Annotated in this window: 58 protein-coding genes (2 of these 58 running past the window's edge); 39 read left to right on the plus strand and 19 right to left on the minus strand. The window is 58.4% G+C overall.

All coding sequences use genetic code 11. The features are described from left to right. The 3 genes from ACIQT8_RS05870 to ACIQT8_RS05880 form a co-directional block, all read right to left on the minus strand. Nucleotides 1-901: the 5' portion of a sensor domain-containing diguanylate cyclase gene (locus ACIQT8_RS05870; protein WP_400964191.1), read on the minus strand. Its footprint begins 128 nt before the window's first position; only the first 901 of its 1,029 coding nucleotides appear in the window; the start codon lies at nt 899-901; its stop codon lies off the left edge, out of view. A 315-nt stretch (nt 902-1,216) separates the two neighbouring features. Next, on the minus strand, nt 1,217-1,666 hold the full coding sequence (locus tag ACIQT8_RS05875) for a DNA polymerase III subunit chi (protein ID WP_262525180.1): 450 nt from the start codon (nt 1,664-1,666) through the stop codon (nt 1,217-1,219). Nucleotides 1,667-1,719: 53 nt separating this feature from the next. After that, a complete protein-coding gene (locus ACIQT8_RS05880; RefSeq protein WP_400964193.1) occupies nt 1,720-3,213 on the minus strand; it encodes a leucyl aminopeptidase in 1,494 nt (497 codons plus the stop codon). A 292-nt stretch (nt 3,214-3,505) separates the two neighbouring features. Between ACIQT8_RS05880 and ACIQT8_RS05885 the strand changes: the two genes are divergently transcribed. From ACIQT8_RS05885 to ACIQT8_RS05915, 7 genes are all read left to right on the plus strand, one after another. Next, the gene (locus ACIQT8_RS05885) at nt 3,506-4,675 is read left to right on the plus strand and encodes an LptF/LptG family permease (RefSeq protein WP_400964195.1); all 1,170 of its coding nucleotides are present in this window, start codon (nt 3,506-3,508) and stop codon (nt 4,673-4,675) included. After that, nucleotides 4,672-5,760 carry an LPS export ABC transporter permease LptG gene (gene lptG / locus ACIQT8_RS05890; RefSeq protein ID WP_138795697.1) on the plus strand — a complete coding sequence of 363 codons (1,089 nt, stop codon included), beginning with the start codon at nt 4,672-4,674 and terminating at the stop codon, nt 5,758-5,760. Before ACIQT8_RS05885 ends, lptG begins: the two co-directional genes overlap by 4 nt. Beyond that, nucleotides 5,760-8,141: an LPS-assembly protein LptD gene (locus tag ACIQT8_RS05895; protein WP_400964197.1), complete on the plus strand. Its 2,382-nt coding sequence runs from the start codon at nt 5,760-5,762 to the stop codon at nt 8,139-8,141. The genes lptG and ACIQT8_RS05895 overlap by 1 nt, the downstream gene beginning before the upstream one ends. A gap of 308 nt (nt 8,142-8,449) precedes the next feature. Further along, nucleotides 8,450-9,397, plus strand: coding sequence for a peptidylprolyl isomerase (locus ACIQT8_RS05900; RefSeq protein ID WP_262525175.1), 948 nt, complete (start codon nt 8,450-8,452; stop codon nt 9,395-9,397). Nucleotides 9,398-9,415: 18 nt separating this feature from the next. Beyond that, nucleotides 9,416-10,438, plus strand: a complete 1,023-nt coding sequence (gene pdxA / locus ACIQT8_RS05905) for a 4-hydroxythreonine-4-phosphate dehydrogenase PdxA (RefSeq protein WP_400964199.1) — start codon at nt 9,416-9,418, stop codon at nt 10,436-10,438. Then, the gene (gene rsmA / locus ACIQT8_RS05910; RefSeq protein WP_138795701.1) at nt 10,438-11,268 is read left to right on the plus strand and encodes a 16S rRNA (adenine(1518)-N(6)/adenine(1519)-N(6))-dimethyltransferase RsmA; all 831 of its coding nucleotides are present in this window, start codon (nt 10,438-10,440) and stop codon (nt 11,266-11,268) included. The genes pdxA and rsmA overlap by 1 nt, the downstream gene beginning before the upstream one ends. A 44-nt stretch (nt 11,269-11,312) precedes the next feature. Beyond that, nucleotides 11,313-11,927, plus strand: a complete 615-nt coding sequence (locus ACIQT8_RS05915; RefSeq protein ID WP_400964201.1) for an alpha/beta hydrolase — start codon at nt 11,313-11,315, stop codon at nt 11,925-11,927. Nucleotides 11,928-11,955: 28 nt separating this feature from the next. Here the strand turns inward: ACIQT8_RS05915 and gmk are convergent, their stop codons facing one another. From gmk to fabD, 7 genes are all read right to left on the minus strand, one after another. Continuing rightward, complete coding sequence (gene gmk / locus ACIQT8_RS05920; protein WP_138795703.1) at nt 11,956-12,618, minus strand: guanylate kinase; 663 nt, start codon at nt 12,616-12,618, stop codon at nt 11,956-11,958. Between the two features lie 3 nt (nt 12,619-12,621). Continuing rightward, the gene (locus tag ACIQT8_RS05925; protein ID WP_400964204.1) at nt 12,622-13,509 is read right to left on the minus strand and encodes a YicC/YloC family endoribonuclease; all 888 of its coding nucleotides are present in this window, start codon (nt 13,507-13,509) and stop codon (nt 12,622-12,624) included. Between the two features lie 64 nt (nt 13,510-13,573). After that, the gene (gene mltG / locus ACIQT8_RS05930; protein ID WP_138795705.1) at nt 13,574-14,794 is read right to left on the minus strand and encodes an endolytic transglycosylase MltG; all 1,221 of its coding nucleotides are present in this window, start codon (nt 14,792-14,794) and stop codon (nt 13,574-13,576) included. A gap of 281 nt (nt 14,795-15,075) precedes the next feature. Then, nucleotides 15,076-16,338: a beta-ketoacyl-ACP synthase II gene (gene fabF / locus ACIQT8_RS05935; protein ID WP_400964206.1), complete on the minus strand. Its 1,263-nt coding sequence runs from the start codon at nt 16,336-16,338 to the stop codon at nt 15,076-15,078. 245 nt (nt 16,339-16,583) lie between these two features. Further along, on the minus strand, nt 16,584-16,820 hold the full coding sequence (locus ACIQT8_RS05940; RefSeq protein WP_003502080.1) for an acyl carrier protein: 237 nt from the start codon (nt 16,818-16,820) through the stop codon (nt 16,584-16,586). Between the two features lie 374 nt (nt 16,821-17,194). Further along, complete coding sequence (fabG, locus tag ACIQT8_RS05945; protein ID WP_138795707.1) at nt 17,195-17,932, minus strand: 3-oxoacyl-[acyl-carrier-protein] reductase; 738 nt, start codon at nt 17,930-17,932, stop codon at nt 17,195-17,197. A gap of 36 nt (nt 17,933-17,968) precedes the next feature. Beyond that, nucleotides 17,969-18,913: an ACP S-malonyltransferase gene (gene fabD, locus ACIQT8_RS05950; protein ID WP_400964208.1), complete on the minus strand. Its 945-nt coding sequence runs from the start codon at nt 18,911-18,913 to the stop codon at nt 17,969-17,971. A gap of 211 nt (nt 18,914-19,124) precedes the next feature. Between fabD and ACIQT8_RS05955 the strand changes: the two genes are divergently transcribed. The 6 genes from ACIQT8_RS05955 (at nt 19,125) to rplI (ending at nt 23,728) form a co-directional block, all read left to right on the plus strand. Further along, nucleotides 19,125-20,168 (plus strand): aldo/keto reductase, encoded by a 1,044-nt coding sequence (locus tag ACIQT8_RS05955; protein ID WP_400964210.1) that lies wholly within the window; start codon nt 19,125-19,127, stop codon nt 20,166-20,168. Between the two features lie 118 nt (nt 20,169-20,286). Beyond that, complete coding sequence (locus tag ACIQT8_RS05960) at nt 20,287-21,039, plus strand: alpha/beta fold hydrolase (protein ID WP_400964212.1); 753 nt, start codon at nt 20,287-20,289, stop codon at nt 21,037-21,039. Nucleotides 21,040-21,320: 281 nt separating this feature from the next. Beyond that, nucleotides 21,321-21,749, plus strand: coding sequence for a 30S ribosomal protein S6 (gene rpsF / locus ACIQT8_RS05965; RefSeq protein WP_138795711.1), 429 nt, complete (start codon nt 21,321-21,323; stop codon nt 21,747-21,749). Nucleotides 21,750-21,765: 16 nt separating this feature from the next. Then, entirely contained in the window at nt 21,766-22,014 is a 249-nt protein-coding gene (rpsR, locus tag ACIQT8_RS05970; RefSeq protein ID WP_099057306.1) for a 30S ribosomal protein S18, read from the plus strand. Nucleotides 22,015-22,157: 143 nt separating this feature from the next. After that, nucleotides 22,158-23,132, plus strand: coding sequence for a DUF2232 domain-containing protein (locus tag ACIQT8_RS05975; protein WP_400964215.1), 975 nt, complete (start codon nt 22,158-22,160; stop codon nt 23,130-23,132). 20 nt (nt 23,133-23,152) lie between these two features. Then, on the plus strand, nt 23,153-23,728 hold the full coding sequence (gene rplI, locus ACIQT8_RS05980) for a 50S ribosomal protein L9 (RefSeq protein ID WP_138795713.1): 576 nt from the start codon (nt 23,153-23,155) through the stop codon (nt 23,726-23,728). 87 nt (nt 23,729-23,815) lie between these two features. On the opposite strand, the gene ACIQT8_RS05985 is transcribed toward rplI, so the two are convergent. The 3 genes from ACIQT8_RS05985 to ACIQT8_RS05995 are packed head-to-tail and all read right to left on the minus strand — an operon-like array spanning nt 23,816 to nt 27,052. Next, on the minus strand, nt 23,816-24,883 hold the full coding sequence (locus tag ACIQT8_RS05985; RefSeq protein WP_138795714.1) for an HlyD family secretion protein: 1,068 nt from the start codon (nt 24,881-24,883) through the stop codon (nt 23,816-23,818). A gap of 19 nt (nt 24,884-24,902) precedes the next feature. After that, complete coding sequence (locus ACIQT8_RS05990; RefSeq protein ID WP_262525164.1) at nt 24,903-26,600, minus strand: MFS transporter; 1,698 nt, start codon at nt 26,598-26,600, stop codon at nt 24,903-24,905. Beyond that, nucleotides 26,597-27,052, minus strand: coding sequence for a MarR family winged helix-turn-helix transcriptional regulator (locus tag ACIQT8_RS05995; protein ID WP_138795715.1), 456 nt, complete (start codon nt 27,050-27,052; stop codon nt 26,597-26,599). The genes ACIQT8_RS05990 and ACIQT8_RS05995 overlap by 4 nt, the downstream gene beginning before the upstream one ends. Nucleotides 27,053-27,366: 314 nt before the next feature. On the opposite strand from ACIQT8_RS05995, the gene ACIQT8_RS06000 reads away from it, so the two are divergent. Then, a complete protein-coding gene (locus ACIQT8_RS06000) occupies nt 27,367-28,863 on the plus strand; it encodes a replicative DNA helicase (RefSeq protein WP_138795716.1) in 1,497 nt (498 codons plus the stop codon). Nucleotides 28,864-28,931: 68 nt separating this feature from the next. Here ACIQT8_RS06000 and ACIQT8_RS06005 read toward each other — a convergent pair whose 3' ends face one another. The 3 genes from ACIQT8_RS06005 to ACIQT8_RS06015 all read right to left on the minus strand — a co-directional run bounded on the left by ACIQT8_RS06005 (nt 28,932) and on the right by ACIQT8_RS06015 (nt 30,883). Continuing rightward, a complete protein-coding gene (locus tag ACIQT8_RS06005; RefSeq protein WP_400964218.1) occupies nt 28,932-29,234 on the minus strand; it encodes an AzlD family protein in 303 nt (100 codons plus the stop codon). After that, nucleotides 29,231-29,935, minus strand: a complete 705-nt coding sequence (locus ACIQT8_RS06010; RefSeq protein WP_400964220.1) for an AzlC family ABC transporter permease — start codon at nt 29,933-29,935, stop codon at nt 29,231-29,233. Before ACIQT8_RS06010 ends, ACIQT8_RS06005 begins: the two co-directional genes overlap by 4 nt. Nucleotides 29,936-30,025: 90 nt before the next feature. After that, nucleotides 30,026-30,883 (minus strand): AraC family ligand binding domain-containing protein, encoded by an 858-nt coding sequence (locus tag ACIQT8_RS06015; RefSeq protein WP_400964222.1) that lies wholly within the window; start codon nt 30,881-30,883, stop codon nt 30,026-30,028. A gap of 168 nt (nt 30,884-31,051) precedes the next feature. On the opposite strand from ACIQT8_RS06015, the gene alr reads away from it, so the two are divergent. From alr to rarD, 11 genes are all read left to right on the plus strand, one after another. After that, nucleotides 31,052-32,227, plus strand: a complete 1,176-nt coding sequence (gene alr, locus ACIQT8_RS06020; protein WP_400964224.1) for an alanine racemase — start codon at nt 31,052-31,054, stop codon at nt 32,225-32,227. A gap of 116 nt (nt 32,228-32,343) precedes the next feature. Further along, nucleotides 32,344-33,750 (plus strand): DNA repair protein RadA, encoded by a 1,407-nt coding sequence (radA, locus tag ACIQT8_RS06025; RefSeq protein WP_138795720.1) that lies wholly within the window; start codon nt 32,344-32,346, stop codon nt 33,748-33,750. An 89-nt stretch (nt 33,751-33,839) separates the two neighbouring features. After that, complete coding sequence (locus ACIQT8_RS06030) at nt 33,840-34,427, plus strand: CvpA family protein (protein ID WP_138795721.1); 588 nt, start codon at nt 33,840-33,842, stop codon at nt 34,425-34,427. Between the two features lie 138 nt (nt 34,428-34,565). Next, a complete protein-coding gene (purF, locus tag ACIQT8_RS06035; RefSeq protein WP_138795722.1) occupies nt 34,566-36,059 on the plus strand; it encodes an amidophosphoribosyltransferase in 1,494 nt (497 codons plus the stop codon). A gap of 145 nt (nt 36,060-36,204) precedes the next feature. After that, nucleotides 36,205-36,945 carry an SDR family NAD(P)-dependent oxidoreductase gene (locus ACIQT8_RS06040; RefSeq protein ID WP_400964227.1) on the plus strand — a complete coding sequence of 247 codons (741 nt, stop codon included), beginning with the start codon at nt 36,205-36,207 and terminating at the stop codon, nt 36,943-36,945. 207 nt (nt 36,946-37,152) lie between these two features. Further along, nucleotides 37,153-38,538, plus strand: coding sequence for a cysteine--tRNA ligase (cysS, locus tag ACIQT8_RS06045; RefSeq protein ID WP_400964229.1), 1,386 nt, complete (start codon nt 37,153-37,155; stop codon nt 38,536-38,538). A 75-nt stretch (nt 38,539-38,613) separates the two neighbouring features. Further along, nucleotides 38,614-39,090 (plus strand): GFA family protein, encoded by a 477-nt coding sequence (locus ACIQT8_RS06050; RefSeq protein WP_138795725.1) that lies wholly within the window; start codon nt 38,614-38,616, stop codon nt 39,088-39,090. Continuing rightward, nucleotides 39,087-39,551: a GFA family protein gene (locus ACIQT8_RS06055; RefSeq protein WP_400964230.1), complete on the plus strand. Its 465-nt coding sequence runs from the start codon at nt 39,087-39,089 to the stop codon at nt 39,549-39,551. The genes ACIQT8_RS06050 and ACIQT8_RS06055 overlap by 4 nt, the downstream gene beginning before the upstream one ends. After that, the gene (locus ACIQT8_RS06060; RefSeq protein WP_400964231.1) at nt 39,548-40,033 is read left to right on the plus strand and encodes a GFA family protein; all 486 of its coding nucleotides are present in this window, start codon (nt 39,548-39,550) and stop codon (nt 40,031-40,033) included. Before ACIQT8_RS06055 ends, ACIQT8_RS06060 begins: the two co-directional genes overlap by 4 nt. After that, complete coding sequence (gene pip / locus ACIQT8_RS06065) at nt 40,030-40,989, plus strand: prolyl aminopeptidase (protein ID WP_400964233.1); 960 nt, start codon at nt 40,030-40,032, stop codon at nt 40,987-40,989. The genes ACIQT8_RS06060 and pip overlap by 4 nt, the downstream gene beginning before the upstream one ends. Before the next feature lie 189 nt (nt 40,990-41,178). Further along, a complete protein-coding gene (rarD, locus tag ACIQT8_RS06070; protein WP_400964235.1) occupies nt 41,179-42,090 on the plus strand; it encodes an EamA family transporter RarD in 912 nt (303 codons plus the stop codon). A gap of 10 nt (nt 42,091-42,100) precedes the next feature. Here rarD and ACIQT8_RS06075 read toward each other — a convergent pair whose 3' ends face one another. Then, nucleotides 42,101-42,721, minus strand: coding sequence for a TIGR00730 family Rossman fold protein (locus ACIQT8_RS06075; RefSeq protein WP_178340568.1), 621 nt, complete (start codon nt 42,719-42,721; stop codon nt 42,101-42,103). A 155-nt stretch (nt 42,722-42,876) separates the two neighbouring features. Between ACIQT8_RS06075 and ACIQT8_RS06080 the strand changes: the two genes are divergently transcribed. The 6 genes from ACIQT8_RS06080 (at nt 42,877) to ACIQT8_RS06105 (ending at nt 50,571) form a co-directional block, all read left to right on the plus strand. Further along, nucleotides 42,877-44,850 carry a LysM peptidoglycan-binding domain-containing protein gene (locus ACIQT8_RS06080; protein WP_400964238.1) on the plus strand — a complete coding sequence of 658 codons (1,974 nt, stop codon included), beginning with the start codon at nt 42,877-42,879 and terminating at the stop codon, nt 44,848-44,850. Nucleotides 44,851-44,957: 107 nt separating this feature from the next. Then, a complete protein-coding gene (locus ACIQT8_RS06085) occupies nt 44,958-46,844 on the plus strand; it encodes an ABCB family ABC transporter ATP-binding protein/permease (protein ID WP_400964240.1) in 1,887 nt (628 codons plus the stop codon). A 153-nt stretch (nt 46,845-46,997) separates the two neighbouring features. Further along, complete coding sequence (locus ACIQT8_RS06090; RefSeq protein ID WP_262525139.1) at nt 46,998-47,696, plus strand: phosphatidylserine decarboxylase; 699 nt, start codon at nt 46,998-47,000, stop codon at nt 47,694-47,696. A gap of 22 nt (nt 47,697-47,718) precedes the next feature. Continuing rightward, on the plus strand, nt 47,719-48,582 hold the full coding sequence (gene pssA, locus ACIQT8_RS06095; RefSeq protein ID WP_400964242.1) for a CDP-diacylglycerol--serine O-phosphatidyltransferase: 864 nt from the start codon (nt 47,719-47,721) through the stop codon (nt 48,580-48,582). Between the two features lie 162 nt (nt 48,583-48,744). Further along, nucleotides 48,745-48,876 (plus strand): hypothetical protein, encoded by a 132-nt coding sequence (locus tag ACIQT8_RS06100; protein ID WP_262525137.1) that lies wholly within the window; start codon nt 48,745-48,747, stop codon nt 48,874-48,876. A gap of 402 nt (nt 48,877-49,278) precedes the next feature. Next, on the plus strand, nt 49,279-50,571 hold the full coding sequence (locus tag ACIQT8_RS06105) for a diguanylate cyclase (protein WP_400964244.1): 1,293 nt from the start codon (nt 49,279-49,281) through the stop codon (nt 50,569-50,571). A gap of 17 nt (nt 50,572-50,588) precedes the next feature. On the opposite strand, the gene ACIQT8_RS06110 is transcribed toward ACIQT8_RS06105, so the two are convergent. Beyond that, on the minus strand, nt 50,589-51,350 hold the full coding sequence (locus tag ACIQT8_RS06110) for an SOS response-associated peptidase (protein ID WP_400964246.1): 762 nt from the start codon (nt 51,348-51,350) through the stop codon (nt 50,589-50,591). A gap of 12 nt (nt 51,351-51,362) precedes the next feature. Further along, nucleotides 51,363-51,686, minus strand: coding sequence for a YnfA family protein (locus ACIQT8_RS06115; protein WP_138795737.1), 324 nt, complete (start codon nt 51,684-51,686; stop codon nt 51,363-51,365). A 131-nt stretch (nt 51,687-51,817) separates the two neighbouring features. On the opposite strand from ACIQT8_RS06115, the gene ACIQT8_RS06120 reads away from it, so the two are divergent. The 8 genes from ACIQT8_RS06120 to ACIQT8_RS06155 all read left to right on the plus strand — a co-directional run. Continuing rightward, nucleotides 51,818-52,234, plus strand: a complete 417-nt coding sequence (locus ACIQT8_RS06120) for an NUDIX hydrolase (protein WP_400964248.1) — start codon at nt 51,818-51,820, stop codon at nt 52,232-52,234. 89 nt (nt 52,235-52,323) lie between these two features. Next, complete coding sequence (locus ACIQT8_RS06125) at nt 52,324-52,761, plus strand: TIGR02301 family protein (RefSeq protein ID WP_400964250.1); 438 nt, start codon at nt 52,324-52,326, stop codon at nt 52,759-52,761. A 105-nt stretch (nt 52,762-52,866) separates the two neighbouring features. Further along, a complete protein-coding gene (locus tag ACIQT8_RS06130) occupies nt 52,867-53,124 on the plus strand; it encodes a hypothetical protein (RefSeq protein ID WP_138795739.1) in 258 nt (85 codons plus the stop codon). A 16-nt stretch (nt 53,125-53,140) separates the two neighbouring features. Next, a complete protein-coding gene (locus ACIQT8_RS06135) occupies nt 53,141-53,911 on the plus strand; it encodes a hypothetical protein (protein WP_400964252.1) in 771 nt (256 codons plus the stop codon). 176 nt (nt 53,912-54,087) lie between these two features. Beyond that, on the plus strand, nt 54,088-54,936 hold the full coding sequence (locus tag ACIQT8_RS06140; RefSeq protein ID WP_400964253.1) for a YgfZ/GcvT domain-containing protein: 849 nt from the start codon (nt 54,088-54,090) through the stop codon (nt 54,934-54,936). 2 nt (nt 54,937-54,938) lie between these two features. Next, nucleotides 54,939-55,562 (plus strand): YfbR-like 5'-deoxynucleotidase, encoded by a 624-nt coding sequence (locus ACIQT8_RS06145; RefSeq protein ID WP_400964255.1) that lies wholly within the window; start codon nt 54,939-54,941, stop codon nt 55,560-55,562. Further along, nucleotides 55,559-56,077, plus strand: coding sequence for a tyrosine phosphatase family protein (locus ACIQT8_RS06150; RefSeq protein WP_400964257.1), 519 nt, complete (start codon nt 55,559-55,561; stop codon nt 56,075-56,077). The genes ACIQT8_RS06145 and ACIQT8_RS06150 overlap by 4 nt, the downstream gene beginning before the upstream one ends. Before the next feature lie 78 nt (nt 56,078-56,155). Next, nucleotides 56,156-56,732: the 5' portion of a mechanosensitive ion channel family protein gene (locus tag ACIQT8_RS06155; RefSeq protein ID WP_262525126.1), read on the plus strand. It continues 245 nt past the right edge of the window; the window shows 577 of its 822 coding nt (coding positions 1-577); the start codon lies at nt 56,156-56,158; its stop codon lies beyond the right edge, outside the window.

Raw genomic sequence — 56,732 nt, forward strand, 5'->3', positions numbered from 1 at the left:
GCCGCGAAACAACCTGACGGCCATCGATATCGAAGGGCTCGCGGAAAGCGCACAACAGGCGATCCGCCAGCACGCTCATCGTCTCCGGACCATCGGGACGCGGAACGAAAATGGCGAACTCATCGCCACCCATGCGCACGACGATATCGTCATTGCGGGTTACGGTGCGGATACGATTGGCGGCGGCCGCCAGAACGCAGTCGCCAGCCGAATGGCCAAAGGTATCGTTGATGATCTTGAAGCCATCCATATCCATATAGAGCGCACCGAACGTCTCGTTTTCGCGCAGGGCCAGAGCAAGCTGCAGATCGACCAGCACGTCGAGTGCCTTGCGATTATAAAATCCTGTCAACGGATCGGTCATGGCGGCGTTGCGGAGTTCGCGTTCGGCAAGGCTCATTGTGAAATTCGCCTTCTGAAGCCGCAACACGGCTGTCGCGAGAACGGCAAAACGCTGCAGATTGTCGATCTCAGCCGTGGAGAACAGCCGTGGCACCGTGTCGACGACGCAGAACGCACCGACAATCAGCCCAGGCTCGAGCTCGATCGGTGCGCCCGCATAGGCGCGCAACTTCGGGCCTTCCTGGACATAAGGCATCGCGCAGAAGTCCGGATGGACGGTCAAATCGGGAATGACCACGACATCCTGCTTGGCCAGAACGCGATTGCAGATTGAGACATCGCGCGGGCATTCAGCTAATTGCATGCCGGCCTGCTCCACGATGTAGAGCCAGTCATCGTCCATCAGGTGAACGGAGGCGCGTGAAACGGAAAAGACGCCGCGCGCGAGCTCGGAGAGAGCCTCCAGCTCCGGCGACGGACCATTCTTGAATGACATCAATGAACGAACAGCCATCAGACGCTCCATTTCCCGATCCGGTAATGAAATCATCTGGTCCATATTTCTATCCTTCTATCTTCTCACACCCAGCGCTCAGGCGGGATGTTGCACAGCGAAATCACGCTGCTGCCCGACACCGGCTTCCAAGGGAATCGTGTCACTTCCATGTCTCGAGGACGCCCTATTCTTCAAAACTGAGAAAAAAGCGCCCTAACCAACTGATTTAAAACATCTTTCGAATGAACCCGATTCCAGTTTCCGGACCGATGTCATGGCCATAATGCAGAAGCTGGCGCTGCGTGCTACATATGATTTTTTGCCCGTGGTTTCCCTTAGAGAAAAACCTATCGCTGGTGCAGCGACGGGTGCCTTTGGTCAGGCCTTTTTCTGCCAGCGCCCTTCCGGCGATTGCTGCCAGTAGGTCAGGGCGTGCCCCTCTCCCTTCAGCCGTTTCCAATGATTGCGCGCCGTTTCAAGCTGGAACGCGTCATAGCCATCGAACATGAACACGATGCGTTCGTAAGGCTCGACCGGCGGCGGTTCGGCGCCGTCGATCAGGAAGCGGACGCTGGCGCTGTTGCCGTTTGCATCCGAGGCGGTCAGAAGAACGGGCTGGTTCTCCGGCGAGGCCGCAGCATCCGTCGCGTGCGCCAGAAAGCTGTCATCCCGATACGTCCACAAATGGGAATCGAGAAAATCGCGCCGTTCAGCATCCGTTGTCTGGACCGCGACCTTCCAGCCGCGTTCCAGCGATTTTTCAAGCAAGGGCGGCAGGGCATCCTCCAGCTTCGATTCCGTCAGGTGATAGAACAGAATTTCGGTCATCGGTCAGTCTGTCGCCTCAGTTTATGCGCAGCTCCCGAAGGAGCTGCCTGTTATCAGTCTTCGTAGTGCGCGCGAACGAGTTCGTTCAGAAGGCGTACGCCGTAACCGGAACCCCAGGACTGGTTGATCTCGGTCAGTGGCGAACCCATCGCCGTTCCTGCGATATCCAGGTGCGCCCATGGCGTGTCACCCACAAAGCGCTTGAGGAACTGGGCAGCGGTCACCGAACCGGCAAGCCGGCCAGCACTGTTCTTCATGTCCGCGAACTTGGAATCGATGATCTTGTCATAGTCCTTGCCGAGCGGCATGCGCCAGAGCTTTTCAGCCGTGTCTTCACCCGCCTGTGTCAGACGGCCGGCGAGTTCGTCGTCATTCGAGAACAATCCGGCCTGCAGATTGCCAAGCGCCACGGTGATCGCACCGGTGAGCGTTGCCAGATTGATCATGAACTTCGGATCGAAACGATCCTTCGTGTACCAGAGCGCGTCGGCCAGAACGAGACGGCCTTCCGCATCGGTGTTGATGATCTCGATGGTCTGGCCGGACATAGAGGTGACGATATCGCCCGGACGCTGGGCATTGCCATCCGGCATGTTTTCCACAAGACCAATCACGCCAACGACATTCGCCTTGGCTTTACGGGCGGCAAGTGCATGCATCAGGCCAGTCACGGCAGCCGCACCACCCATGTCGCCCTTCATGTCTTCCATGTTAAGGCCGGGCTTCAGCGAAATGCCGCCGGTATCGAACACAACGCCCTTGCCGACGAAGGCGATCGGCGTGTCCTTCTTGGAACCACCATTCCACTGCATGACGGCAAGCCGTGGCGGGCGGGCAGAGCCCTGCGCCACTCCAAGAAGCGCATTCATGCCAAGCTTCTTCAGTTCCTTTTCGCCCAGGATTTCAACCTCGACACCAAGCTTCTGCAGTTCTTCAGCCTTTTCTGCGAATTCCACTGGACCAAGCACGTTCGGCGGCAGGTTGACGAGATCGCGGGCCAGAACAACGCCGCCTGCAATCGCCTGCGTCACCTCAAATGCCTTTTCCGCTTCCTCGCGGGCAGCCGTGACAATCACGACGTCCACCTTCTTTGGTGTCTTTTCGTCTTCGGACTTCTTCTTCGTCTTGTAGGCATCGAAGGTGTAAGCACGCAGCAGGAGACCGAGGGCGAAATCGGCTGCCGCCTGCCCGGTGACCTCGACGCCCGGGGCATCAAGGAAAACGACAACCTTTTCCGCCTTCTTGAAGCCTGCGGCTGCCGTACCGCCGACACGCAGCCAATCGTGGGCCGTAAGCTTCGAAGGCTTGCCGAGGCCAATGGCCAGCAGGCGGTCGGCACTGGAACCGTGCGGCGCGATGACATCAAGCGTCGTCATGGACTTGCCGGAGAAACCGGAGATCCTGGCCGCCTTTGCAACGATCGCTTCGGGGTCAGCGTCGGCTGTACCGGCGGGCTGCCAATCGCCACCCGATGCCTGCAACAAAATGGCGAGAGCGCCATCGAGCGAAACGGAACTGGCGAAAGAAATATCGAATTTGGCGGACATGTTTTCCTGCTCTTGCTGAACAAACTGATCGGGTGCACGCGATCATGGCCTTTTCAAAACCCCGTGCAACCCCGCAATCTTTAAAGCGAAAGGCATTTTTATGAAACATGGAAAGAAATTCCAAATTCGGTGATGTGGCAGCGGTGTTCCACAAAAAGACACAGAGCCGGGAAAAAACGTCGCACAAAACAGATTTGTGAGTGGTCCGGAGTCGCCAAGCGCAAATGTTGCGATTAGATAGGCGGAAATCCGCTCGCCGATCACACGAGCAAATGACGACAACAAGGGCCGCATGAAGCTTCTCGAGAACTATATCCTGCGACGGACAACGCAGATGTTTCTGGTAGCCCTGCTTCCGGTGCTGGCCATCATCTGGACCATCCAGGTTCTCCAGAGAATCAATCTGGTGACGGATACCGGTCAGTCGATGGGGTCATTCATGGCGCTTGCGACCATGATTCTTCCGACGCTCATTCCTGTCGTTCTGCCGTTTGCGCTGGTTATCGGCATCACGCAGACATTCACGGCGATGAACAACGATTCCGAGCTTGCCATCATCGATGCGGCCGGTGCGCCGCGCATGATCATGTTTCGCCCTGTTCTCGTTCTCGCAGCCGTGCTGAGTGCGCTGTCCTTCACCATCACCAACTTCATCGAACCGCCTGCCCGCAATTCGGCGCGGCAGATGGTTGCCGCCGCCTATGCGGACCTCCTGTCGTCGGTGATCGAGGAAAAGACGTTCCGCACCATTCAGGATGGTCTCTACGTTCAGATCGGACAGCGGCAGGGCCGCATTCTCAAAGGTCTGTTTGTTGCCGACCGCCGCGACCCCAACTTCGACCTCATCTATTACGCCAAGGAAGGCATGATCGACGAGAGCGGCACGTCGCTGACGATGCGCGACGGTGAGGTGCAACAGAAGACGCCTGACGGCAAGGTTTCGATCGTCAAGTTCCTCTCCTACGCATTCGATCTCTCCACCATGTCGGAGAAAAAGGACACCGAGCAGTCACTCTCTCCGAGCGACGCGAGCCTTGGCTTCCTTCTGTCTCCCGATGAGAGCAATTCGAGCTACGCCCGCGCGCCGGAGAGCTTCCGAAGCGAATTGCACAAGCGCCTGTCCGACTGGCTGTTCGCTTTCTCCTTTGCACTGATTTCGCTGGTGATCGCGGCAGATGCCCGTTCGCATCGTGAAGCGCGGCTTCATCCGATGGTCGCCGCCCTCATCACAGCTTTCATGCTGCGCTGGGCCGGCTTCTACGTCACCAACCAGGTCAAGCAGAGCGCCGCCTTCATTCCGCTGGTTTATGCCGTTCCTGGCCTCAGCGGCGCGGCGGCAGCATTCGTGCTCATGACGGGTCGCAAGCCCAGAACGCCGAAATTCATCGCCAATGCCGCCGGGCGCTTGCGCCGACTGTTCACCGACAGAATGGCGCGCAGTTCGGGGAGCGGCAACGTATGATCTTCAACACCCTCGCCCGCTATTTTCTGAGACGCTATTTGATGACGGCCGTCTGGTTCGTTCTCGGCGTTTCAGCGATCATCTATCTCGCTGACTTCAGCGAAACGGCCAGACGCATGTCCAGCCTGCCCGGATATTCCGTGCCCGCGGCACTCGGCCTGACGGCACTGCGACTGCCGCTTATTCTTCAACAGACCGTTCCGTTCATCGCGCTCTTCGTGGGTATGACGACGCTTATTTCGCTCAACCGGCGTTATGAGCTGGTGGTGACGCGCGCAGCCGGAATTTCGGCCTGGCAGTTCATTCTGCCATTCGTGCTCGGCTCGGTGCTGATCGGCATATTGTCCGTGACCGTGCTCAACCCGATTGCTGCCTGGGGCCAAAACCAGTCGCTTTCGATGGAGGCCGGCTGGCGTAACGAGGCCAATGCCGGCCGTCAGCAGGACGTCATTCCGTGGCTTCGCCAGTCGAGTGGCGGGCAGGATACGATCATCGGCGCAAAGAGCTTCGAGGACAACGGAACGCTGCTTCTCGACGTCGTTCTGGTGCACCTCGACAAGAGCGGTAACATCGTTTCCAGACAGGATGCGAAGTCGGCTAAGTTGGAAGATGGTTACTGGCTTCTTAACGGTGTGACAGAGACGCGACCTGGCCATGTGCCAGTTCGGCAAGACAGCACCCGTATCAGTACCAATCTGAGACAGGAATTCGTTCAGGAACGGATGACTCAGGCGGAAACCGTTGCTTTCTTTGATCTTTCTCGCAAGATCGAGATCGCGAAGTCTTTCGGCCTCTCTTCGAAGGCGCTCGAAACGCAGTATCACTTTCTGCTATCGACGCCTCTTCTTTTGGTCGCGATGACCTTGATCGCCGCGACCGTTTCACTAAAGTTCAGCCGCTTCGCCCAATCGCGCTCCGTGATTCTGGGTGGAATCGTTTCCGGCTTCGTGCTTTATGTAATAACCGTGCTCGTAAGAGCGTTCGGGAGCAGTGGCGTTGTCCCTCCCTTCGTGGCGGTCTGGGTTCCAGTCACCGTTGCGTTGGCGCTAGGTGCAACGATTTTGCTTCATCAGGAGGACGGCTAGTGGCGGTATATGACCGCGGGAATATCAGGCGGCTTTGGACGGCCCTTCTGACAGGTGCCGCTGTGTGCGCATATCTGGCATCCGGACAGGTCGCTATCGGCCAGGACGGCATCTTTGCGCCCGGAAGCCAAGACGATTCGAAACTCCTGCTTACAGCGAATGAACTGACCTATAACCGTGATGCAGAACGCATTATCGCGAAGGGTGTGGTTCGCATGCATTATTCGGGTTACCGCATGGTGGCCCAGCAAGTGGAATATAACCAGCAGACCGGCCGCGTGATCGCACGCGGCAACATCGAGCTGATCGAGCCGAGCGGCAACAAGATCTATGCCGATGAGCTGGATGTCACTGACGACTTTGCTCAGGGCTTCGTAAACGCCCTGCGTGTCGAGACACCTGACAACACCCGTATTGCCGGCGAGAGCGCAGAACGCCTCGACAGCGATGTGATGGTGCTGAACAACGGTGTCTACACCGCCTGTCTGCCGTGCGCGCAACGCCCCGACAAGGCACCGCTCTGGCAGGTCAAGGCCGAGCGCGTCGTTCAGGACGGAAAGACCCACACAGTGCGTCTGGAAAAAGCCCGTTTCGAGCTTTTCGGACAGCCGATCGGCTATCTGCCGTTCCTGACTGTTCCGGATAACACCGTGAAGCGGAAGTCTGGCTTCCTGTTCCCGCAGATGAGCATCACCGATAATCTCGGTTTCGGCATCGGCGTGCCCTATTTCCACGTCCTGTCCGACACGGCAGACGTGACTGTTACGCCGACCTATTACACGACGCAGGGTCTGCTTCTGCAGGCTGAAATCCGTCAACGTTTTGAAACCGGCTACCATACGGTGCGGATGGCTGGCATCGACCAGCAGAGCTCCGACACCTTCACGGCCGGAACCAGCGATGCGCTGAACGACACCCGCGGCATGATTGCCAGCAAGGGCGACTTCAGCATCAATCCACGCTGGGCGTTCGGCTGGGACGCCATGGTCCAGACCGACAACAACTTTTCGCGCACCTATAATCTCCCGGGCTACAAGAACGACGTTCAGACGAACCAGTTCTACCTGACGGGCATCGGCGAGCGGAACAAGTTCGACCTGAACGCCTATTACTTCAACGTTCAGGACACTGATGATTCCGAATCTGAAGAGCGCAAACAGGCAATCGTTCACCCGGTTCTCGACTACCGCTATTTCGTACCGGACCCGATGTATGGTGGCGAGTTGTCGCTGACAACCAACCTTACCAGCATCACGCGTCTGAAACAGGATGCCTATGCACTTGGTGGTTATTCGCGCTTCAACGGCCTGGAAGGCGATTACACGCGCTTCACGACCGAAGCCGAATGGAAGCGTACCTTCACATTCGACAGCGGCGTGCAGTTGACGCCGCTCTTCGCCGCACGTGGCGACGCCATGTGGTCGGACATGTCTCCGGCAAGCTTCACCTCCGGCGGCACCTCTTATGCCTATGAAGGCATGATGCAGGACGACGCAGCGTTGCGTGGCATGGTCACGGGTGGTCTTGAAGTGCGTTATCCGTGGTTGTTCACGGCTGCGAACAGCAACCATGTCATCGAGCCGATCGCGCAGATCTTCGTGCGTCCGGACGAATCCTATTCCGGTCGTTTCCCGAACGAGGATGCGCAGGCGTTCGTGTTCGACGCGACCAACCTGTTCGATCGTGACAAATTCTCCGGCTACGATCGCATCGAAGGCGGTACGCGCGCAAACATCGGTTTCCGCTATAACGGCACATTCGATAATGGGTATGGCGTGCGAGCGATTGCCGGTCAGTCGTTCCATCTCGCGGGCGAAAATTCCTTTGCTTCCTACGATCTGGTCAATGCCGGTGCCAATTCCGGTCTTGAGTCCGATCGTTCGGACTATGTCGCGATGGCAGCCTTCGACGCGCCGATCGGCCTTTCCTTCTCGACGAGTGTCCGTCTTGACAAGGATGACCTCGAAATCAACCGGTCTGAAACAGGTGTTGCCTATTCCGATCGCCGCGTAACCGGCAAGGTCAGCTATACGCAGGTTAAGGCGCAGCCGAAATACGGCTACAACGAAGACCGTGACATCATTCAGGCATCCGGTTCCCTTCGCATGACCGATAACTGGTCGTTGTTCGGTTCGATCAACTACGACCTGAACGGCAAGTTCGCCGAAGAGCGCCGCGTCGGTATTCTCTATCAGGACGAATGCACGATCTTCACAGTCAGCTATTCGGATGAAGGCACGATCACGTCGAACAGACAGTCTGCCAACGACTGGTCGATCAATGCCCGCATTGCCTTCCGCACGCTCGGCGATATCAGTGTCGGCTCTGCCAATGAGGACTGGAGCGACATGGATATCGGCTGGAAACCGAACAACTACTAAGCTGAAAAACGGAGCGCAGGGCAAATGCGCTCCGTTTTCGTCTTCAGCGTGTCGTAGCGGCCTCGTCCGCCACGCTTTCGCCGCAAGAGATCGCCAGTGTTGATCCCGATTTTTTTGATTTTCATTTGGAAGATCGACGCATTGCCGTTTTGCGGATCGCGATGATATATACGGGTCGCGTTCGCGGCGCGGATGAACAAGCCGATGTCTGACAGTGACGAACCGCAAGGCGGTATTCGCGCAGGACGGACGGAACAGACTGCCGGGCAAGCCGAAAACCTTGCCTGCCCGACGAGAGGGAGAAGGAAATGATGAATTTCGGAAAGACGGCTTTGCGTGGCGCGGCTTTGGCCTTTGCGATCTTCGCCGTCCCGATGGCTGTTTCGCCACTTACCAGCCAGGCGTTTGCCGACAGCACGGTGAAAATCGTCGTCAACAAGACCCCCATCACCAGCGATGATATTTCGAAACGCGTTGCGTTCCTGAAACTGCAGCGTCAGAGCGGCAACCTCAACCAGAAGGCTCGTGACCAGCTGGTCGACGAAGCGCTCAAGCGTGAAGAGATCGCCCGCGTAAAGATGTCCGTCAGCACCGATGACGTTGACGCCGCGTTCGCTCGTTTCGCCGCCAACAACAAGATGAACCCTCAGCAGTTGACGCAGATCCTGTCGCAGGCCGGCGTCGGTGCCGACCACTTCAAGTCCTTCATTGCCGTGCAGATGAGCTGGCCGCGCCTCGTGAACGCCCGTTATGGCGCACGCGCCAAGATGTCGACGCAGGATCTGGTAACGCGCCTCAAGGAGCGTGGTGAAAAGCCTGTGACGACGGAATATTTCCTGCAGCAGGTGATTTTCGTCATTCCCGAATCCAAGCGCAAATCGATCACCGGCAAGCGCAAGAGCGAAGCTGAAGCATCGCGCAAGAACTATCCCGGCTGCGAACAGGCCAAGACATTCGCGGCCACCATGCGCGACGTCGCGATCAAGGATCTCGGCCGCATTCTCGCACCAGAGCTGCCCGAGGACTGGAAGGCTCTGGTTGAAAAGACCAAGGAAGGCGGAACCACCGGTACACGCGTCACCGAAAAGGGTGTTGAATATCTGGCGATCTGCAAGCAGCGTCAGGTTTCGGACGACTACGCGGCCGAACTGGTCTTCAAAGCTGAGGACCTGATGAAGGCCAAGGATGGCGAGAACCCGAACGAGGCGAAGTATATGGAAGAACTGCGCAAAAAGGCGCAGATCGTCAACACCTGACGCGAAAGCCTGCCATCCGTGACACAGATTTCCCTGCCGCTTGCCCTAACCCAGGGCGATCCCGCTGGTATTGGCCCTGATATCGCAATTACAGCATGGGCAAAACGCAGGGAAACAGGTCTGCCGCCGTTCATCTATATCGGTGATCCGGATGTGGTGGCGAGCCGTGCCGCCTTGCTTGGTATCGACATTGCGATCAAGACCTGTGAGGTTGAAGACGCGGTCGCGTGTTTCGACGATGCCTTTCCGGTTCTCTCCCTGCCGGTCGGTTTTGACGTGCAGGCTGGCCAGCCGCATGTCGGCGCTGCCCATGCGACGATCAAAGCCATCGAGACGGCAGTCGCGCTCACGGTCGAAGGCAAGACTGCCGCAGTCGTTACAAATCCCATCGCAAAATCCGTGCTTTACGAGGCAGGTTTCGGTTTTCCGGGCCACACGGAATTCCTCGCCGAACTTGCATTGCGGATGACTGGCAAGGCCGTAACACCGGTGATGATGATTGCGGGCCCGAAGGTGCGCGTCGTGCCGGTCACGATCCACATCCCGGTCAAGGACGTTCCTTCCGCTTTGACGGAAGAAGCCATCGTCGAGACCTGCCGTATTATCGATACGGATCTGAAACAGAAATTCGGCATTGCCGCACCGCGTCTGGCCATAGCCGGTCTCAACCCGCACGCGGGCGAGGACGGTGCGATTGGCGTCGAAGATCGCGATATTATTCACCCCGCCGTCATTGGGCTTCGTAAGGAGGGCATTGATGCTTTCGGGCCTCTGCCCGCCGACACCATGTTCCATGACGCCGCCCGCAAACGTTATGACGTGGCTGTCTGCATGTATCACGACCAGGCACTCATTCCGGCCAAGGCACTTGGTTTCGACGATTCCGTCAATGTCACGCTCGGCCTGCCTTTCATCCGCACATCGCCGGATCACGGCACCGCTTTCGGCATCGCCGGTCAGGGTATCGCGAATGAAACAAGCCTCGTGGCAGCGCTGAAAATGGCTGCAGACATTGCCGGTCGCGGCAAGGCTGGTCTTTGATGGCGGCCATTGACGGGCTCCCCCCTCTCAGGGACGTTATCCAGCGCCATGGTCTGGATGCGAAGAAATCTCTCGGGCAGAACTTCCTCTTCGACCTGAACCTCACACAGAAGATCGCCAGAACCGCTGGCCCGCTGGAAGGCGTCACGGTCATCGAGGTTGGTCCTGGCCCTGGCGGCCTGACACGCGCCATCCTCTCGCTTGGCGCGAAGAAAGTCATCGCCGTTGAGCGCGATAGCCGATGCCTGCCGGCACTGGCCGAAATTCAGGCCCATTATCCCGGGCGCCTCGAGGTGATCGAGGGCGATGCGCTGAAGACCGATTTCGAGACGCTTGTTCCGGCTGGAGAGCCGGTCAGGATCATCGCCAATCTTCCCTACAATGTTGGCACGCAATTGCTGGTCAACTGGCTACTCCCCAAAGCGTGGCCTCCGTTCTGGCTGTCGATGACGCTGATGTTCCAGAAGGAAGTCGGTCAACGCATCGTGGCGGAAGAAGGTGACAACCACTACGGGCGCCTCGGTGTGCTGGCGGGTTGGCGGACAGTGGCTGAAATGGCCTTCGACGTGCCGCCGCAAGCCTTCAGCCCGCCGCCAAAGGTCACCTCTACCGTCGTGCATCTGCTGCCGAAGGACAAGCCAATGCCCTGCGACGTGGCGAAGCTTGAAAAGGTGACCGAAGCAGCCTTCGGTCAGCGCCGCAAGATGCTGCGTCAGAGCGTGAAAGCGCTGGGCGGCGAAACGCTTCTGGAAAAAGCCGGGATCGATCCGACACGTCGGGCGGAAACGCTCTCCGTCGAGGAATTCGTGACGCTCGCGAATTCGCTTTAGACTTTCTCCGATCCGCATTGCGGGCATGTAACGAGGGTTTGAAAGTGGACAATCAACCGTTTCACTACAAGCTCGATGGCGCCTCTTCCTCGACGGCATCACCTGTCGTTTTGCTGCATGGATCGGGACGTACGGAAGACGACCTCCTGCTGTACGGTCGTGAAGCTTTTCCGGGGCATAAGCTGTTTCTACCGAGAGGAAATGTCGCCTGGGAAAACGGTTTTGCGTTTTTCAGGCGACACCCGGACAGAACGCTTGATATCGAAGACCTGAGAGATCAGGCAGCCAGGCTCTGCGACTTTCTGGAGTTTGTGGCTCGTCAAACCGGACAAAGACCGTTTGTCGCGGGATACTCGAACGGCGCGATCATCGCTGCAGAGACAATATTCCAGAAGCCCGAACTGTCGAGGGGCGCCATTCTGCTGCGACCGCTGTCGCCGCGCTCTGGTGAACCCTTCCCGCCACTTCACGGATACCCTGCCCTGCTGCTCGCCGGTATGCGGGACGACAGACGTCACCCAGAGGATGCGCCGTTCCTTGCAGATCAATTGACAAAGGCGGGGGCCGCGGTGTCGCTGAAAACGCTCACGGGTGGTCACGGCTGGGCGGATGACGCAGCCGATGTGCGCCATTCGCAGGACTGGCTGTCGTGCCAGTAATAAACCTGATTCAGGAATTAGGTCAGCTTTAGAGTTTTGGCTCTTCTTCAAGCAATTCGCGCACGAAGTCGAACATGCCGTGGCGACGGTCGCGACGCACGCGCTCGGCCTTCACAATGGCCTCCACGGCGTCGAAAGCAGCCTGTAGGTCATCATTGAGAATGACATAGTCGTAATCGCGCCAGTGCTCGATTTCAGAGCGGGAATTTACCAGGCGCGTCTGAATGACCGCTTCTGTGTCTTCAGCTCGGCGATGCAGGCGCGATTGCAGCTCGGTCATTGTCGGGGGAAGGATGAAAATCGACACAACGTCACTCTTCATCTTGTCCTGAAGCTGCTCGGCGCCCTGCCAGTCGATATCGAACAGCATGTCCATGCCTTCGGCCATCGCCGCTTCCACCGGCTCTCTGGGAGTGCCGTAGAAATTGCCGTGCACTTCGGCCCATTCCAGCAACGCATCGCCATCACGCATCAACTCGAATTCGCGCTTGGAGATGAAATGATAGTGGATGCCTTCAATCTCGCTTTGACGGCGTGGACGTGTCGTCACGCTGACGGACAGCTTGATGTTCTTGTCCTTGTCCAGAAGGTTTCTGGCAATCGTGGACTTGCCCGCGCCTGACGGCGACGAGATCACCAGCATCAGCCCTCTGCGGGCAATCTTGACGGGAGAATTGTTCACCGGGGCCATGGCCTACTCCAGATTTTGGACCTGTTCGCGGAATTGGTCGATCACCACTTTCAGCTCGATACCAGCAGCGGTTACCGCACTGGCGTTCGATTTGGAACAGATGGTATTCGACTCCCGGTTAAATTCCTGTGCAAGAAAGTCGAGCTTGCGCCCAATCGGGCCACCAACCTTCAAAAGCTCACGCGAGGCTGCAATATGCGCGTAGAGGCGGTCGATCTCCTCGCGCAGATCCGCCTTCGTTGCAATCAACGCCGCTTCCGCATGCAAACGGTCACGGTCCAGTCCCTGGGCCCCGTCGCCAATCAGGGCGATCTGCGCGGCAAGGCGCGCGGCAATCTGCTCCGGTTGCCGCGACGGGTCGCGTTCAATAACCGTCGCAAGCTGCTCGATGCGGTCGATATGCCCCGACAGAATACCGTAGAGCGATTCCCCTTCCCGCTCGCGCATTGCCTTGAGCTTAAGAACGGCTTCGGCAAAACCTGCCAGCACATCGCGATTGCGGGCAGCCTGCGCCTCGGCGTCATCTTCCGCCTCACGGAAGTCCACCAGTCCGCGCACGGACAGCAGCGTGTCGAAACTCAACGGCTTGTCGTCAACGACATTGCCGAGCTCCTTCTTAAGCGCCAGCACAGCATCCAGCGCGTCGCGGTTGATAACCGCTTCCAGCCGGTTTTCGGCGGTTGCCAGGGATAACCCCGCCTGGATATTGCCGCGCGACAGGCTGCGGGATGCAACCTCGCGCAATTCCGCTTCCAGACCTTCCATACCCGTTGGCAGACGCAGACGTAAATCCAGGCCCTTGCCATTCACGGAGCGCAGCTCCCATGCCCAGCGATAGCGTCCGGACGCACCTTCGCTGCGTGCGAAGCCGGTCATCGATTGCAATGTCATTCCTGAAGTCCCCACAGCATCATGCAAACCGGGCCTCGTTTGATCGAGGCCCGGCAAAAACTCATCAATTGTTGGCTGGTTTTTCCGCTTCCGAACCACCCGGCTGGCCGTCTACGGCAACGTCTGGATTTCCACCGGCTGCCGCTTTTTCCGCCTCGATCTTGCGCCAACGGCGGACATTGGCGTTGTGTTCTTCCAGCGTCTTGGCAAAAGCATGACCGCCCGTCCCATCGGCGACGAAATAAAGATCGTCCGTGCGCCAGGGATTGGCAACCGCTTCCAGTGCGGCGCGTCCTGGATTGGCAATCGGCGACGGCGGCAGTCCCTTGATGACATAGGTGTTGAACGGCGTCTGCTTCTGCAGGTCGGACTGGTAGATCGGACGGTCGGACGGTTTGCCGTCGCCACCGAACAGTCCATAGATGATCGTCGGGTCAGACTGCAGGCGCATGCCCTTCTTCAGGCGGTTGTAGAATACGGAGGCCACATGGGCGCGCTCGTCGTCCTTGCCGGTTTCCTTCTCGACAATAGACGCCAGCGTTACAAACTCTTCAACTGTCTTGATCGGCAGGTCGGGATCGCGGCGCTCCCAGATCATCTCGATCAGCTTGTTCTGGGCAACGCTCATCTGATTGACGATTTCTTCGCGCTTGGTGCCACGCGTGAAACGGTAGGTATCGGGGCGAAGGCTGCCTTCCGCCGGCAGGCTGGCGGGAAGCTCTCCGTCCAGAACCTCGTCGGCTGCCAAACGAGCAAACATCTGCTTGACCGTCAGACCTTCCGGCAAAGACACGGAATAGAGAATCGACTTGCCGGACTCCAGCAACAGCAGGATGTCCTTCATCGAGGCGGCAGCCTTGATCTCATATTCGCCCGCCTTCAGCGTCTGCTCCTTCTGAAGATAGCTGCCGGTCATCAGACGGAAAACACGTGCGTTGGTGATGACGCCATTGCGCTCCAGATTGTTGGCAATCTCGATGAGGCCGGCGCCGTTGCGCACTGTGAAATGGGTATTGGCTTCCAGCGGACCGGGCTCCTGGAAGGAGTTGATCATGTAATAGAAGGCGGCAACGGCAAGCACGCAGACGGCAACCGCCAGCGTCATCAGGAAATTCAGGAAAATCACCAGTTGCCCATGAGCCTTGCGGGAACGCTTTGGCGGAGCCGGAACTTTTTCCGGTCGCAGCGCCTCCGTCGGAGACTTCGGAATGATCGGGCCGCGGCTACCTTCGCCCGCGCCGTCGCGTCCGTATTGTCCCTGGCTGTTCTGGTTCGTATCGCTCACCGGCGGTCCTTTTCAGTTCGGCATTATCAGCGCTTTTTGCGCAGGCAATGCGGCAAAAACAGGTTCGGGATGCCATCCTGCACCACATCAAAGCATCGGTGGCGGTTTTCCGCACGGTTTTACGAAAACTCGTTCCCAATACGGCAGATAACGCAAACTGACATAAGTTTGGCGAAGCGGAAAAGTTGCCTCGCCTAAGGCGTTATCCTTGGCCTCCGATGCACAACGACCGGAGGCGGTTTTCGACGATTCCGTCTTTAACGGCAAGAGCCGTCAGACAATCAGGCTTCGTAGCGACGCAGAACGAGCGACGCGTTGGTGCCGCCGAAGCCGAAGGAGTTCGACAGGGCAACGTTGACGTCGCGCTTGCGGGCCTTGTGCGGCACGAGATCGATCTTCGTCTCGACATCGGGATTGTCGAGGTTCAGCGTCGGCGGGACGATGTTGTCGCGGATCGCAAGTGTTGCGAAAATTGCTTCGATCGCACCTGCCGCGCCGAGGAGGTGGCCCGTAGCCGACTTGGTCGACGACATCGAAATATTCGACGCAGAATCGCCAACCAGACGTTCGACCGCACCGAGTTCGATGGTGTCGGCCATGGTGGAAGTACCGTGGGCGTTGATGTAGTCGATATCGTCGGGCGTCAGGCCGGCGCGCTTCAGCGCCATGGACATGCAGCGGTAAGCGCCCTCACCGTCTTCGGACGGCGCGGTGATGTGGTACGCATCGCCAGACAGGCCGTAACCGACAACTTCTGCGTAGATCTTCGCACCGCGTGCCTTGGCGTGTTCGAGCTCCTCGAGAACCATGATACCGGCACCCTCGCCCATGACGAAACCGTCGCGGTCACGGTCATAGGGACGCGATGCCTTCTGCGGGTCATCGTTGTGCTGTGTGGAGAGCGCCTTGCAGGCAGCAAAACCGGCAAGCGCAATACGGCAAACCGGCGATTCGGCGCCACCGGCAACCATGACGTCAGCATCACCGAGGGCAATCAGGCGCGCGGCGTCGCCAATGGCATGCGCACCGGTCGAGCAGGCTGTTACGACGGCATGGTTCGGTCCGCGCAGCTTGTGGCGGATGGATACCTGACCAGACACCAGATTGATGAGGCGGCCGGGAATGAAGAAAGGCGAAACGCGACGCGGACCCTTGTCTCGCAGCGTGTAACCGGCTTCGACGATACCTTCGAGACCGCCGATACCGGAGCCGATCAGGACGCCGGTCATGATCTGGTCTTCGTCGGTTTCAGGGTGCCAGTTGGCGTCGTTCAGCGCCATGTCGGCTGCTGCCATACCGTAGACGATGAAGGGATCGACCTTGCGCTGTTCCTTCGGCTCCATCCAGTCATCAGGATTGAAAGTGCCATCGGAACCATCGCCAAGCGGAATACGGCAGGCGATTTTTGCGGGAAGGTCTTCGACCTCGAATTCCGTGACCAGACGGGCGCCGTTCTGGCCGGCAAGCAGCCGCTCCCAGGTCACTTCCGTTCCGCATCCAAGAGGAGATACCATGCCGGTACCGGTGATAACGACACGCCTCATGCCAACGCTCCGCCCTTATCCAATCATCGGTCTTTTCTTGCTGCGTCTCTGATCGTCGATGACTTGCAGATGACACTACAACATTCTGAATATGCGCATAAACCATTTTGCCGGACCATTTCCGGCCAAAGGGACTACGCGCCGGAGACACGCGCCAGCTCTGCGTGCGCCTCTCGCGATAAAATATTGGCCCGGACAAGCCGGGCCAGAACGGGAGGTTGAATAACCTCCCCGAGTACGGTCGATCAGGCCTGTGCCTTTTCGATGAACTTTACGGCGTCGCCAACGGTCAGGATCGAGTCGGCAGCGTCGTCAGGGATTTCAACGCCGAACTCTTCTTCGAAAGCCATAACCAGTTCAACGGTGTCGAGCGAGTCAGCGCCCAGATCGTCGATGAAGCTTGCGCCTTCAACAACTTTGTCGGCGTCAACGCCAAGATGATCAATTACAATTTTCTTTACGCGTTCTGCGATATCGCTCATGTCGGTTTCCTCGACCTTTATTTTAAAAGGGAATGCCTTGCGGCACCCTGCCCTGTCAGAAGCCCTCAAGCACCGTTCAAATCCGGCACCGCGGGCAAACCCGTTAAACCCGGTCCAAGCTAGACATCGTTGCAAAAATTCGCAACGGCTTACTGTCTCTCCGGGACGACTGTTCACAGTCTTGGCCCGCTTAACATGGTTTCAATCGGTCGAAAAGCCTGAAAACGCGCTAAGCACAGCGTATCACAGGCTCTTTCGCCTGAAACCAGAGCGGGTAGACACTTGCAGGCGCCAGGAAAATGCCTGGTTCGACCCGGGCGCCAGCAAGATTTCAAAAGACGCGAGACCCTTTCCGTAACGGAAAGGGTATCACATCAGATCATCGCCATACCGCCGTTCACATGCAGCGTCTGGCCCGTCATGTAACCCGCTTCGTTGGATGCGAGATAAAGTACGGCGGAAGCGATTTCCGCACCGGTTCCCATGCGCTTCATGGGAATGGCACCCATGATGGCTTCTTTCTGCTTGTCGTTCAGCTTGCCGGTCATGGCGCTTTCGATGAAGCCCGGAGCCACGCAGTTGACGGTAACGTTACGGGTTGCGATTTCCTGCGCCAGCGACTTGGAGAAGCCGATCATCCCGGCCTTCGACGCGCAGTAGTTTGCCTGGCCGGGGTTACCGGTCACGCCAACGATCGAGGTAATGTTGATGATGCGGCCGAAACGGCGGCGCATCATCGGATGCGTCAGTTCGCGCGTCAGGCGGAACATCGCCGTCAGATTGACTTCGATGACGTTATCCCAGTCTTCGTCGCTCATACGAACGAAAAGGCCATCCTTGGTAATGCCGGCGTTGTTGACGAGGATGTCGACGCCTTCCAGCTCGGCCTCGGCCTTTTCACCCAGCGCCTTAACCTCGGCGCGGTCCGCCAGGTTTGCCGGGAAAATCTTGACGCGATCGCCAAGCTCGGCGGCAAGTGCCTCAAGCTTTTCGACGCGCGTGCCGTGCAGGCCGACGGTTGCGCCCTGCGCGTGCAGCATGCGGGCGATTTCTTCGCCGATGCCGCCAGTTGCGCCTGTGACGAGAGCCTTGCGGCCGGTCAAATCAAACATGGAATGTTCCTTCTTTAAACGGGGCGACGGCGGCCTTCAGCCTGCGAGGGTCGCCAGGAGCTGATCGATATCGGCAGCATTGTTGACGGCGACGCCATTCACCGTCTTGTCGATGCGGCGTGCAAGCCCTGTCAGGACCTTGCCGGAGCCGATCTCATAAAGTTGCGTGATGTTGTTGGCGGCAAACCACTCTACCGTCTCGCGCCAGCGAACCTGGCCGGTGACCTGCTCTACCAGCAGTGCAGCGATTTCATTGGCATCGGAGACAGGCGCCGCGCGCACGTTGGCGATGACGGGCACGATCGGGTTCTTCTTTTCCACCTGTGCAAGCGCTTCGCGCATCGCATCTGCCGCAGGGCTCATCAGCGCGGAATGGAAGGGCGCGGAAACCGGCAGCATGATGGCGCGCTTCGCACCTTTTTCAGAGGCAATGGCGGCCGCCTTTTCAACGGCAGCCTTGCCACCGGAAATCACGAGCTGCCCGCCGCCGTTGTCATTGGCGATCTGGCAGACGCCGTGGCTTTTCGCCTCTTCGCAGATTGCGGAAACGACGTCATGCTCAAGGCCGATGATAGCCGCCATCGCACCTTCACCAATAGGCACGGCAGCCTGCATGGCGTTGCCGCGAATGCGCAGCAGGCGGGCGGTGTCGGCGATCGAGAACGTGCCGGCAGCGCAAAGTGCCGAATATTCACCAAGCGAGTGGCCGGCGACATAGGAAACGGAATCGGTCAGCTTGAAACCGCGCGCTTCCAGCACGCGCATCACAGCCATCGAAACGGCCATCAGCGCAGGCTGCGCATTGGCGGTCAGCGTCAACGTTTCTTCCGGTCCGTTCCACATGATATCGGACAGCTTCTGGCCGAGCGCCTCATCGACTTCTTCGAAGACAGCGCGTGCTTCTACGAACGTATCGGCAAGTTCCTTGCCCATGCCGACGGCCTGGCTTCCCTGACCTGGAAATGTGAATGCAGTACCCATGGGATGTGGTCCTTCTTTTCTGGCCTTCCCTTATATTATCGGGACTTCCATTCACATTCCGGCCCATGAAGTCAAGGCTTGAAGCCTATGGATGGGCCAAGCCCCGGGGTTTTGCCGTCCAATTTCACGTTTTCAATGCAGCATATTTTTTCTTGCACTGCGGCATTTCCAGACTAATTTCATGCCACCTTCCAAGCATCAGGACATTTCCATGAAACATAGAACATTGGGCCGCACGGATATCTCCGTGTCCGAAATCTGCCTTGGCACGATGACGTGGGGCACCCAGAACACGGAAGCCGAAGCCCATCAGCAGATGGATTACGCCCTGGAAAACGGCGTCAACTTCTTCGATACGGCCGAACTTTATCCCACCACACCGGTATCGGCCGAAACGCAGGGCCGCACGGAAGACTATATCGGCACGTGGTTCGAAAAGACCGGCAAACGCAAGGACGTCATTCTTGCCACCAAGGTCGCCGGCTCCGGCCGTGATTATATTCGTGGCGGGCGTGATATCGATGCCAATGCCATTCGCGAGGCGGTCGACACAAGCCTCACGCGCCTGAAGACAGATTATATCGACCTCTACCAGATTCACTGGCCGAATCGCGGCACCTACCATTTCCGCGGCGCATGGGGTTTCGATGCCAGCGGTCAGGCTACAGAACGGACGCTTACCGAGATCACCGAAAAGCTGGAAACTCTTGGCGAACTGGTCAAGGCCGGCAAAATCCGCGCAATCGGCCTTTCGAATGAAAGCGCCTGGGGCACGCAGAAGTACATCGATATCGCCGAGGCCGCCGGTCTGCCGCGTGTCGCAACCATTCAGAACGAGTACAATCTGCTCTACCGCAGCTTCGATCTCGACCTGTCCGAAGTGGCCCATCACGAGAATGTCGGCCTTCTCGCCTACTCGCCTCTGGCAGCTGGCCTTCTGACCGGCAAATATCAGAACGGTGCGCGCCCGGCCGGTTCGCGTGGCACGATCAATCGCGATCTCGGCGGCCGTCTGCAACCGCTGCAGGAAGCACCGGTGAAGGCCTACATCGATCTCGCTGCCAAGCACGGAATCGATCCGGCACAGCTTGCCATCGCCTTCTGCCTGATCCGCCCGTTCATGGCTTCCGTGATCATCGGCGCAACGACAATCGACCAACTGAAGAGCGATATCGCAGCAGCGGATGTCAAACTTTCCGATGATGTTCTGAAAGGCATTGCCGAAATTCATCGGCAGTATCCAATGCCGATCTGACCCCAGACATCGGACAGAGAATTTCATGCCCCGCAGTTGCGGGGCATTTTTCATTATAGACGCTCAGACCCGTACCCCTTGTCCGACGCAATCAGTAAAACCGAGGATTTCAAAAACGATGCCCAGTCTTTCAGAACCGGTCATCCTGGTTCACGGCCTCTTCGGCAATCTCAACGATCCGGAGATACTGGCGCCATTTGACGGTATCGACGTGCATACGCCTGACCTGATCGGTTACGGCCGATACCGCGATGAGCCCATCGAAAATTTGACCTTGCGCGATCAGGCCGACCACGTCGCCGGTCATATCCGCAATATCGGCCGTCAAAAGGTTCATCTTGTCGGGCATTCAGTTGGCGGCGCGGTTTCGGCGCTGGTTTGCCAACATTATCCAGATATGATCGCCTCGTTTACAAGCGTCGAAGGCAATTTCACGCTGAAGGACGCCTTCTGGTCGGGACAGATCGCCCAAAAGCCCGATGCAGAAGTGGCAGAGATCATAAGAGAGTACGAGGCGGACCCGGCTGAATGGATCGCCAAGGCGGGCGTCCCGGTCAATGACTGGACATTGTCGCTTGCGAAGGGATGGCTGGCCAATCAGCCAGCCACGACGATCAAGGCGCAGGCAAGGGCTGTTGTTGCGACGACGGGGCACGACGACTATCTATCCGGCCTGCGCGCGACGATGGGAAGCGGCCTTCCGGTCTATCTGGTTGCCGGCGCCCGTTCCGCCTCCGGTTGGGATGTCGCAGACTGGGCAAACGATCTTTGCAGGATGCGCGTCAACATTCCCCGGACCGGACACCTGATGATGGCGGAAGATCCGGCATTGTTTGCGTCCACAATTCTCAACTGCCTTTCCTGCGCATGAGCGAAATGGCGCGAAAGCCAGACTTTCCCTTGCATTCCCGGCAAAAATGCGTATAAGCGCGCTGTTCACGACACCCGGTCTTATGGCTGGTGGCTGAACGGAGGGCTGGTTCCGGTAACGGAACAGCAGGAACCATAAGGTTTTTCCGGCCTCCCGTGTCTCCGCTCTCGACCGTCTCGAACAACGCTTTTCTTGCTTTCGGCATATGCCGGCCAAGAGCAGTCGTTGAGGCTTAGCGCCGTTGCCGGGTGAAGGACAAAACGCAAGAAAGGCAAGCTTAAATGGCTCTTTACGAACACATCTTCCTTGCTCGGCAGGATATTTCTGCTCAGCAGGTCGACGCACTTGTAGAACAGTACAAGGGCGTTATCGAATCGTTCGGCGGTAAAGTCGGACGCGTCGAAAACTGGGGTCTGAAGTCCCTCACCTACCGCATCAAGAAGAACCGCAAGGCTCACTACGCCCTGATGGACATCGACGCTCCGGCGGCTGCTATCCATGAAGTTGAGCGTCAGATGCGCATCAACGAAGACGTTCTTCGTTACATGACCATCGCTGTTGAAGCCCACGAAGAAGGCCCGTCCGCGATGATGCAGAAGCGCGATCGCGACGACCGTCCGCGCCGTGACGGTGACCGTCCGGACCGTGGCCCGCGCGAAGGCTTTTCCCGCGACGACCGTCCGCGCCGTCCGCGCGAAGACCGTGCATAAGAAGGAGATTTGACCAATGGCTGACGCATCCTCTTCCCCGGCACGCCGCCCGTTCCACCGCCGTCGCAAGACGTGCCCTTTCTCCGGCGCAAACGCTCCGAAGATCGACTACAAGGACGTACGTCTTCTGCAGCGCTACATTTCTGAGCGCGGCAAGATCGTTCCTTCGCGCATCACCGCCGTTTCCCAGAAGAAGCAGCGCGAACTCGCTCAGGCGATCAAGCGTGCACGCTTCCTCGGCCTGCTGCCTTACGTCGTAGCATAATGACTTTGCGAGGCTGCGTTTCGACGCGGCCTCGTTTCTCCTTCCGCGTTGGGCGCGGATCGAGACAGACATAAAACCCATGTTGGGGACAACGCTCCACCGGAACGGTCCTCTAACTGCTTAATTTCCAGCAGGACAGCGAAGTGCAAAAGTTGAACCAGACAGTGCTGACCACCGGCATCCTCGCCGGCATATGCGCCGCGTTTCTGACGCTGGGCGCAACGGCACAGTCGTCGCTTTCTTTCCTGCTCTATGCTGCGTCCGCCATGCCGATCCTGATTGCAGGCATGGGATGGGGCAACATGGCCGCCATCGTGGCCATCGTGACCACGGCCGCCATCGGCGCTGTTGTCATGTCGCCACTGTTTGCCGTGACGATCGCGATCTTTACGCTGATCCCGGCAGGCTGGGTGTCTCACCTTGCCAACCTCGCACGCCCGGCCTCCGAAATCGGCGGCCCGCAGGATCTGCTCGCCTGGTATCCGCTTTCCGGCATCCTGCTGCATCTTTGCCTTCTCATCTCGATTGCCGTCGTCATTCTCGGCTGGACGATCGGTTATGGCCCCGACCTCGTTTCGCGCCTGGTCGATATGATGATGACGTCTGTTCAGAGCCGCGAGCCACTGTTTGAGCCTGATGCCGCAGCGCTGGCGCAGAGCAAGTCACTGCTTGTGCTGATGTTGCCGATCGTGCAGGGCGGCCTTTGGGTTTTGCTGCTGTTTACAGCCTATTATCTGGCCACCCGCGTGGTCGGTTCCTTCGGCAAGGGTCTTCGCCCTCGTGAAGACGTTCCGTCGGCACTTCGCATGCACCGCAATGCGGTTTTCATTTTCCTCGCAGGCATTGTCGCGACATTTGTGGGCGGTGTTCCCGCCATGATCGGCGCGGTTGTCTGCGGCACCTTCGGCGCAGGTTTCCTGATGTCCGGATATGCCTCGCTGCACAAGCGGGCGCGCGGCAAGGACTGGCGCATCCCCGTACTGGTACTCGCTTACCTGTCGGCAATCTTCGTCTTTCCGCTTCTCATCATTCTCGTGCTCGGTTTGAGCGACGTGCGCAGCACGGTCTCCCTCACGCCGACGCGGAAAACTGACAATACGAACGAAACCAACACCTGAAACTAGAAAGGATCAAGAAGATGGACGTTATTCTTCTCGAACGCATCAACAAGCTCGGCCAGATGGGCGAAACCGTAAAGGTTCGCGACGGCTACGCACGTAACTTCCTGCTACCGCAGGGCAAGGCACTGCGCGCCAACGCTGCCAACAAGACCCGTTTCGAGACCGAGCGCGCAACGCTCGAAGCTCGTAACCTCGAGCGCAAGTCGGAAGCCCAGAAGGTTGCCGAAGCTCTCGCAGGCAAGTCCTTCATCGTCGTCCGTTCGGCTGGCGAAACCGGCCAGCTCTACGGTTCTGTCGCTGCTCGTGACGTTGTTGAAATCCTCGCTGCAGAAGGCTTCAACGTTGGCCGCAACCAGGTTGAACTCAACACGCCGATCAAGACCATTGGTCTGCACAACGTAACGCTGCACCTGCATGCTGAAGTCGAGCTGCAGGTCGAGCTGAACGTTGCTCGTTCGGCTGAAGAAGCTGAGCGTCAGGCAAAGGGCGAAAGCCTCACCTCCGCTGACGCCATCTACGGCGTTGACGAAGACGCTCTGCGCCCGGAAGACTTCTTTGATCCGGATGCAGAATTCGAAGGCGACGACGCATAATTTCAGAGCCCCCAACGGCTCAAAAAAAAGAACCCCGGATGGCAACATCCGGGGTTTTTCTTTGTCTGGCAGAGGTTTGAACGGCATTCAGTTCGCGGCGAGCCTGGCCTGGTCCGGCTCCTGGCTCTTGTCCACATGCACGACCACTGACATGCCGGGCGTCAATTCCGCAGCCAGAGGCTGATCAGGATCGATCGCGATACGAACGCCGACCCGCTGCGCGATCTTCACGAAGTTTCCGGTCGCATTGTCCGGCTTGATGACCGAGAATTCGGAGCCGGTCGCGGGCGAAAAGCGCTCGATATGGCCGGTGAGCTTTCTGCGATGCAGGGCATCGACGGCAATCGTCACAGGCTGGCCGGCCTGCATGCCGCTCAACTGGGTTTCCTTGAAGTTGGCGATGATCCAAACCTCGTGCGGGACGACGGCCATCAATTGCGTGCCGGCGGTCACATATTGCCCGACGCGGACGCCGACTTCGCCAAGCTTGCCGTCGCGCGGCGCGTGGATTTCGGTATTCTGCAGGTCGATCCTGGCCAGCTCGACCGCAGCCTCAGCATTGGCGACAGCGGCCTGCAACGAGCCACGGTTGACGATGATCGTCTGCAGATCCTGCTGCGAAACCTCAAGGGCTGCCTTGGCCTGAGAGACCGAAGCACGCGCCTTTTCCAGAGCGGCATGCGCCTCTTCCTGCGAGCTGGAGGTACCAGCCCCGCTTCTGATGAGGTTGTCCTGACGGTCGGACGCGAGCTGCGCCTGTTTCAACGATGCCTCGGCGCTTTCAACCGCTGCCTTGCTGGACGCGATATTGGCGTTGGCGGCGTTTTCCTGCTGACGGGAATTGTCGAGCGCGGCCTTGTGCGTGTCGAGTGTCGATTCGGCCTGTGCAAGCTTCTGGGAATAGATACGGTCATCTATTTTGACAAGCAGCGCACCTTGCTTGACCTCCTGATAGTCCTTGACCGGCACGTTGACGACATAACCGCTGACCTGTGGGCTCATGGTGGTGACATAACCGCGCACGAAAGCGTTGTCGGTCATTTCGACGGCGGACTGGAACGGTGGCAACCGCCATGCGTAGAGCACGAGCGCGACGCCCGCGATGCCACCAAGGAGGACAAGAATAGAAACCGGGGTAAAAATCTTCTTCAGCATTTTTGTTACTCTTGGACGTTCATGACTGTTGTGCCGGCACGGCATCAACGTTGTCCCGAACAATAAGCGGGCGGATGCGCAGCCATGCGTGGTGAATGAGAAGCGTTGCCAATGCCAGCGCCGAAACGACTGAGATCAGCAGGAAGGTATCGTTGTAGGCGAGCACGTAAGCTTCCTTGGTGACCTGCTGACTGAGAAGAGCCAGCCCTTCTGCGTTCAGCAAGACCGGGTCGGAGATAACGTGACTGTAGGCACTGGAGAGTTGCGAGACGCGCTGCGTGACCATCGGATTGGTCAAAAGGATGTTTTCGACCAGGACGTTGGAATGGAATTTTTCACGCAGGGTGACGAAACTGCCAAGCAGGCCGGTCATCAACATCGAACCGGTGATCTGCGTGAACAGGAAGATGGTGATGAAATTCACCAGATACGGCACACCCTTCGCCAATGCCCCGGCGAAACCTTTCGCCATGACTGGCGGCAGGAACATCGCCGCACCGAACGCGATCATCATCTGGCTGAGATACATCTGTTCCGGCCGCGTCAGGTTGGTGGACTGGCTGTCCATGAATGAACCTGTAGCAATGAGAGCGAGCGCAATCACATGGGCCGTTTCGACATATTTCGTCAACATCAACCACGCGCAGGCGGCACCGCCAAGCACGGTCGCCAGAAGAACAAGCGCGTAGAGCGTTGTCGTCTGGTCATTGAGCAGGCCAAGCTGCTGGTAGAAACTGACTGCCGTTGAGGACTGTTCCGAAGACACGGCGCGGTAGACGAGCAGCACACCCATGACATGCATGTTGGTTTTCGAAAAGATCCAGCGCAGATCGAGCAGCGGGTTCTTGCGCGGCAGTTCGACGAAGGCCAGCACCGTCAGCAGGGCAATCGCGACGGCAAGCAGCACACCGAGCCACCATGTCTCGAACCACCAGTAAAACCGGCCAAGTGTGAGGAACACGGCAAGACAGCCCAGACCGCCCGCAAACAGCAGGTAGCTCAGGATGTCCATGCGCTCGATCACCTTGGCACGTGGCGGCGGTGTAACCTTCAGAACATAGATCAACGCGAGCGAGATCAATGCAAGGCCGATTTCGAGCGAATAAAGTGCGTTCCAGCCATCGATCTGCAACAGTGACGGCGAGACCAGTCTTGCCAGCGGCGCAGACAGAAGCGTGCCTGTAAGCGCGATACTGAAGCCGAGCGAGAACTTCTTCGAAGGCGGAAATGCCTCGAGAATATAAAGGAAGCCGAGCGACGAAAGCGGTGCTGCCGCCATGCCGCTGACAAAGCGAACAACGATCGCCGAATGCAGATCCGTGACAAACAGGTTGAGACAGGACACCACGACAAACAGCAGGATGCTGACCTCGGCGAATGGCCGAAGGCCATATTGCGCCCTGACCTTGAAGAGCGCGATCGAGAAGGTCGCATAGGGCGCCATATAGGCAGCTGAGAGCCAGGCCACTTCTGCCACAGTGCCGGAAAACTCTCCCTGCAACTGGTAGATATTGGCCATGACGAGGTTCATGCCCATGCCCTGCGTGATGAAAAACAGCAGGCCACCGAAAATGTAGCTCAACCGCATCCAGAGCGGGCGTTCTACCGGCTGTGGCGGCTGGGCAGGCGCAGGCGCCGGTTGCTCGACAACGTCGAGAGCCTTTTCCGGCTCTGGCGTTTCGTCGGCGGCAAGGGTTTGAGGCAGGGTATTGCTCACGGCTTTGCCCTTTCCACCGCAAGGCTCTGCAGATTGGCAGAGAGCCTGCGCATCACATCGAGCGCGAGGCGCAGATCGTCCGTCGAAATATCGGCGACAATTTCTGCCCGCAGCTCCTTTGCCAGCCCCTGAACCGCTTCCGAGGTCTGTTTTCCATCCGGCGTCATGTGAATCCGCTTAGCCCGGCGATCATTCGCATCAGAACGCCGTTCGATGAGATTTTGTTTCTCCATGCCGTCGAGAACCCGCACAAGGGTCGGCGTTTCGATTTCCATTTCTTCGGCAAGTTCGGTCTGGGTCAACGGCCCACGCCGCGACAGTGCAAAAAGCGCCCGAGCGCGAGCCAGCGTCAGGCCGCTTTCGGCGACCCTCGCATCGAAAAATGCGCGCAGCTTTCGGGTAAAGGCCGAAACCTCATCGAGAAGCTGTTCCTTGTCGGTTTCACGCGACATCTAAGTTAACCTTATAATTAGTAAGCTATCTATTTTGTCCCTATTTATTTTGAAAGCTGACGATTTTCAAGAATTTTTCCTGAGGGGGCAGCTATGCGATAAAATCATGATACTCGAATCAGACGCCGCCGGGTACCGGCACGATGTCCCTGCCCTGCCTGTGGATTATTGGGGACAACTGAAGATGTGATTGCTGTTCGACAAGCAGGCACGTGACGGGCGCGCAATGTTGCAACATTGTCATTGACTGCCACGCCCTCTGACGCCAAACCCACAGTTTGAAGACGCAATGCACAGGGAGATCGCGCAAGACCATGAACGACGCTGCAAGGAAGATCACCCCCGCGCAAACCGCGGAAGCGCATTATCGCGAAGCTCCGAACAACATCGAAGCCGAACAGGCGCTGCTTGGCGCGATCCTCGTCAACAACGATGCCTATTATCGTGTCTCGGACTTCCTGAAGCCGGTTCATCTTTACGAGCCTCTGCACCGCAAGATTTTCGAAGTTGCCGGCGACATCATCCGCATGGGCAAGACCGCCAACCCGGTGACGATCAAGACCTTCCTGCCTGCGGAAGACAGGATCGGCGACATGACGGTGGCGCAATATCTCGCCCGCCTCGCCGCAGAAGCCGTGTCGATCATCAACGCCGAAGACTATGGCCGGGCGATCTACGATCTGGCACTACGCCGCGCGCTGATCCAGATCGGCGAAGACGTGGTCAATATCGCCTATGACGCGCCGCTCGACATGCCGCCGCAGGCACAGATCGAAGACACCGAACGCCGTCTGTTCGAACTTGCCGAAACCGGCCGTTACGACGGCGGCTTCCAGTCGTTCAACGACGCAGTTGCGCTGGCAATCGACATGGCCGGCGCCGCCTTCGAGCGCGATGGCAATCTATCAGGCATTTCGACCGGTATTCATTCGCTTGATGGCCGCATGGGTGGCCTGCAGCGCTCGGACTTGATCGTTCTCGCAGGTCGTCCGGGTATGGGTAAGACCTCGCTTGCGACCAACATTGCCTACAATATTGCTGCGGCATACGAGCAGGAAGTACAGCCGGACGGTTCGTTCAAGGCCAAGAATGGCGGCGTCGTCGGCTTCTACTCGCTCGAAATGTCGTCCGAACAGCTCGCCACGCGTATCATTTCCGAGCAGACGGAAGTGTCGTCTTCGAAAATCCGTCGTGGTGACATTACCGAGGCCGACTTCGAAAAGCTGGTTGCCTGCAGCCAGATGATGCAGAAGGTGCCGCTCTATATCGACCAGACCGGTGGTATTTCCATCGCCCAGCTTTCGGCCCGCGCGCGTCGTCTCAAGCGTCAGCGCGGCCTTGACGTTCTGGTGGTCGACTACGTTCAGCTTATGACCGGCTCCGGCAAGAGCGGCGAAAACCGCGTGCAGGAAATCACCCAGATCACCACGGGTCTGAAGGCGCTGGGCAAGGAACTGAACGTTCCGATCATTGCCCTGTCACAGCTCTCTCGTGCGGTGGAAAGCCGTGAAGACAAACGTCCTCAGCTTTCCGACCTTCGCGAATCCGGCTCGATCGAGCAGGACGCCGACGTGGTGCTGTTCGTGTTCCGTGAGGAATATTACGTCAAGAACATGGAGCCACGCGATCCGGCCGATCCGAAATACGCGGAATGGGAAGCCCTGTTCGACAAGGTGAAAGGCACGGCCGACGTCATCATCGCCAAGCAGCGTCACGGACCGACCGGCACCGTGAAGCTGGCGTTCCAGTCGGAATTCACCCGCTTCACCGATCTGGCCGACCCGTCCTTCAGCCAGTACGAAGAACATTGATCCCAAAAACCGCCCCGCCTTTTCAGAAGTGCGGGGCGGAATCTTTTCAAGGGCTTGCTGGGTTTCGCTTACAATCCGATTCCACGCAGTATCGCCACCGTGACCACCCCGGCACAGGCTGCTGGCAACAGTGACAGGCGCAATGCGGTGATTGCTGTTACGGCGCAGGCGATGGTTTCGGCGATACCGCTTGTCAGCGCTGTCGGTGTGACAACGGCCATCAACACGGCGGGTGGAACGGCACCCAGCGCCTTTTTCATGCGCGGCGTCAGCTCCATGTAACTGACGAGGATGAGGCCGCCAAAGCGGGTCGCAACTGTTGCCACCATCATGGCGAGGATCGTCAGGAGCGTGTTCCAGTCAAGTGTCATGCGGGTTGCTCCGCGTCCTGCGGAGACGCGAAAGCCGCCGCTGCCAACCCAGCCAGAGCACCGGCTGCAATATACCATGCGCCTGGAACATATTTGTGCGTCACGAAGGCCGCCGTTGCGCTGGCAAGCAAAACCAGGCCGGTCTCCCTTCCCTTCCAGAAGCCCATCAGCAAAACGATGAAGACGGCCGGAAAGGCGAAATCCAGACCGATAACCGACATGTCGCCAACAACAGCGCCCAACAAGGCGCCCGCCAGGGTCGACATGTTCCAGACGAGGTAGATCGACAGGGCCGCGCCGGCGAAAAAGGCGGGCGTCAAGCGGCGCGCCATGACCCGGAATTCGGCAAGCGCCCAGGATTCATCGGTCAGAACCAGCATGGCAGCGTATTTTCGCAAGCGGGTGAATTCCTCCAGTTTTCCGGCAATCGAAGCGCTCATCAGCACATGCCGCAGATTGACGAGCAAGGCGGCAAAACCAAGTGCCGTCCAGTTGGCCGGATGCGTCCACAGATCCATCGCCACGAATTGCGAACCACCGGCGAAAACCAGCAGCGACATCAACGACGCTTCCAGCGGAGACAAACCTTTCGAAACGGCAACCGCACCGAACACCGCGCCAATCGGCACCATGGCAACCAGCAAGGGAGCAGCAGCTTTCAGCCCGTCGCCAAATTCTCTGGTTTTCTTTTTGTCAGACATGGCGTCCTCCCTTTCAGGAGATTGCCTCTATTCCTCGAAGCCGGCCGCGTATTGAACGAAAGTGACATGGGTGGCCGCTGGGACCAACCTTCAGGCGGCGCGGAACTGCCCAGGTGTCACACCAGTGCGCGCCTTGAAATGGCGGGTAAAATGCGCCTGGTCGGCAAATCCGCAAAGCGCAGCGACATCTGCAAGGCTCTCCCTGCCCAGCAGCAGCTTCCTTGCTTTTCGAACACGAATATCCGTGAGAAAGGCATGCGGCGTGATGTAGAACTGCTTGCGGAACGCCCGAATGAGATGCGCTCGGCTGAGACCGGCGACCGCTGCCAGTTCCTCAAGGCCAATATCGGTTTCATAATTGTCGGCAAGATAGTCCCGCGCCCGGTAAACCGCCGTCCGTTCGCGTGTTTCCACGGGCAGGATCATGGCACCGCCATGTCTGCGAAAGAGCTCAGCGAGCACCGAGAACATGCCCTCATCCGCCTCCAGCGCGCCGGAGCGTCCTTCCAGGCGGCGATGTGCAACCTGAAAAGCCGCCGCCATCTGCGGGTCATAGGGCAGGAAGCTTGGGAAATAGGGCGTCCCGTGAAAAGCTCTGCCGGTGACGTCTTCCAGTACAGCCCGCAACAGCCCCATATCCGGATAGATCATTCGATAGCGATAACCGCCACCACCGGGAGCGCCATCGTGGATTTCACCGGGGTTGATCAGGTAAAGATGCCCCGGCCCCGTCTGCTCGGTCGTGCCTTGAATGGTGGAAATCTGTGAACCGCTTTCGATGGCACCGATTGAAAAGGTCTCATGCGCATGCGGCGAATATTCGTGTGTCAGAAACGTCGCACTCAAACATTCCATATCGTCGAATCGACCATCGCGCCAAAAGCGCGTGGTTTCCGCCGCAGCGAGCGGCATGACATCGATGGCCTGTTCCTGCGAGACATTGTCCATGGACGGGTTTTACTCCAATCGCCGGCCACCGTCTTGAACAAAAGTGCTGGTGCTCCAGCGGCTGCTCTATCCCATTGAATCCATGCATCGCGCCCTTCGAAAATCGATTCCGATTTCCGAGCTGATGCTGTAGGGTCGCGCCGGTTCCAACCAACCCGGACGCATGGCATGACAGACGAGCTCGACACGACCTTTACCGACACGGATACCGACGCATTCGATTATGCGCCGCTGAGGCTGACCATCGATCTCGGCGCGCTGGCGGATAACTGGCGCGACATGAAAAGGCGGTCCGGCAAGGCGCGCACGGCAGCCGTCGTCAAGGCTGACGCTTACGGCCTCGGCATCGAGGATTGCGGTTCAACGCTATACCACGCCGGTGCACGCGACTTCTTCGTGGCAACGGTCGCAGAAGGCGCAACGCTGCGCTCCTACGCGCCGGAGGCACGCATCTTCGTGCTGTCAGGTATCTGGCCGGGCCAGGAACGAAAGGTTTTCGACAATGATCTCGTGCCGGTCATCGCGTCTGAAGAGCAGCTTTCCTTCTGGATGGGAACCGTTGCCGAACGCGGCGAACACCCTTGCGCCCTGCATGTCGATACCGGTTTCAACCGGCTTGGCCTGCCGCTTGACGATGCGCTGTTTCTCGCCAGCGATGTGACACGTCCGGCCAGTTTCGATCCGGTTCTGGTGCTGTCCCACCTCGCCTGTGGCGATACCCCTTCCGCGCCGATGAACAAGGTGCAGCTCGAATCATTCCGGCAGGTTAGCGCCGCTTTCGAAGGTATCGAATCAAGCCTCTCCGCATCGGCCGGTATCTTTCTCGGGCCGGACTATCACTTCGATCTCACCCGCCCCGGCATTGCCGTCTACGGTGGCGAAGCCGTCAACGGCGTCAAAAATCCAATGCGCCCGGTCGCGAAAGCCGAAGCGCGCATCATCCAGATCCGCGAAGCGGGCGAAGGCCAGACAGTCAGCTATGGCGGCACTTTCCTGCTGAAGCGCGCCAGCCGTCTTGCGATTGCCTCGGTCGGCTATGCGGACGGTTATCAGCGTTCGCTTTCCGGCTCAGGGATTCCGCTGCGTGAAATGGGCCATGGTGGCGCCTATGGCGTCATCAATGGCCACAAGGCGCCGGTGGCCGGACGTGTGACGATGGACCTCACCATCTTCGATGTGACCGACATTCCCGAGAATGCTGTGCGCGCGGGCGACTATATCGAGCTTTTCGGCCCGAACGTGCCTGTCGACGAGGTCGCACATGCCGCCGGGACGATCGGCTACGAACTGCTGACCGGGCTCGGATTGCGTTATGAACGGCAATATCTGGTTGACGAGGACTGACGCTGTCCATGACAGCGCAGGCTTGCAAATTCTCCGGCAGGCGTTTATCGGAGAACAAAGTTCCGCATTTGTTCTAACGATACCGCTTATCACCCCGCAGGAGACTTGCCCGTAATATGGCCAAAGCCAAGACCCAATTCGTGTGCCAGAACTGCGGCACGGTTCACACCCGCTGGGCGGGCAAATGCGACGGTTGCGGTGGGTGGAACACCATTGTCGAAGAAGATCCGATGGGTGGCATCGGTTCGGGGCCCGGCAAAATGCCAAAGAAGGGCAAGCCTGTCACCCTCACCTCCCTGTCCGGCGAAATCGAGGAAGCTCCGCGCATTCCAACCGGCATCAGCGAGCTTGACCGGGCGACCGGTGGCGGGTTCGTACGTGGTTCGGCGGTGCTGATCGGCGGTGATCCCGGCATCGGCAAATCGACGCTTCTGATGCAGGCCGCCGCAGCCCTTTCGCGGCGCAACCATCGCATCATCTACGTATCGGGCGAAGAAGCCGTTGCGCAGGTTCGGTTGCGTGCGCAGCGTCTCGGCGCGGCTGAGACAGACGTGCTGCTGGCAGCGGAAACCAATGTCGAGGACATCCTGGCGACGATTTCCGAAGGCAAGCGGCCCGATCTCGTCATTATCGATTCCATTCAGACACTTTGGAGCGATACCGCCGATTCTGCACCCGGCACCGTGACCCAGGTTCGCACCGGCGTTCAGGCGATGATCCGGTTCGCCAAGCAGACGGGCACCACAATGGTTCTCGTCGGCCATGTTACCAAGGAAGGCCAGATCGCCGGTCCGCGCGTGGTCGAGCATATGGTCGACGCCGTTCTCTACTTTGAAGGCGATCGCGGTCATCACTACCGAATCCTTCGCACCGTAAAGAACCGCTTTGGCCCGACAGACGAGATCGGCGTGTTCGAGATGTCGGATCGCGGTCTGCGGGAAGTTTCGAACCCGTCGGAACTCTTCCTTGGCGAACGCAACGAGAAATCTCCGGGCGCTGCCGTCTTTGCCGGAATTGAAGGGACACGCCCGGTGCTGGTGGAGGTGCAGGCACTGGTCGCGCCGACTTCGCTCGGCACGCCGCGACGTGCCGTCGTCGGCTGGGATTCGTCGCGCCTTGCCATGATTCTGGCCGTTCTTGAGGCCCATTGCGGGGTCAAGCTTGGTCAGCACGATGTCTATCTCAATGTCGCGGGCGGCTACCGGATATCGGAGCCCGCCGCCGACATGGCCATCGCATCTGCACTGGTTTCATCGCTCGCCGGTCTTGCCCTGCCTGCCGATTGCGTCTATTTCGGCGAAATCAGCCTGTCTGGCGCGGTTCGACCTGTTGCACACACGGTCCAAAGATTGAAAGAAGCGGAGAAACTCGGGTTCCCCGCCGCACTTCTGCCTTCCGCTTCGGCTGAACTGGCGAAAGGCGCCAAGGGGCGCTGGACGGAAATTGAAAGCCTGCCCGACCTTGTGGCGCGCATCGCCGGTTCGGGTAACCGGTTCAAGCAGGCTGAGGACGACGAATATTGATCCTTTCGCCCGGCAGAACAGTGGTGTAAGAGGATCGCAAAATTGGCAAGGCAGCGCCTGAGAAGGCGTCGCACCTCCGGAGTTGGTATATGCCCATTACAATTTTCGACGGCATCGTTATCGCCGTTGTTCTTTTCTCCGCTATTCTTGCAATGGTGCGCGGTTTTTCCCGGGAAATCCTGTCCATCGCGAGCTGGGCCGGCTCGGTTGCAGCGGCCTATTATCTCTACCCGGTGGTGTTGCCTTATGCGCGCAACTACACCGATGACGACAAGATCGCCATCGCCGGCTCTGCAGCCGTCGTCTTTCTCGTGGCGCTGATCGTTATTTCCTTCATCACCTCGCGGATTGCCGATTTCATCATCGACAGCCGTATCGGTGCACTCGACCGCACGCTGGGCTTCCTGTTCGGCGCGGCACGCGGCCTTCTTCTGCTGGTCGTCGCCGTTGCCTTCTGGAACTGGCTGGTTGACGTGAAGACACAGCCCGAATGGGTCACTCAGGCCAAGTCCAAGCCGTTCCTGGATGGGCTGGTCGGCAAGCTGGAAGCCGTTCTGCCTGAGGACATCGAGCCGCAGATCCGCGCTCGCATCCTCGGAAAGCAGCAGGAACCGGCTTCGGCACAGACGCCGGCCGAAGATGTGCCGGCAACAAATCCACCGGCTACAAATAATTGACACAGTGTCGCGCCTTGCAATGCATGCAAGACGCGCTATTTGTGCTAAATATCTAGCACGATAACAGACAGACCGCCCCGGAGACATGCTCGCCGGACAGGTCTTTCTTTTTTTGGTAAGAGAGCAAGGGCAAGCCGAATGATTGAGCCGCTTTCGCATTCCACGTTCAACGAAGAGATCGACGGCGATACGCTGCATGAAGAATGCGGTGTGTTCGGCATTCTCGGGCATCCCGATGCCTCGACCCTGACAGCGCTTGGTCTGCACGCTTTGCAGCATCGCGGTCAGGAAGCTGCCGGTATCGTCTCCTTCGATGGCAAGCGTTTCCATCAGGAACGCCATATGGGCCTGGTCGGCGATCACTATACCGATCCGGCAACCCTTGCGCGTCTGCCCGGTTCGATGGCCATCGGCCACACCCGTTATTCCACCACCGGCGAAGTGGCGATGCGCAACGTGCAGCCGCTGTTTGCCGAACTGGAAGAAGGCGGCATCTCGATTGCCCATAACGGCAATTTCACCAACGGCCTGACGCTTCGCCGCCAGATCATCGCCACCGGCGCCATCTGTCAGTCTACTTCGGACACCGAAGTCGTTCTGCATCTGATTGCCCGTTCGCGCCACAGCTCGACAGCCGACCGCTTCATCGACGCCATCCGCCAGATGGAAGGCGGTTACTCGATGCTGGCCATGACCCGCACGAAGCTGATTGCCGCACGCGATCCAATCGGCATTCGTCCGCTCGTCATGGGTGAACTCGACGGCAAGCCGATCTTCTGCTCCGAGACCTGCGCTCTCGACATCATCGGTGCAAAATTCGTTCGTGACGTTGAAAACGGCGAAGTCATCATCTGCGAAATCCAGCCTGATGGCTCGATTACCATCGACGCCCGCAAGCCCACGAAGCCGCAACCCGAGCGTCTTTGCCTGTTCGAATACGTCTATTTCGCTCGTCCCGACTCCGTCGTTGGTGGCCGCAACGTCTATACGACGCGCAAGAACATGGGCATCAACCTTGCCAAGGAAGCGCCGCTCGAAGCAGACGTCGTTGTTCCGGTTCCCGATGGCGGCACACCTGCAGCGCTCGGTTTTGCGCAGCAGAGCGGCATTCCGTTTGAATACGGCATCATCCGCAACCACTATGTCGGCCGCACATTCATCGAACCGACGCAGCAGATCCGCGCCTTCGGCGTGAAGCTCAAGCACTCTGCCAACCGGGCAATGATCGAGGGCAAGCGCGTCGTTCTGGTGGACGATTCCATCGTGCGCGGCACCACTTCGGTCAAGATCGTGCAGATGATCCGCGAAGCTGGCGCAAAGGAAGTTCATATCCGCGTTGCCAGCCCGATGATCTTCCATCCGGACTTCTACGGCATCGACACGCCGGACGCCGACAAGCTTCTGGCCAACCAGTATGCCGACGTTGACGCCATGGCGAAATTCATCGGCGTCGATTCGCTGGCTTTCCTGTCGATCGACGGCCTCTACCGTGCTGTTGGTGGCGAAGATCGTAATCCGGCCCGCCCGCAGTTCACCGACCATTACTTCACCGGTGACTATCCGACGCGCCTTCTCGACAAGAACGGCGAGTCGCTCGGCAGCAAGATTTCCGTGCTGGCCAGCAACGGCTGATATTCCAGACCAATCAGCGGCCACCGTACTCGGTGGCCGCTTTTTTGTTGCCTGCGATGAGGAAGATCGCATGCGACGTTTTGATCGCTTGCGGCAGCAGGCCGCCGCTTCGTAAAGACGTGCAATTCAATCGGGGGGAGACATCATGACCATGGACCTTAACGGCAAGATCGCGCTTGTGACCGGTGCATCACGCGGCATCGGCTATTTTACCGCGCTGGAGCTTGCCAAGGCCGGCGCCCATGTCATCGCCTGTGCCCGCACGGTCGGTGGGCTTGAAGAACTCGATGATGCGATCAAGGCTGTAGGCGGCACAGCGACGCTTGTGCCCTTCGATCTTGCCGACATGAACGCCATCGATGCACTCGGTGCCAATATTTACGAACGCTGGGGCAAACTCGATATTCTGGTTGCCAATGCCGGTGTTCTCGGTGTGATCTCGCCGGTCGGACATATCGAGGCCAAGGTCTTCGAAAAGGTCATGACAATCAATGTCACCGCAACCTGGCGCCTGATCCGTTCGGTCGAACCGCTGCTGCTCAAATCCGATGCCGGCCGTGCGCTGATCCTGTCATCCGGGGCCGCGCATTCCTGTCGCCCCTTCTGGGGTGTTTATTCGACCTCAAAAGCTGCCGTCGAAGCACTTGCCCGTACATGGGCGGCCGAAACTCAGAACACGCCGCTTCGCGTCAACAGCATCAATCCAGGTGCGACCCGCACGGCCATGCGCGCGCAGGCCATGCCCGGCGAAGATCCGGCCACAGTGCCGCATCCTTACGAGGTCGCTGCCGCCATTCTGCCACTCGCGTCTCCTGAACTGAAGGAAACCGGCAAGCTGTTCGTCGTCAGAGACGGAAGATTCGCGGACTATCGGCAGCCGGAATAAAATATTCCGGCGGTCAGCCAAGCTGGTGACGATACCCTTGACCGAAGATTGCCGCCGCGCCATAACGCAAGTCATGAAAACGACGATCTGCACCTGCTGCTGAAACATTTTTGCTGGCTTGATGGCCGGCCAGATCGTTTTCGTCTCAAAAACGCTGAAGACAAACGCTCCGGCCCGGCAAGTGATACCGGTTACGAGGAGACATTCATGTCCGCGCGCCTGAAGCTTTATAATACGCTGACCCGCGAAAAGGCGGAGTTTACGCCGATCGACGCAAACAATGTGCGCATGTATGTCTGCGGACCAACCGTCTACGATTTCGCCCATATCGGCAACGCGCGACCCGTCATCGTCTTCGACGTTCTCTACCGGGCGCTGCGGCATGTTTATGGCGAGAGCCAGGTTACCTATGCCCGCAACATCACCGACGTCGACGACAAGATCAACGCACGGGCGCTGCGCGACTACCCTCACCTGCCGCTGAACGACGCGATCCATGCTGTCACCGAAAAGACTGCGAAGCAGTTCCATGACGATGTCGCCTCGCTCGGCTGCCTTGAGCCCAGTGTCGAACCACGCGCCACTGACAACATTCCGCAGATGGTCGATATCATCGAAAAGCTGATCGAACGTGGTCACGCCTATGTGGCAACCGGGGAAGTTCTTTTCGATACGAAGTCGATGGCCGACTATGGCCAGCTTTCCAAGCGCCCGCTGGATGAGCAGCAGGCGGGTGCGCGCATTGCCGTCGATGTTCACAAGAAGAACCCGGGCGATTTCGTACTCTGGAAGCTTTCCAGCGATAACGAACCCGGCTGGGAAAGCCCCTGGGGGCGCGGCCGTCCGGGCTGGCATATCGAGTGCTCTGCAATGTCCGGCCGCTATCTCGGCGAGGTCTTCGACATTCACGGCGGTGGGCTAGACCTTATCTTCCCGCACCATGAAAACGAAATCGCCCAGTCGCGTTGCGCCCACGGCACGCATGTCATGGCAAATGTCTGGATGCACAATGGTTTCGTGCAGGTGGAAGGCCGCAAGATGTCGAAGTCCGAAGGCAACTTCGTGACGATCTACGAATTGCTGCACACCGGCAAGTTCGGCGGCCGCCAATGGCCGGGCGACGTGCTGCGCCTTGCGATGCTGATGACCCATTACCGCGAACCCATCGATTTTTCCGTCAAACGACTGGAAGAAGCTGAACGTCTGCTGGCAAAATGGCCGGCTGCAGAAGCCAGCGATGCGGCGCCAGACAGCACTGTTCTCGACGCGCTTGCCGACGACCTCAACACGGTTGCTGCCGTGCAGGCACTGCATGCGCTGGCACAGTCTGCCCATAACGACCCCGCCAAGCTTGCCGTTTTTGCCGCCAGTGCCGCGTTGCTCGGCGTTCTACCGAAGAAGGCAGAGGTGGACGAGGCCATTGCGGCTGCGGTCGATTCTCTCGTCGAGATGCGTCTTGAAATGCTGAAGGCAAAGAATTTCGCCGAAGCGGACCGTATTCGCGACGAACTTTCTGCCAAGGGCGTCCAGCTCAAGGACGGCAAGGACAAGGAGACAGGCGAGCGCACGACCAGCTGGGAGATGAAGCGGTAACGCGCTTGCGAAGCTTCCTCCCGCCAACTAGGCTGGCCGAACAGGCCGGGGGTAGTGGCGAGAGGAGGACCGACCATGACTGTCTATACCGGCGGGTGCCAGTGCGGGGCCGTGCGTTTTCGCGCTGACGGCGATCTCAGCGACAGTTCCATCTGCCATTGCCGTATGTGCCAGAAGGCTTTCGGTGCTTATTACGCGCCGCTCGTTTCCGTTCGCAAGGCCGATTTCCGCTGGACGCGGGGCGAACCGAAACGTTTTCAGTCCTCCAGCGTCGTCAAACGCGGTTTCTGCGCCGATTGTGGCACACCCTTGACCTATGAAGCACCGGATGGTGTCGCCGTGGCGGCTGGCGCCTTCGATGATCCGGCGCTGTTCCCGCCTACGCTGCAATATGGCACGGAAGCAAAAATCGCTTTCGTCGATCATCTCCCGGAATTGCCTGGACATGATACGCCTGATGACTTCGAGGCGGTTCCATTTCTCGCCGATCTCGTTTCCTATCAGCACCCCGATCACGACACTGAAAACTGGCCCCCGGAGAAAAAGTCATGAGCGACAGCGGATTTTCCGGTGGGTGCCAATGCGGCGCCGTTCGTTTTCATGCCGGCAAGATTGGCCGACCATCGATCTGCCATTGCCGCATGTGCCAGAAACATTTCGGCAATTTCTTCGGCGCGCTGGTGACGGCCGATCAGGCACATCTGACCTGGACACGCGGTCAGCCTTCACTGTTCCGGTCTTCCAAGAAAATCCATCGCGGCTTCTGCAACAAATGCGGCACGCCTCTGACCTATCACTATCCCGGCGGGGTAGAGATCGCCATTGGCGCTTTCGATCATCCGGAGCAGGCTGAACCACAGGTCCAGGTGAATGTGCACATGCGCATGCCGTGGATCGATCATCTGTTCCACAAACCAGCCATTGAACAGAGTGTCGACGAGTCGGAGATCATGTCCTATCAACATCCCGACCATGACACCGCCGAATGGCCGCCGAAAGGTGATGGAGAATGACGTCCGAGACGCATTTTTCCGGTGGATGCCAGTGCGGCGCGGTGCGTTACCGGGCAACGGGCGGTCTTGCCTACCCCCATGTCTGCCATTGCCGCATGTGTCAGAAAGCGGCCGGCAACTATTTCATGCCGCTGGCGGCAAGCCTGAGAAAAAACTTCACCCTGACAAGAGGCGAAGCCAGCTGGTTTCAGTCTTCCGATCAGGTACGACGTGGCTTTTGCGGCCAATGCGGCACACCGTTGTTCTACGATATGCCGGAAGCCGACTTCATCAACATCACGCTTGGCTCGCTTGATGAGCCAGATCGGGTGAAGCCCGAAGCGCAGTCGAATACCGGCCATAAAATGCGCTGGTTCCGCGACCTTGATGGGCTGCCGCTCGAGCCGCAACCGGCTGATGGACAAGAATTGCCGCGAACGAACAAAAGACAGCATCCCGACCACGACACATCTGTCTGGCCACCAGAGGACATTAGAGAATGACGACGGAATTGCGCAGCTTCTACCCGCAGATCGAGCCCTACGAAACCGGAATGCTCGATGTGGGTGACGGTCACACGATCTATTGGGAGCGCGTTGGAACACCGGGCGCAAAACCGGCCGTGTTTCTTCACGGCGGCCCAGGCGGCGGCGTCAACCCTACGCATCGGCGCGTCTTCGACCCCGCTCTTTATGACGTTCTCCTGTTTGACCAGCGCGGTTGTGGCCGCTCGACACCTCATGCCGAACTGAATGCAAACACCACATGGCATCTGGTGGCGGATATGGAGAAACTGCGCATCCAGTGCGGTTTCGAACAATGGCTCGTCTTCGGTGGCTCGTGGGGTTCGACGCTGGCGCTTGCTTATGCAGAGACCCATCCGGAGCACGTCAGTGAACTTGTCCTGCGCGGCATCTACACCGTCACCCGCCCGGAACTCGACTGGTATTATCAGTTCGGCGTCTCGGAAATGTATCCGGATCGCTGGGAAAAATTCATCGCACCCATTCCTGAGGCGGATCGTGCAGACATGATGGCAGCCTATAACCGCTATCTGACCGGGATCGACGAAGCCAAGAAACTGGAATGCGCCAAGGCGTGGAGCCAGTGGGAGGGTGCGACCATCGCGCTCGTCACAGATCCCGAGCGCGTTGATGACTTCGGCGAAGACAAATATGCCATCGCCTTCGCACGCATCGAAAACCATTTCTTCGTCAACGGCGGCTGGCTGGAAGATGGTCAGTTGTTGCGAAATGCCGGCAAGCTCAAAGACATTCCCGGTGTCATCATTCATGGCCGTTACGACATGCCCTGCCCGCTAAAATACGCCTGGCAGCTTTCCAAAGCATGGCCGAAGGCGGATTTTCACATCATTGAGGCCGCTGGTCACGCCTTGAGCGAACCCGGCATTCTCGATCAACTGATCCGCGCAACGGACCGTTTTGCCGGAAAAGCCTGAGTCCTTTCCGCACCTTGGTGCGGTTCGATGAGAAACAGATTCATCGTTCCGCACCACAGGTTTGGCCAATTTAACGGCAAGGCGCCACTTCTTCGTGCAGTTTTTCTCATGAACGCTTCACGGAAATGAATTGGCGCTTGCCGTGCTGCTCCGTTATTAAGGAGCATCCGAACAGTTGGCGGTACTCCCATGGCACTCGATAAATCCCTTCCGACCGAACAGGGCGGCGACAGCGCACGTGGTTTTGCGTTTGCACTCTCCGCTTATCTGTTGTGGGGCTTCCTTCCCCTCTACATGAAAGCCGTGGCGCATATTCCGCCGGTGGAAGTAATCGTCCATCGCGTTATTTGGTCGGTGCCGATTGCCGCTGCAGTTCTTATTGCAATCGGACGTACCGCCGAAATCCGAACGGCGCTGAAAAACCCGAAAATGCTGGGCATGGCGAGCCTGACCGCGGCGCTGATCAGCGTCAACTGGGGCATTTATATCTGGGCCATCGGCGCAGGACGGGCGCTCGATGCGGCGCTTGGTTATTTCATCAATCCGCTGTTCAGCATCTTCCTCGGCGCAGTGCTGCTGAAAGAACGTCTCTATCGCGGGCAGATTGCCGCCATCGTGCTGGCCGTTCTGGGCGTCGCGTTGCTGACCTGGCATGCGGGTAGCCTGCCTTGGGTTTCGATCGCGCTCACCGTTTCATGGGGCTTCTACGCCTTTTTTCGCAAGACGTTGCCGATCGGACCGACGCAGGGCTTTCTTCTGGAAGTCATGCTGCTGTCCGTGCCCTGCGTGGTCCTGATGGCCTATTTTTCCTTTACTGGCCAGGCGCACTTCATGGCCGGTAACGCCATGGATACCTGGCTTTTGATCGCCAGCGGCCTCATCACCGCCGTTCCGCTCATTCTCTACGGTAACGGTGCCAAGCTGCTGCGGCTCTCCACCATCGGCATCATGCAGTATATCGCACCGACGATCATTTTCCTGATCGCCATCCTGATATTCAAGGAACCGTTCGATATGGTGCGAATGGGAGCATTCTCGCTGATCTGGTCGGCGCTGGTGATCTACACCGCCTCCAGCCTTATGCGCCTGAAGAAGTCGTAACCCGCCTCGTTCAGAGGCGGGATATCACCGAAGGATCGCCTTCCGGGTTCTGCTGTGCCAGCGCCCGGTCGAGGATCGCGGGCACGATGCCACTCACCTCGTCAACGACGAGCGGGTTGAGCAGATGCGCGCGGTGGATGAAGCCCTGATCGCGCATGTGGCGAACCAGTTCCAGCATCGGGTCCCAGAAACCATTGATGTTGGCAAAGACCATCGGCTTGGCGTGACGGCCAAGCTGAGCCCAGGTCATGATCTCAACGATCTCTTCGAGCGTACCTATGCCACCCGGCAGAGTGACGAAGGCGTCTGACCGCTCGAACATCATGTGCTTGCGCTCATGCATGTCCTTGGTGATCACAAGCTCGTTTAATTGTCCGAGAGAATGGCGTGTTGCCTCCATGTCGACGAGAAATTCCGGTATGATGCCGGTTACCTCGCCGCCGTTCGAGAGAACGCCAGCAGCGACCGCCCCCATGATGCCCTTTGTGCCGCCGCCATAGACGAGGCGAATGCCGTTTTCGGCAATCGATTTCCCAAGGGCACGGCCCGCTTCCATGTAAGCCGGGTCGCGACCAGGCTGGGAACCGCAATAAACGCAGATGGATCGAATCGTATTTTGTTTGTCCGTCATGCAACGAGGGAACAATGCCGAATGCGACACGTCAAGAAAATTTGGGAAATCCTTTGTGAATATAGCCTTTTGGCATTGTGACGCTTGTATGGCGCAAAGTAAGACGCTAGCACTCTCAAAGCATCTATAAAGGCTGAATACCCGGAGATTCCAGGATGAAGAAATACAAGGCCGGTTTGCTGGCGCTGATCGTGTTGGCCGTTGCGAGCCTGCTCATGATCTTTTTCGTCCTTCCGCGTATCGGCAACGATGGAAATTCCATTGGCGATGCCATCAACGAAGCCGGCAACGCGGTGAAAAACAGCGTTGAAATGGGCGGCGACAAGGCTGGCGATATCCTCTCCGACGCCGCAACGGAAACCGCAAATGTGGCCGAGAAGGTCGGACGTCTGGCAGCCTCCGCCACGCAGTCGATCAAGGACCTGACCGGGCAGTTCGCCGACGGCGAGGTTCCGTCCGACGCCGACTTCGCCGCCGCGCGAAAGAAGGTCGAAGCGTCGCTCAAGGAACTGAGCGAAATCGACATCCCCGAAACGCTGGACGAAAATACATCCAGGCTCATCACCACGGCACGTGCTGCTGCTGAGCGCACCACTGCGTTCCTGCGCGATCTGCCGGAAAGCGCCTCTGCTGCCGCTGCCCACATCCGTCGTCTGGCCGGTGTCTTCGCCGGAACGGACAATGGTGCGGCGGAGCCCGCAAAACCTGCCGAACCTGCAGCGGATGCCGCACAGCTTCCCACATTTGATGTGCTGCGCGTCGAGCCGGATGGATCGGCCGTTGTCGCGGGCAAGGCTCAGCCCGGCGCGAAGCTCGAAATTCTGAACGGTGAAAAGGTCATTGCCCAGACCACCATCGACGCGACCGGCGATTTCGCCGCCGTCTTCGACAATCCGCTGCCGCCTGGCGACCACCAGTTGACGTTGCGCACAACAGACGCCGCCGGAAAGGTTACACAGTCTGAGGAAGTCGCGACCATCTCCGTTCCTGATGGCTCCAAGGGCGAATTGCTTGCCATGGTGACGAAGCCTGGCGAACCGAGCCGTGTTCTGGCCATGCCGGAAGCAGCGCCCAACGCCGCACCGCAGACCCAGCCCGCAGCCGACAGCGCCACCCCCGCCGCAGTGACAGCGCCGCAAAACCCTGTGACTCCAGCAACACCGGCTGCACCAGCCGTCGCAGCAAGCGTGCAGGTCTCCGCTGTCGAGTTTGAGGGTTCCAAGATTTTCGTCGCCGGTTCGGCGCCTGCAGGTGCGACTGTTCGTGCGCTCGTCGACGATAAACAGATCGGCCAGAGCACCACTGAACAGTCTGGACATTTCGTGATCGAGGGCGATGTCGATCTTTCTGTTGGAAGCCACATCATAACTGTCGAAGAACTCGACGCCAACGGAGCCGTCAAGGTTCGCGTCCGCGTTCCATTCGAACGTCCGGGTGCCGATCAGGCAACCGTGGCGATGCAGACGCCCGCCGCCTCTTCCGTTCCGGCAGCAGGTGCGGTTCCAGTCGAAAACCAGAGCACTGCGAGTGACCGAGTGGCGTTCGAAAATCTTCGCACCGGCGTTTCCAAGGCATTCGGCATTCTGAGCAACCTTTATCAGAACGGCAACAAGCCGGCGCTCGATGAAGCTGTCGCGGCACGCTCTGCTGTCGTCATTGCGCTGCGCTCGCTGTCCGAATTCCGGACTGCGGCGACAACCGATGCCGGCTTTACAGCCTTCGTGAACGATGTCGTTGCAAAGGCCCGTACTTTGCTTGCATCCGTCGAAGCACTGCCGAGAGACGTCGACGCGATCGGCAAGGGCATTGCATCGCTCGGAAGCCATCTGGCTGAACTGCACATTTCCGCACCGGCAGCGCCCGCAGCACCGGCTGGCCCGCAGACCTTCGAACAGGCACCTCTCGCCCAGAGCGAAAACAGCGTCATCATCAGACGCGGTGATACGCTGTGGCAGATTTCTCGCCGGCTCTACGGTCAGGGTGTGCGTTACACCACGATTTATCTTGCCAACCAGGACCAGATCAAAAACCCTGACCTGATCGAGCCTGGCCAGATTTTCGGTGTACCGGAAACGGCCCTGCCCAATTCCGAGGAATTGCATCGCAAGCGGCTCAAGGGCGGCTCCTGACGCGCAAACATTGCGAACAACAGGGAAATTTCCTATCTGACAAACGGCGGCTTCCCCAAAAAGCCGCCGTCCTGCTGTCGGCATTCCGGCAGAGTGCGGAGTGAAACATGACAGCGCAGAAAAAGACCATATCAGCGGATTCCAGCAATCCGACACAGACCCTTATCAATCTATGGCCCTATATGTGGCCTGAAGGTCGTATGGACCTGAAGATGCGGGTGGTCTGGGCGACCGTGTTTCTGGTCGTCGCCAAGCTGGTATTGATCTCGGTCCCCTACTTTTTCAAATGGGCAACCGATGCGCTGAATGGCAAGCTGGATATGGCTGGCCTTCTGCCAGCGCTGCTGCTTGGCGCCGTCGCGCTTGTCATTGCTTACAATCTGACGCGGATCATCCAGGTCGGCCTGAATCAGCTTAGAGATTCACTCTTCGCCAGCGTCGGCCAGCATGCCGTACGCCAGCTTGCCTACAAGACCTTCGTGCACATGCACCAGCTTTCCTTGCGTTTCCATCTCGAGCGCAAGACGGGTGGTCTCTCGCGCATCATCGAACGCGGAACGAAGGGGATCGAAACGATCGTTCGTTTCACCATTCTCAACTCCGCACCGACCTTCATTGAATTCCTGCTGACGGCCATCATCTTCTGGTTAAGCTACGGCTTCACCTATGTTCTGGTGACCGTTGTTACCGTCTGGGCCTATATCTGGTTCACCGTGAAGGCGAGTGACTGGCGTATCTCCATCCGCCGCACGATGAACAACAGCGATGCCGAGGCCAATACCAAAGCGATCGACTCGCTGCTGAATTTCGAAACCGTCAAATATTTCGGCAATGAAACCATGGAAGCGCAGCGTTTCGATGCTGCGATGGCGCGCTACGAAAAATCCGCTATCTCGATCTGGACATCGCTCGGCTGGCTGAACTTCGGCCAGGGTGTCATCTTCGGCCTTGGCTCGACGGTGATGATGGTCATGTCGGCACTCGCCGTGCAGCGCGGCGAACAGACAATCGGTGACTTCGTGTTCATCAACGCCCTGTTGCTGCAGCTCTCCGTACCGCTGAACTTCATCGGTTTCGTCTATCGCGAAATCCGTCAGGGACTGACGGATATCGAGCAGATGTTCGACCTGCTCGAAGTCGAGGCCGAGGTCGTCGACAAGCCGGACGCCGTGGACCTGAAAACCGGTCCGGGCGCGATTTCCTTCCGTGATGTCCACTTTGCCTATGATCCGGAACGGCCGATCCTGAAGGGCGTCTCCTTCGACGTTCCGGCCGGCAAGACGGTCGCTATCGTTGGCCCGTCGGGCGCAGGAAAATCGACCATTTCCCGTCTGCTCTACCGTTTCTACGATATCCAGCAGGGTGAGATCACCATCGACGGCATGGATGTGCGCGATGTGACGCAGAAGAGCCTGCGTTCCGTGATCGGCATGGTTCCGCAGGACACCGTGCTGTTCAACGACACGCTTGCTTACAATATTCGTTATGGTCGCCCATCGGCAAATGACGAAGATCTGACGGCTGCGGCGAATGCCGCCCAGATCAGCGCTTTCATCGGCAAATTGCCTGACGGTTACGACACCATGGTCGGCGAACGCGGCCTGAAACTTTCCGGTGGCGAGAAACAGCGTGTTGCCATCGCCCGTACCATCCTGAAGGCGCCACCGATCCTCATTCTCGACGAGGCAACTTCGGCGCTCGATACCCATACCGAGCAGGAAATTCAGAGCGCGCTGGATATCGTCTCGAAAAACCGCACCACACTGGTCATCGCCCACCGGCTATCGACCGTGATCGGCGCAGATGAGATCATCGTTCTGAAAGAAGGCAACATTGCCGAGCGCGGCAATCACGCCACCTTGATGGCGGCCGGTGGCCTCTATGCCTCGATGTGGAGCCGTCAGCGCGAAGCGATCCAGGCGGAGGAACGGCTGCGGCAGGTGCGCGAGACGGACGATCTTGGTGTTGTCGATCGAGGTGAACCCGCGCATTGACGGGCATAAACTACGGCCGACGACCGGAATCCATTGCCGGGCGCGATGTTTGGCTGTAACCAGCTATGCAAGATTTGTCGCATCCCGCAACAGATGAGGTCGCATTGCGGCAACCTGTACGGGCGGCAAACGAAAATTGGAGCAAGGAATCTTATGAATCTGTTCGACACCATTCGCAACACCATCGTGCCGATCCACAAAGAAGGCTACGTTTTTGTTGCTGCCTTCTTCGTCGCCTCGCTGGTGCTCGGCTGGATAGCCGAACCGCTGTTCTGGGTCGGCCTCGTGCTGACGGCCTGGTGCGCTTACTTCTTCCGTGATCCCGAGCGTGTGACGCCGCAGGATGACGACCTGATCATCAGCCCGGCCGATGGCAAGGTTTCGGCGATCCAGACCGTCGTTCCGCCGCTCGAGCTGGAACTCGGCAAGGAACCGATGGTGCGCATTTCGGTTTTCATGAACGTTTTCAATTGCCACGTGAACCGTTCGCCGGTGCGCGGCCGTATCGTCAATGTCGCTTACCGTCCGGGCCTTTTCCTGAACGCGGAAGTCGACAAGGCGTCGGAAGACAACGAGCGCAACGGCCTGGTGATCGAGACCTCGCATGGCAAGGTCGGCGTCGTGCAGATCGCCGGTATGGTTGCCCGCCGCATCGTATGCTGGGTAAAACCGAATGAACCAGTCGACGCCGGTGAGCGTTTCGGTCTTATCCGCTTCGGTTCGCGCCTTGACATTTTCCTCCCCGAAGGCTTCCAGCCGCGCGTCGCCGTAGGTCAGACGGCCATTGCAGGGGAAACCGTGCTTGCCGAATTCGGTTCTGACAAAGGCCCGACGATCAGCCGTCGCGGCTGACGTAAACAGGAAGGGCATGGTAATGGAAACGCCGGCATCGCAGCCACTGCAGAACGAAAAACATGATGCGAGAAACGACAGCGGCCGCGGTCCGCGGTTGCGGGAAATACCCCTTCGGCTCGTCGTTCCCAATCTCATCACGGTTTTGGCCATCTGCGCTGGTCTGAGCGGCGTTCGCCTTGCCTTTGAAGGCCGCTTCGAACTTGCCGTCGGCATGGTGCTGCTGGCGGCATTTCTCGATGGGATCGACGGCCGCATTGCGCGGATGATGAAGGCGACCTCGAAGTTCGGCGAGCAGATGGACTCGCTTGCCGACATCGTCAACTTCGGTGTCGCCCCTGCCCTGGTGGTTTATGCCTATCTGCTCGATCAGGCACGCTCATTCGGCTGGATCGCCGCGCTGATTTACGTGATCGCCGCCGGTCTGCGCCTTGCCCGCTTCAATGTCATGATCGAACGCGCCGTGAAGGCGCCCTGGCAGGCCGAGTTTTTCGTCGGCGTGCCCGCACCGATGGGTGCTATGCTCGTCCTGCTTCCCGTCTATCTCGGCTTCCTCGGCGTAGAGCCAGACAAGACATTCGCCTATATCGCTGCAGCTTACACGGTCTTGATCGGCTATTTCCTCATCAGCCGCCTTCCCGTCTGGTCTGGCAAGGCAAGCCGCATTCGCCGCGATCTGGTGCTGCCGATGATCCTCGTCGTCGTGCTTTATGTGGCCATGCTGATGAGCTTTACCTGGGAAGTGCTGGTTCTGACGGTGGCCGCTTATCTCGTCTTCATTCCTTTCAGCGCCCGCCTGTGGCACCGCCGTTACGGCACGCTGACGATCGAGGAAGACGGCCATAGCGAAGCGGAGGGCGGCGACGGTCTCGATCGCGGCATCTGACCCACAATCAACGGCTTTCCAGGCGTCGTTTTCGAGGCGCAAAATGTCGCAGGTTGAAAACACCGGTTTCGATTCCTCCCGCCTCGAATCCGTCATGATTGCAATCGAAAGAGCCTCCCACGCAGATCGCCGGAAGCGATCGGGGAACATCTGGAGAGAGACATGACGAACAAGACAACCGCCGACGCGCAACAGAAAACCGACCTCAACAGCCATTACCGCCCGCTTGGACTGAAGGCTGTTGCTGCTGCTGCACTGATGCTGAAGCGCAAGCCGACCGCAAAGCCCGCCTGAAAACATTGATTTTTCACGATTGGGCTGGGATATTGCCGTTGCCGACACAAGGTGACGTCCCGAATCTCCCAGAAAAACAACAGATGGCCCGCTGACAATCGGGCCAACAAACTCTCCCCTTTTTACTGCAGCTATTTCAATCAATGCTCGATATTTTCCTGGCTTCTTTTCGATAACGCCAAGCTTTTGTCGAGAATGGCCTTGCGCTCTCGATAAAATATACAACCCCTGCAAGCAGGCTGTACCTGCGACCGTCCTTACACTACGACTACACTCATGAGTTATTGCTCTCGTGATTCTCTGCCTTATGGCGGCCCCATCCAAGCTCCAGATCTGTCTGGTGCCCTTGGACATGGTGCGTGAATCCTGGGAACAAGCCATCAGGAGGCTTGGAGGACGGTTATGCTGGATAAGATCCTTCTGATTGAAGATTCTGTTGCGCTTTCCATGCTGCTGAAAAAGCGGCTGGCGGAGGAAACGCAGGCCGATGTCGTTCATTGCGACAGCATGAAACAGGCGAAATCTCTGCTCGTTGCTAACGAATTCACCCTCGCACTTACCGGCCTGAACCTGCCCGACGCACCAAAGGGCGAAATTCTTGGGCTTCTGGCAGACCACAAGGTTCCGACGATCGTCTTCACCGCCACGGTCGATGAGGAAGCGCGCCGCCGCTACGCCGAGAAGAAGATCATCGATTACATCGTCAAGGATGGTCACCGCACCGTCGACGCAGTCGTCAAGACCGTGGACCGTATCCTGACCAACAGGCAATTTTCCGTTCTGATCGTGGACGATGCCAGAAGTGCGCGTTCGGGACTGGTGGAAATTCTTGAGCGGCAGAATTTCAGGGTCAGTGAAGCTCATTCCGGCAAGCAGGCACTGGAAATTCTCGCACGCGAACCGTCGATCCAGCTTGTTCTCACCGACTACCACATGCCCGACATGGACGGCTATGAACTGACGCGCCGTATTCGCGACAGCCGTTCGTCGGAGGATCTGCGCATCATCGGTATTTCGTCGTCGTCGGATCGACTTCTTTCGGCGAGCTTTCTGAAAGCCGGGGCATCCGACTTCATCTACCGGCCTTTTGTGCCGGAAGAACTGCAATGCCGTATCGACAACAACATCGAAACGATGAAACAGCTCAAGCGGCTTCGGGAACTGGCCGAGCGCGATCATCTGACCGGGCTTCCCAACCGCCGTTCGTTTTTTGATCGGACACGGGCATTGATGGACATCATCAACAGAGACGACGAGAACGGCGCGGTCGCCATCCTCGACATCGATCATTTCAAGAAGATCAACGATACGCTTGGCCATGACGCCGGCGACAGGGCGCTGAAAAAGCTTGCCGATCTTCTCAACGACATGTGCCAGGGCGAACGTCATATCCCTGCCCGCCTCGGCGGTGAGGAATTCGCGATATTCCTGCGCGGCCTCGATGCCGATGCTGCCTACCAGTTCTGTGAGAGATTGCGCGCCCATGTCGAGGCGAACGGACAAAAGCTGAGCGGCAGCGAACTGGCGCTGACGATTTCGCTTGGCGTGGTCGGTATCGAAAAGGGCGAACCTTTCGACAATCAGCTCAATGCCGCCGATCAACTTCTCTATCTTGCCAAGGCGAATGGCCGTAACCGCGTCTATTCCGATGTCATGATCGAGGAGCGTTTGCAGAAGATGGGGCGCAGCAACTAGACTTCGGCGTCATTGCTTCAGAAGAGTGACATCTGGCCGTTGTCTTTTGCCGGTTTGACCTTCGGCAGAGGTTGTTTTTCCTCAACAGCTTCAATCAGATCCGCGCCGACATTGGCGACCTTGTTCACCTTGTCCGAGACGGGGATCATCTCAAAAAAATCGTCCTCTACGGGTTTCATCAGGTCGGCAACGGCGCGCGGCTCTTGCGTCTTGCAATCCAGCCAGCGGCTGAAATCCTCTGGCGAGATGACCACCGGCATGCGATCGTGAATGCGCCCGACCGTTGCATTGGCAGCGGTCGTGAGAATCGCCCCCGTATCGACTTCCGAACCATCGGCAGACGACCACGTCTCCATCAAACCAGCAAAGGCGACGATGCCGCCACGCCTGGGACGGATAAAGTAAGGCTGCGGTTTGCCGCCCTCCTCTTTCGGAGGCCGACGCCATTCATAAAAGCCGGTTGCCGGCACCAGCACACGTCGATGACGCATCGCTGCACGGAAGGACGCCTTGCCGATTGCTGTTTCAGATCTGGCGTTAATGAGAAGCGGGAAATCCTTCGGTTCTTTCACCCAACCCGGCAAAAAACCCCAGCGGACCAGAACGGCCTGACGGTTCGGCAGGTTGCTGCCTTTTTCCTGCCGCTCCCCCTCGACTACCACAATGATCGGCTGCGTCGGTGCAATGTTATATCGGGCCGGAAAGGTATCGAGCCCTATCAGGTCGAGATATTCGGCAATCTCTTCCGGTGTCGAGGTCAATACGAAACGTCCGCACATGCGTGTTGTCCTCTAAACCCTTGGACCGAACAGGATGAGAGCCGATCCGGCAAGGCAGACGACGCCGCCTGCAACATCCCAGCGATCGGGCATATGCCCTTCCACGCCCCAAAGCCAGGCAAGCGATGCAACGATGTAGATCCCACCATACGCGGCATAGGCCCGTCCTGCTGCTTCGCTTGGCACCAACGTCAACAACCATGCAAATGCTGCCAGCGCCACCATGCCGGGAGCCAGAACCCAAATGGACCTGTCGAGCTTTAGCCAGGCCCAGAACGCGAAACAGCCAGCGATTTCCGCCAGGGCTGCCGCGGCGTAGATGACATAAACCTTCATTCAACCGTCTTTTGTGTGCAGAGTGACAATCGATTCCCCGGCGAAAATGATAGTGTCATGGACGCGCGATGAACAATGCACATACCGTTTACCGGCATGGTCCGGCACAGAGCAAGAGGCGACATATTTTCATGACAATCCGCATAAAACCGCGCGCCGCTTCTTCTGCCATTGTTCGCAACGGCGACCGGTTGCTTCTCATCCGCCGCATCAATCCGCCATCCAGAGACATGTTTGCCTTCCCCGGTGGACGGGGTGAGGACGGCGAAACGCCAGCGGAGACAGCACTGCGTGAACTCGAGGAAGAAACCGGCATCGTCGCCCGCAAACCGGAGCTGTTTGCCACATACGATCTGCCTTCGCGCAACGAATCAGGCACGCTGACAAGCCATTATTTTCTCTCTGTTTTTACTGTCGAGACAGATGAAGGCGTGATAGCGACGGCAAGTGATGACGCGGCTGAGGCCGGATGGTTCACGCTGGACGAAATACGCCGCCTACCGGCGCCCGAAAGCGTTGTAGAATGTGCCGAACGCATCCTGCGGTGATTGCATACCAGCCAGAATCGCTATTATTTAGAACCAGTCGGCGGCCCGCCGGGTGTTCACGAGTATGTGTGGGGCAAAACGCGATTACTATGCCGAAAACCATTTTCCTGTCCCTTTTTGCTGCAAGTCTCGCTTTTGGCGGGTCGATCAGCGCTGTCGTGGCGCAGCCGGTTGGCACGTCTCCGAAGGTGACAGCACCGGCGTCGGCAGCGCCCAACAAGCCTGCTCCCTATGACGACAAACTGGCGCGGCTTTCGGAAATATTGGGAGCTGTGCAATATCTGAGGACATTGTGCCCCTCTCCCGGCGCTGAAGACTGGCGCAAACCCATGAGCGACCTTTTGGCGGCCGATACGGCCAACGAGCCGGAACGACGTCAAAGAATGACTGCTGCATTCAACCGTGGATACCGCTCTTTTGCGGCTATTCACACCAGTTGCACGCAGGCCGCGGTCGTGGCAGAAGAGAACTACCGTAACGAAGGGGCAACACTCGCTCAGGAAATCGCGTCCAGGTTCGGAAATTAGAGATTTATTAACCTCTTTTCGCCGCAGCCCGTGCCGTTTTGATAAAAGGCTGTTAGTGTTGTTAACAGGGTGGTAACGACTTGCCCGCCCTGTCGAGGATGAAAGATGCAGACAAGCCGTAACGAAATCGACGATATGATCGTGCACGAAAAGATGCAGGTCGCTCTGGAACACCAGAACGAAGCCTGGGCTGACGGCATGGCAGACGGCATCGAGCCGGAAATCATCGCCGATGCCGCCATCGCTCTGGCCATGCGCGAGACCATCCGTATCCACGGTGAAGCTGGCGCGGAAGCCATGCTGGAATCGCTGCGCCAGCGTATGCTTGCTGGCGAGTTTTCGCCGCAGCGGGTGATACAGTAAAAGCCGGAGTTCTATGATGTCTTGCCTGAGCAAGAGGCTTTTGCGGTCTTCTGCCGCCCTCTCCATTTTGCTTGCCGTCACGGTTGTGTCGGCCGGCACGCCCAATCTCGCATTTGCCTTGTCCGAATTGAAACCGGCACCTGGTGCTGAGAACGCGCCTCAGGCCCAGACCGGCGAGCAGCCGGCACAGGAGCAGGAACAGGCACCCGAACCCGACGAAATCGAAGGTGATTCGGAAGGCATTCCGATGCCCGACCCGCTGGTTGACCGATCTGCCAATTCGAATGCGGCAGCGGGGTCCCAGAATGGTGCATCGGAAATGTCGGTGACGGTCGAGCACGATTTCAGCAAGGCTCCGGAAGCCGTTCGCAAGCTTCGCCAGCAGATCATCGACGCTGCCGCTTCGGGCGACATCGAGAAGCTGCGCCCTCTGATCACATCCGGTTCGAATCAGGCACGCATCGAAGGCAGTGACGACGACGATCCGATTGCGGCCCTGAAAAGTTTCTCCGGCGACCCCGACGGTCTCGAAGTTCTGGCCATCATCATTGACCTGCTGTCCACCGGCTATGCGCATATGGACGCTGGTACACCGGATGAAGCCTACGTCTTCCCCTATTTCGCCGGCAAAGCGCTGAATACGCTGACTGCACCGGAAAAGGTGGAATTGCTGCGCATCATCACGGCCGGTGACCTGGCCGATATGCAGGAGTTCGGCAACTACAGCTTCTACCGCATCGGCATTTCGCCTGACGGTAAATGGAAATTTTTCACGGCGGGCGACTGAGGGTCGTCCGACGCTTGCCGTCTGCGCGCAAAAATCCTAACTGTGCGAAACGAGGCAACTTCGTGAAAAGCGCTCGTCGTTTTATTTGGAGTTGCGTGGAAACAGATGGATAGAAGCGTCCCTCTGCGGCATCCGCAGGGAGGTCCGGCGCTTCAGACAAACCGAACGGTGAAGCCATGCCCTCCGCTTTTCTTGCCAACCGCCGCCAGATCAGAGTTTCCGGCACCGGTGCTGCGGAATTTCTGAACAACCTCATCACAACCGATATCGAGATTTTGCCAGAGGCGGAAGCGCGCGCCAGTGCGCTGCTAACCCCACAGGGGAAAATCCTCTTTGATTTCCTGATTGCCCGCGACGGTTCCGACTTCCTTATCGAAACAGGTGTCGGTGAACAGGATGCCCTGCTTCGTCGTCTGACGATGTACAAACTGCGTGCGCCTGTCGATCTCAAGGCTGAAGCAGCCGAAGGCGTCAGCGTGTTCTGGAATGAACCCGCGCCGCAAGGCGCGGTGAAGGACGGCCGTTTCGCCAAGGCCAGCGTCGATCTCTACCGTCTGGCGGGTAGCGCCGCGTCTGGCGACGTAGCGGCTTACAACGCGCTGCGTGTCGAAACCGGCATTGTCGAATCCGGTGACGATTACGCCCTGCAGGACGCTTTTCCGCATGATGTGCTGATGGACGTCAATGACGGCGTTTCCTTCAAGAAGGGCTGCTTTGTCGGTCAGGAAGTCGTCTCGCGCATGAAACACCGTGGAACAGCGCGTCGTCGCGTTGTGATCGTTGAAGCGGATGGCAACCTTCCCGCCAGCGGCACGGCTATGACGGCAGGTGGAAAGCCATTTGGCGCACTCGGGACCGTCAACGGCACCAAGGCACTGGCGATTGTCCGTACCGACCGCGTTGCCGATGCTCTTGCGTCCGGAACACCGATGTTTGCCGGAGAGACGGCGGTGACGATGCACCTGCCGGAATGGAGCGGCCTTTCCTTCCCCGTTGCGGACCCCGCCGCTGGCGCGGAGGACTGACGGTGGCGCCTGCGAAAAGCCCGCGCGCCTGGCAACGGATGCTGTCCGGCAGACGCCTCGATCTGCTCGATCCCTCTCCTCTCGATGTCGAAATTGCCGACATTGCCCATGGGCTTGCCCGCGTCGCACGCTGGAACGGTCAGACGAAGGGCGATCATGCCTTTTCGGTGGCGCAGCATTGCCTGGTCGTTGAAGCGATCTTTTACCTGATGTGCACGGATGCGACGCCCGAAGACATGCAGATGGCGCTTTTGCACGATGCCCCCGAATATGTGATCGGCGACATGATCTCTCCTTTCAAATCGGTCGTCGGCGGTGGCTACAAGAGCGTCGAAAAAAGACTGGAAGCCGCCATTCATCTGCGCTTTGGCCTGCCGCCACACCCCACCCGTGATCTGAAGGACCTGATCAAGAAAGCGGACACGGCTGCCGCCTATTTCGAGGCGACAGAACTGGCGGGATTTTCCATTCCCGAGGCGCAAAAATTCTTCGGCACGCCACGCGGTTTTACGCGTGACATGCTCGACATCGTTCCACTGCCGGCAATCGAGGCGCAGCGCCTGTTCATTGAGCGTTTCGAAACAATCGAAGCGCTGCGCAACACACATAAGAGCGGCGCTGCATGACGGCCATCATCGTATCTCCCCTGTCGCGCATTGCCGAAATGGCGGTGAGGCACAAGTCTCGCGAAATGGTGACATTGATTGCCAAGGAGCAATCGTTCCATCGGCCGGCCGTCATTTCAGCCGAGCGGCATCTGACGCTTGCCATGAACGACATTACCTTCAAGGGAACCGGCGATCTCGTCGCGCCAGATGACGCCCATATCCAACGGCTTATCGATTTCGCAGCCGGGTGGGACCAGTCGGCACCGCTACTCGTCCACTGCTGGATGGGCGTGTCACGCTCACCTGCGGCGGCCGTTATTGCCGCACTCAGCCTCTTCCCCGATCAGGACGAAAAAGCACTTGCCGCACGCCTGCGCGCCGCCTCGCCTTACGCGACGCCTAACGCGCGGATCATCGAAATCGGCGACCGACTGCTTGGGCGCGACGGCAGGCTGGTTGCGGCGATCAAGGCAATCGGGCGCGGCGCCGATACGGACGGCAATGTGCCTTTCGTACTGCCACTTGTGGATTAACGGGCCGCATTTTTCGGAACCCTCGCGGCGCCCGTTCGTTACCAAACCTGAACTGCAATAAAAATCACGGGACACCTTATGGAACAACAGGCAACGGATATCATCGTCGCATCGCAGGCAGCGTTGCGACAGGCGAGCGCGATGGCCGTTCAATACTCCTTCTCTGTGGTCGGCGCGCTTCTGCTGCTCATCGTCGGCTGGCTGGCCGCGACGTTCCTGCAACGCTGGGCGTTTCAGGGCCTTTCCCGCATTCGCGGATTTGATGCCACGCTGGCGGGCTTCTTTGCCGGAGCCATTCGCTACGTCATTCTCGTTCTCGTTATCGTCATGGTGCTCGGCCAGTTCGGCGTGCAGACAGCCTCCATTCTGGCGGCACTGGGTGCTGCCGGTCTCGCCATCGGTCTCGCGCTTCAGGGCACGCTGCAGAACATTGCAGCCGGCATCATGCTGCTGGTGCTGCGTCCATTCCGCGTCGGCGAATATATCGAAACGTCGACGGTCAATGGTACGATCATCGAGATCGGTCTGTTCGCAACAGAACTGAAGACCAGCGAAGGTCTCTACCGTCTGGCGCCGAATTCGACGCTGTGGAACGTGCCGATCACCAACTACAGCCGCTTCCCCTCCCGCCGCCACGAACTGAGCCTGACGGTAA

This window comes from Agrobacterium sp. NPDC090273 (assembly GCF_044772305.1).
Taxonomy (GTDB): Bacteria; Pseudomonadota; Alphaproteobacteria; order Rhizobiales; family Rhizobiaceae; genus Agrobacterium.

Coding starts and splice junctions, on each gene's coding strand:
- ACIQT8_RS05875 (WP_262525180.1), bottom strand. CDS start 1,666: ATGACCGAAATTCTGTTCTATCACCTGACGGAATCGAAGCTGGAGGAT.
- ACIQT8_RS05880 (WP_400964193.1), bottom strand. CDS start 3,213: ATGTCCGCCAAATTCGATATTTCTTTCGCCAGTTCCGTTTCGCTCGAT.
- ACIQT8_RS05885 (WP_400964195.1), top strand. CDS start 3,506: ATGAAGCTTCTCGAGAACTATATCCTGCGACGGACAACGCAGATGTTT.
- lptG (WP_138795697.1), top strand. CDS start 4,672: ATGATCTTCAACACCCTCGCCCGCTATTTTCTGAGACGCTATTTGATG.
- ACIQT8_RS05900 (WP_262525175.1), top strand. CDS start 8,450: ATGATGAATTTCGGAAAGACGGCTTTGCGTGGCGCGGCTTTGGCCTTT.
- rsmA (WP_138795701.1), top strand. CDS start 10,438: ATGGCGGCCATTGACGGGCTCCCCCCTCTCAGGGACGTTATCCAGCGC.
- gmk (WP_138795703.1), bottom strand. CDS start 12,618: ATGGCCCCGGTGAACAATTCTCCCGTCAAGATTGCCCGCAGAGGGCTG.
- ACIQT8_RS05925 (WP_400964204.1), bottom strand. CDS start 13,509: ATGACATTGCAATCGATGACCGGCTTCGCACGCAGCGAAGGTGCGTCC.
- fabF (WP_400964206.1), bottom strand. CDS start 16,338: ATGAGGCGTGTCGTTATCACCGGTACCGGCATGGTATCTCCTCTTGGA.
- ACIQT8_RS05940 (WP_003502080.1), bottom strand. CDS start 16,820: ATGAGCGATATCGCAGAACGCGTAAAGAAAATTGTAATTGATCATCTT.
- fabG (WP_138795707.1), bottom strand. CDS start 17,932: ATGTTTGATTTGACCGGCCGCAAGGCTCTCGTCACAGGCGCAACTGGC.
- fabD (WP_400964208.1), bottom strand. CDS start 18,913: ATGGGTACTGCATTCACATTTCCAGGTCAGGGAAGCCAGGCCGTCGGC.
- ACIQT8_RS05955 (WP_400964210.1), top strand. CDS start 19,125: ATGAAACATAGAACATTGGGCCGCACGGATATCTCCGTGTCCGAAATC.
- ACIQT8_RS05960 (WP_400964212.1), top strand. CDS start 20,287: ATGCCCAGTCTTTCAGAACCGGTCATCCTGGTTCACGGCCTCTTCGGC.
- rpsF (WP_138795711.1), top strand. CDS start 21,321: ATGGCTCTTTACGAACACATCTTCCTTGCTCGGCAGGATATTTCTGCT.
- rpsR (WP_099057306.1), top strand. CDS start 21,766: ATGGCTGACGCATCCTCTTCCCCGGCACGCCGCCCGTTCCACCGCCGT.
- rplI (WP_138795713.1), top strand. CDS start 23,153: ATGGACGTTATTCTTCTCGAACGCATCAACAAGCTCGGCCAGATGGGC.
- ACIQT8_RS05985 (WP_138795714.1), bottom strand. CDS start 24,883: ATGCTGAAGAAGATTTTTACCCCGGTTTCTATTCTTGTCCTCCTTGGT.
- ACIQT8_RS05995 (WP_138795715.1), bottom strand. CDS start 27,052: ATGTCGCGTGAAACCGACAAGGAACAGCTTCTCGATGAGGTTTCGGCC.
- ACIQT8_RS06000 (WP_138795716.1), top strand. CDS start 27,367: ATGAACGACGCTGCAAGGAAGATCACCCCCGCGCAAACCGCGGAAGCG.
- ACIQT8_RS06005 (WP_400964218.1), bottom strand. CDS start 29,234: ATGACACTTGACTGGAACACGCTCCTGACGATCCTCGCCATGATGGTG.
- ACIQT8_RS06010 (WP_400964220.1), bottom strand. CDS start 29,935: ATGTCTGACAAAAAGAAAACCAGAGAATTTGGCGACGGGCTGAAAGCT.
- ACIQT8_RS06015 (WP_400964222.1), bottom strand. CDS start 30,883: ATGGACAATGTCTCGCAGGAACAGGCCATCGATGTCATGCCGCTCGCT.
- alr (WP_400964224.1), top strand. CDS start 31,052: ATGACAGACGAGCTCGACACGACCTTTACCGACACGGATACCGACGCA.
- radA (WP_138795720.1), top strand. CDS start 32,344: ATGGCCAAAGCCAAGACCCAATTCGTGTGCCAGAACTGCGGCACGGTT.
- ACIQT8_RS06030 (WP_138795721.1), top strand. CDS start 33,840: ATGCCCATTACAATTTTCGACGGCATCGTTATCGCCGTTGTTCTTTTC.
- purF (WP_138795722.1), top strand. CDS start 34,566: ATGATTGAGCCGCTTTCGCATTCCACGTTCAACGAAGAGATCGACGGC.
- ACIQT8_RS06040 (WP_400964227.1), top strand. CDS start 36,205: ATGACCATGGACCTTAACGGCAAGATCGCGCTTGTGACCGGTGCATCA.
- cysS (WP_400964229.1), top strand. CDS start 37,153: ATGTCCGCGCGCCTGAAGCTTTATAATACGCTGACCCGCGAAAAGGCG.
- ACIQT8_RS06050 (WP_138795725.1), top strand. CDS start 38,614: ATGACTGTCTATACCGGCGGGTGCCAGTGCGGGGCCGTGCGTTTTCGC.
- ACIQT8_RS06055 (WP_400964230.1), top strand. CDS start 39,087: ATGAGCGACAGCGGATTTTCCGGTGGGTGCCAATGCGGCGCCGTTCGT.
- ACIQT8_RS06060 (WP_400964231.1), top strand. CDS start 39,548: ATGACGTCCGAGACGCATTTTTCCGGTGGATGCCAGTGCGGCGCGGTG.
- pip (WP_400964233.1), top strand. CDS start 40,030: ATGACGACGGAATTGCGCAGCTTCTACCCGCAGATCGAGCCCTACGAA.
- rarD (WP_400964235.1), top strand. CDS start 41,179: ATGGCACTCGATAAATCCCTTCCGACCGAACAGGGCGGCGACAGCGCA.
- ACIQT8_RS06075 (WP_178340568.1), bottom strand. CDS start 42,721: ATGACGGACAAACAAAATACGATTCGATCCATCTGCGTTTATTGCGGT.
- ACIQT8_RS06080 (WP_400964238.1), top strand. CDS start 42,877: ATGAAGAAATACAAGGCCGGTTTGCTGGCGCTGATCGTGTTGGCCGTT.
- ACIQT8_RS06085 (WP_400964240.1), top strand. CDS start 44,958: ATGACAGCGCAGAAAAAGACCATATCAGCGGATTCCAGCAATCCGACA.
- ACIQT8_RS06090 (WP_262525139.1), top strand. CDS start 46,998: ATGAATCTGTTCGACACCATTCGCAACACCATCGTGCCGATCCACAAA.
- pssA (WP_400964242.1), top strand. CDS start 47,719: ATGGAAACGCCGGCATCGCAGCCACTGCAGAACGAAAAACATGATGCG.
- ACIQT8_RS06100 (WP_262525137.1), top strand. CDS start 48,745: ATGACGAACAAGACAACCGCCGACGCGCAACAGAAAACCGACCTCAAC.
- ACIQT8_RS06105 (WP_400964244.1), top strand. CDS start 49,279: ATGCTGGATAAGATCCTTCTGATTGAAGATTCTGTTGCGCTTTCCATG.
- ACIQT8_RS06110 (WP_400964246.1), bottom strand. CDS start 51,350: ATGTGCGGACGTTTCGTATTGACCTCGACACCGGAAGAGATTGCCGAA.
- ACIQT8_RS06115 (WP_138795737.1), bottom strand. CDS start 51,686: ATGAAGGTTTATGTCATCTACGCCGCGGCAGCCCTGGCGGAAATCGCT.
- ACIQT8_RS06120 (WP_400964248.1), top strand. CDS start 51,818: ATGACAATCCGCATAAAACCGCGCGCCGCTTCTTCTGCCATTGTTCGC.
- ACIQT8_RS06125 (WP_400964250.1), top strand. CDS start 52,324: ATGCCGAAAACCATTTTCCTGTCCCTTTTTGCTGCAAGTCTCGCTTTT.
- ACIQT8_RS06130 (WP_138795739.1), top strand. CDS start 52,867: ATGCAGACAAGCCGTAACGAAATCGACGATATGATCGTGCACGAAAAG.
- ACIQT8_RS06135 (WP_400964252.1), top strand. CDS start 53,141: ATGTCTTGCCTGAGCAAGAGGCTTTTGCGGTCTTCTGCCGCCCTCTCC.
- ACIQT8_RS06140 (WP_400964253.1), top strand. CDS start 54,088: ATGCCCTCCGCTTTTCTTGCCAACCGCCGCCAGATCAGAGTTTCCGGC.
- ACIQT8_RS06150 (WP_400964257.1), top strand. CDS start 55,559: ATGACGGCCATCATCGTATCTCCCCTGTCGCGCATTGCCGAAATGGCG.